54 protein-coding genes and 1 rRNA gene (1 of these 55 cut by a window edge) are annotated in these 55696 nt (G+C 68.6%); 34 read left to right on the forward strand and 21 right to left on the reverse strand.

The genetic code is table 11. From position 1 onward, the window contains the following. Positions 1-123, reverse strand: a 16S ribosomal RNA gene (locus ACM6LU_RS29080); the annotation flags it as partial. A 458-nt stretch (positions 124-581) separates the two neighbouring features. Between ACM6LU_RS29080 and ACM6LU_RS29085 the strand changes: the two genes are divergently transcribed. Together ACM6LU_RS29085 and ACM6LU_RS29090 are read left to right on the forward strand one after the other, a co-directional pair. Continuing rightward, positions 582-1379 (forward strand): alpha/beta fold hydrolase, encoded by a 798-nt coding sequence (locus ACM6LU_RS29085; protein ID WP_414940974.1) that lies wholly within the window; start codon positions 582-584, stop codon positions 1377-1379. A gap of 8 nt (positions 1380-1387) precedes the next feature. Then, positions 1388-2146, forward strand: coding sequence for an SDR family oxidoreductase (locus tag ACM6LU_RS29090; RefSeq protein WP_414940975.1), 759 nt, complete (start codon positions 1388-1390; stop codon positions 2144-2146). Positions 2147-2150: 4 nt separating this feature from the next. Here the strand turns inward: ACM6LU_RS29090 and ACM6LU_RS29095 are convergent, their stop codons facing one another. Then, positions 2151-3743: a transposase gene (locus ACM6LU_RS29095; protein WP_414940976.1), complete on the reverse strand. Its 1593-nt coding sequence runs from the start codon at positions 3741-3743 to the stop codon at positions 2151-2153. Positions 3744-3886: 143 nt separating this feature from the next. On the opposite strand from ACM6LU_RS29095, the gene ACM6LU_RS29100 reads away from it, so the two are divergent. From ACM6LU_RS29100 to ACM6LU_RS29130, 7 genes are all read left to right on the forward strand, one after another. Next, on the forward strand, positions 3887-6484 hold the full coding sequence (locus tag ACM6LU_RS29100) for a bifunctional FO biosynthesis protein CofGH (RefSeq protein ID WP_414940977.1): 2598 nt from the start codon (positions 3887-3889) through the stop codon (positions 6482-6484). Positions 6485-6634: 150 nt separating this feature from the next. Then, on the forward strand, positions 6635-7486 hold the full coding sequence (locus ACM6LU_RS29105) for an arpA protein (RefSeq protein WP_414940978.1): 852 nt from the start codon (positions 6635-6637) through the stop codon (positions 7484-7486). Between the two features lie 16 nt (positions 7487-7502). Then, a complete protein-coding gene (locus ACM6LU_RS29110) occupies positions 7503-8351 on the forward strand; it encodes a class I SAM-dependent methyltransferase (RefSeq protein WP_414940979.1) in 849 nt (282 codons plus the stop codon). Next, on the forward strand, positions 8348-10126 hold the full coding sequence (locus ACM6LU_RS29115) for a choline/carnitine O-acyltransferase (RefSeq protein ID WP_414940980.1): 1779 nt from the start codon (positions 8348-8350) through the stop codon (positions 10124-10126). Before ACM6LU_RS29110 ends, ACM6LU_RS29115 begins: the two co-directional genes overlap by 4 nt. A 127-nt stretch (positions 10127-10253) precedes the next feature. Beyond that, positions 10254-10616 carry a hypothetical protein gene (locus tag ACM6LU_RS29120; protein WP_414940981.1) on the forward strand — a complete coding sequence of 121 codons (363 nt, stop codon included), beginning with the start codon at positions 10254-10256 and terminating at the stop codon, positions 10614-10616. Positions 10617-10638: 22 nt separating this feature from the next. Next, entirely contained in the window at positions 10639-11328 is a 690-nt protein-coding gene (locus tag ACM6LU_RS29125; protein ID WP_414940982.1) for a winged helix-turn-helix domain-containing protein, read from the forward strand. Continuing rightward, positions 11325-12770: an ATP-binding protein gene (locus ACM6LU_RS29130; protein ID WP_414940983.1), complete on the forward strand. Its 1446-nt coding sequence runs from the start codon at positions 11325-11327 to the stop codon at positions 12768-12770. The genes ACM6LU_RS29125 and ACM6LU_RS29130 overlap by 4 nt, the downstream gene beginning before the upstream one ends. On the opposite strand, the gene ACM6LU_RS29135 is transcribed toward ACM6LU_RS29130, so the two are convergent. The 3 genes from ACM6LU_RS29135 to ACM6LU_RS29145 all read right to left on the reverse strand — a co-directional run bounded on the left by ACM6LU_RS29135 (position 12736) and on the right by ACM6LU_RS29145 (position 15321). Beyond that, complete coding sequence (locus tag ACM6LU_RS29135) at positions 12736-13809, reverse strand: hypothetical protein (protein WP_414940984.1); 1074 nt, start codon at positions 13807-13809, stop codon at positions 12736-12738. The two genes, ACM6LU_RS29130 and ACM6LU_RS29135, sit on opposite strands and share 35 nt — an antisense overlap. 66 nt (positions 13810-13875) lie before the next feature. Further along, entirely contained in the window at positions 13876-14322 is a 447-nt protein-coding gene (locus ACM6LU_RS29140; RefSeq protein WP_414940986.1) for a hypothetical protein, read from the reverse strand. Positions 14323-14421: 99 nt separating this feature from the next. Further along, positions 14422-15321: a LysR family transcriptional regulator gene (locus ACM6LU_RS29145; RefSeq protein WP_414940987.1), complete on the reverse strand. Its 900-nt coding sequence runs from the start codon at positions 15319-15321 to the stop codon at positions 14422-14424. A 71-nt stretch (positions 15322-15392) separates the two neighbouring features. On the opposite strand from ACM6LU_RS29145, the gene ACM6LU_RS29150 reads away from it, so the two are divergent. Further along, on the forward strand, positions 15393-16430 hold the full coding sequence (locus ACM6LU_RS29150; RefSeq protein WP_414940988.1) for an SDR family oxidoreductase: 1038 nt from the start codon (positions 15393-15395) through the stop codon (positions 16428-16430). An 87-nt stretch (positions 16431-16517) separates the two neighbouring features. On the opposite strand, the gene ACM6LU_RS29155 is transcribed toward ACM6LU_RS29150, so the two are convergent. Then, the gene (locus ACM6LU_RS29155; protein ID WP_414940989.1) at positions 16518-17258 is read right to left on the reverse strand and encodes an SDR family oxidoreductase; all 741 of its coding nucleotides are present in this window, start codon (positions 17256-17258) and stop codon (positions 16518-16520) included. Positions 17259-17479: 221 nt separating this feature from the next. Here ACM6LU_RS29155 and ACM6LU_RS29160 point away from each other — a divergent pair, with 221 nt between their 5' ends. Together ACM6LU_RS29160 and ACM6LU_RS29165 are read left to right on the forward strand one after the other, a co-directional pair. Next, complete coding sequence (locus tag ACM6LU_RS29160) at positions 17480-17887, forward strand: DUF1508 domain-containing protein (protein ID WP_414940990.1); 408 nt, start codon at positions 17480-17482, stop codon at positions 17885-17887. Positions 17888-18043: 156 nt separating this feature from the next. Next, the gene (locus ACM6LU_RS29165) at positions 18044-19144 is read left to right on the forward strand and encodes a substrate-binding domain-containing protein (RefSeq protein WP_414940991.1); all 1101 of its coding nucleotides are present in this window, start codon (positions 18044-18046) and stop codon (positions 19142-19144) included. A 70-nt stretch (positions 19145-19214) separates the two neighbouring features. Here ACM6LU_RS29165 and ACM6LU_RS29170 read toward each other — a convergent pair whose 3' ends face one another. The 3 genes from ACM6LU_RS29170 to ACM6LU_RS29180 all read right to left on the reverse strand — a co-directional run bounded on the left by ACM6LU_RS29170 (position 19215) and on the right by ACM6LU_RS29180 (position 24612). Next, positions 19215-21110, reverse strand: coding sequence for a S8 family peptidase (locus ACM6LU_RS29170; protein ID WP_414940993.1), 1896 nt, complete (start codon positions 21108-21110; stop codon positions 19215-19217). Between the two features lie 230 nt (positions 21111-21340). After that, positions 21341-22255, reverse strand: coding sequence for a sortase (locus tag ACM6LU_RS29175; protein WP_414940994.1), 915 nt, complete (start codon positions 22253-22255; stop codon positions 21341-21343). Next, complete coding sequence (locus ACM6LU_RS29180) at positions 22252-24612, reverse strand: hypothetical protein (protein ID WP_414940995.1); 2361 nt, start codon at positions 24610-24612, stop codon at positions 22252-22254. Before ACM6LU_RS29180 ends, ACM6LU_RS29175 begins: the two co-directional genes overlap by 4 nt. Positions 24613-24829: 217 nt before the next feature. On the opposite strand from ACM6LU_RS29180, the gene pstC reads away from it, so the two are divergent. The 6 genes from pstC (at position 24830) to ACM6LU_RS29210 (ending at position 31025) form a co-directional block, all read left to right on the forward strand. Then, complete coding sequence (gene pstC / locus ACM6LU_RS29185) at positions 24830-25819, forward strand: phosphate ABC transporter permease subunit PstC (protein WP_414940996.1); 990 nt, start codon at positions 24830-24832, stop codon at positions 25817-25819. Then, entirely contained in the window at positions 25816-26952 is a 1137-nt protein-coding gene (gene pstA, locus ACM6LU_RS29190) for a phosphate ABC transporter permease PstA (protein WP_414940997.1), read from the forward strand. The genes pstC and pstA overlap by 4 nt, the downstream gene beginning before the upstream one ends. Positions 26953-26993: 41 nt before the next feature. Then, entirely contained in the window at positions 26994-27794 is an 801-nt protein-coding gene (locus tag ACM6LU_RS29195) for a phosphate ABC transporter ATP-binding protein (RefSeq protein WP_414941190.1), read from the forward strand. Next, entirely contained in the window at positions 27791-29329 is a 1539-nt protein-coding gene (locus ACM6LU_RS29200) for a substrate-binding domain-containing protein (RefSeq protein ID WP_414940998.1), read from the forward strand. Before ACM6LU_RS29195 ends, ACM6LU_RS29200 begins: the two co-directional genes overlap by 4 nt. Before the next feature lie 176 nt (positions 29330-29505). Next, positions 29506-30273, forward strand: a complete 768-nt coding sequence (locus ACM6LU_RS29205; RefSeq protein ID WP_414941000.1) for an oxidoreductase — start codon at positions 29506-29508, stop codon at positions 30271-30273. An 8-nt stretch (positions 30274-30281) separates the two neighbouring features. After that, positions 30282-31025, forward strand: coding sequence for an SDR family oxidoreductase (locus ACM6LU_RS29210; RefSeq protein WP_414941001.1), 744 nt, complete (start codon positions 30282-30284; stop codon positions 31023-31025). Between the two features lie 4 nt (positions 31026-31029). Here the strand turns inward: ACM6LU_RS29210 and ACM6LU_RS29215 are convergent, their stop codons facing one another. Both ACM6LU_RS29215 and ACM6LU_RS29220 read right to left on the reverse strand, forming a co-directional pair. Then, complete coding sequence (locus ACM6LU_RS29215) at positions 31030-31926, reverse strand: LysR family transcriptional regulator (protein WP_414941002.1); 897 nt, start codon at positions 31924-31926, stop codon at positions 31030-31032. A gap of 82 nt (positions 31927-32008) precedes the next feature. After that, positions 32009-32920: an NADP-dependent oxidoreductase gene (locus ACM6LU_RS29220; protein WP_414941003.1), complete on the reverse strand. Its 912-nt coding sequence runs from the start codon at positions 32918-32920 to the stop codon at positions 32009-32011. A gap of 100 nt (positions 32921-33020) precedes the next feature. Between ACM6LU_RS29220 and ACM6LU_RS29225 the strand changes: the two genes are divergently transcribed. Further along, positions 33021-33482, forward strand: a complete 462-nt coding sequence (locus ACM6LU_RS29225) for a GNAT family N-acetyltransferase (protein ID WP_414941004.1) — start codon at positions 33021-33023, stop codon at positions 33480-33482. Here ACM6LU_RS29225 and ACM6LU_RS29230 read toward each other — a convergent pair. Further along, a complete protein-coding gene (locus ACM6LU_RS29230) occupies positions 33460-34413 on the reverse strand; it encodes a helix-turn-helix transcriptional regulator (protein WP_414941005.1) in 954 nt (317 codons plus the stop codon). The genes ACM6LU_RS29225 and ACM6LU_RS29230 overlap by 23 nt on opposite strands. Before the next feature lie 62 nt (positions 34414-34475). On the opposite strand from ACM6LU_RS29230, the gene ACM6LU_RS29235 reads away from it, so the two are divergent. The 3 genes from ACM6LU_RS29235 to ACM6LU_RS29245 all read left to right on the forward strand — a co-directional run bounded on the left by ACM6LU_RS29235 (position 34476) and on the right by ACM6LU_RS29245 (position 37020). Next, entirely contained in the window at positions 34476-35612 is a 1137-nt protein-coding gene (locus tag ACM6LU_RS29235; protein ID WP_414941007.1) for an epoxide hydrolase family protein, read from the forward strand. Continuing rightward, positions 35612-36697, forward strand: a complete 1086-nt coding sequence (locus tag ACM6LU_RS29240; protein WP_414941008.1) for a winged helix DNA-binding domain-containing protein — start codon at positions 35612-35614, stop codon at positions 36695-36697. The genes ACM6LU_RS29235 and ACM6LU_RS29240 overlap by 1 nt, the downstream gene beginning before the upstream one ends. Before the next feature lie 155 nt (positions 36698-36852). Then, positions 36853-37020 (forward strand): hypothetical protein, encoded by a 168-nt coding sequence (locus ACM6LU_RS29245; RefSeq protein ID WP_414941009.1) that lies wholly within the window; start codon positions 36853-36855, stop codon positions 37018-37020. 18 nt (positions 37021-37038) lie between these two features. Here ACM6LU_RS29245 and ACM6LU_RS29250 read toward each other — a convergent pair whose 3' ends face one another. Then, entirely contained in the window at positions 37039-37809 is a 771-nt protein-coding gene (locus ACM6LU_RS29250; protein ID WP_414941010.1) for an FHA domain-containing protein, read from the reverse strand. A 203-nt stretch (positions 37810-38012) separates the two neighbouring features. Between ACM6LU_RS29250 and ACM6LU_RS29255 the strand changes: the two genes are divergently transcribed. Together ACM6LU_RS29255 and ACM6LU_RS29260 are read left to right on the forward strand one after the other, a co-directional pair. Beyond that, positions 38013-38348 (forward strand): hypothetical protein, encoded by a 336-nt coding sequence (locus ACM6LU_RS29255; protein WP_414941012.1) that lies wholly within the window; start codon positions 38013-38015, stop codon positions 38346-38348. A gap of 28 nt (positions 38349-38376) precedes the next feature. Further along, a complete protein-coding gene (locus ACM6LU_RS29260) occupies positions 38377-38748 on the forward strand; it encodes a PH domain-containing protein (protein ID WP_026467493.1) in 372 nt (123 codons plus the stop codon). Between the two features lie 619 nt (positions 38749-39367). Here ACM6LU_RS29260 and lpdA read toward each other — a convergent pair. The 4 genes from lpdA to pip form a co-directional block, all read right to left on the reverse strand. Further along, positions 39368-40753 (reverse strand): dihydrolipoyl dehydrogenase, encoded by a 1386-nt coding sequence (lpdA, locus tag ACM6LU_RS29265; protein WP_414941013.1) that lies wholly within the window; start codon positions 40751-40753, stop codon positions 39368-39370. Positions 40754-40804: 51 nt separating this feature from the next. Next, on the reverse strand, positions 40805-41578 hold the full coding sequence (locus ACM6LU_RS29270; protein ID WP_414941014.1) for a lysophospholipid acyltransferase family protein: 774 nt from the start codon (positions 41576-41578) through the stop codon (positions 40805-40807). 63 nt (positions 41579-41641) lie between these two features. Further along, positions 41642-42049: a nitroreductase family deazaflavin-dependent oxidoreductase gene (locus tag ACM6LU_RS29275; protein ID WP_414941016.1), complete on the reverse strand. Its 408-nt coding sequence runs from the start codon at positions 42047-42049 to the stop codon at positions 41642-41644. Positions 42050-42088: 39 nt separating this feature from the next. Then, on the reverse strand, positions 42089-43051 hold the full coding sequence (gene pip / locus ACM6LU_RS29280) for a prolyl aminopeptidase (RefSeq protein WP_414941017.1): 963 nt from the start codon (positions 43049-43051) through the stop codon (positions 42089-42091). A gap of 38 nt (positions 43052-43089) precedes the next feature. Here pip and ACM6LU_RS29285 point away from each other — a divergent pair, with 38 nt between their 5' ends. From ACM6LU_RS29285 to ACM6LU_RS29305, 5 genes are all read left to right on the forward strand, one after another. Next, a complete protein-coding gene (locus ACM6LU_RS29285) occupies positions 43090-44130 on the forward strand; it encodes a LacI family DNA-binding transcriptional regulator (RefSeq protein WP_414941018.1) in 1041 nt (346 codons plus the stop codon). A 78-nt stretch (positions 44131-44208) separates the two neighbouring features. Next, on the forward strand, positions 44209-45360 hold the full coding sequence (locus ACM6LU_RS29290; protein WP_414941019.1) for a dihydrodipicolinate synthase family protein: 1152 nt from the start codon (positions 44209-44211) through the stop codon (positions 45358-45360). Continuing rightward, entirely contained in the window at positions 45360-46166 is an 807-nt protein-coding gene (locus tag ACM6LU_RS29295; protein ID WP_414941020.1) for a sugar phosphate isomerase/epimerase family protein, read from the forward strand. Before ACM6LU_RS29290 ends, ACM6LU_RS29295 begins: the two co-directional genes overlap by 1 nt. 68 nt (positions 46167-46234) lie before the next feature. After that, positions 46235-47719 carry a nitrilase-related carbon-nitrogen hydrolase gene (locus tag ACM6LU_RS29300; RefSeq protein ID WP_414941021.1) on the forward strand — a complete coding sequence of 495 codons (1485 nt, stop codon included), beginning with the start codon at positions 46235-46237 and terminating at the stop codon, positions 47717-47719. Between the two features lie 76 nt (positions 47720-47795). Continuing rightward, positions 47796-48497 carry a response regulator transcription factor gene (locus ACM6LU_RS29305; protein WP_414941022.1) on the forward strand — a complete coding sequence of 234 codons (702 nt, stop codon included), beginning with the start codon at positions 47796-47798 and terminating at the stop codon, positions 48495-48497. 88 nt (positions 48498-48585) lie between these two features. Here ACM6LU_RS29305 and ACM6LU_RS29310 read toward each other — a convergent pair whose 3' ends face one another. Genes ACM6LU_RS29310 through ACM6LU_RS29320 form a run of 3 tightly spaced genes read right to left on the reverse strand, consistent with a single transcriptional unit; the run spans position 48586 to position 50869 of the window. Then, entirely contained in the window at positions 48586-49701 is a 1116-nt protein-coding gene (locus tag ACM6LU_RS29310; protein ID WP_414941023.1) for an ABC transporter permease, read from the reverse strand. Then, complete coding sequence (locus ACM6LU_RS29315; RefSeq protein ID WP_414941024.1) at positions 49698-50357, reverse strand: ATP-binding cassette domain-containing protein; 660 nt, start codon at positions 50355-50357, stop codon at positions 49698-49700. The genes ACM6LU_RS29310 and ACM6LU_RS29315 overlap by 4 nt, the downstream gene beginning before the upstream one ends. Next, positions 50354-50869 (reverse strand): lipoprotein ABC transporter ATP-binding protein, encoded by a 516-nt coding sequence (locus ACM6LU_RS29320; RefSeq protein ID WP_414941025.1) that lies wholly within the window; start codon positions 50867-50869, stop codon positions 50354-50356. The genes ACM6LU_RS29315 and ACM6LU_RS29320 overlap by 4 nt, the downstream gene beginning before the upstream one ends. A 77-nt stretch (positions 50870-50946) precedes the next feature. Here ACM6LU_RS29320 and ACM6LU_RS29325 point away from each other — a divergent pair, with 77 nt between their 5' ends. After that, positions 50947-52317, forward strand: a complete 1371-nt coding sequence (locus tag ACM6LU_RS29325) for a sensor histidine kinase (protein WP_414941026.1) — start codon at positions 50947-50949, stop codon at positions 52315-52317. A gap of 220 nt (positions 52318-52537) precedes the next feature. Then, entirely contained in the window at positions 52538-53170 is a 633-nt protein-coding gene (locus ACM6LU_RS29330) for a TetR/AcrR family transcriptional regulator (RefSeq protein WP_414941027.1), read from the forward strand. A 99-nt stretch (positions 53171-53269) separates the two neighbouring features. On the opposite strand, the gene ACM6LU_RS29335 is transcribed toward ACM6LU_RS29330, so the two are convergent. After that, on the reverse strand, positions 53270-54007 hold the full coding sequence (locus ACM6LU_RS29335) for a TetR/AcrR family transcriptional regulator (protein WP_414941028.1): 738 nt from the start codon (positions 54005-54007) through the stop codon (positions 53270-53272). A gap of 63 nt (positions 54008-54070) precedes the next feature. Between ACM6LU_RS29335 and ACM6LU_RS29340 the strand changes: the two genes are divergently transcribed. The 3 genes from ACM6LU_RS29340 to ACM6LU_RS29350 all read left to right on the forward strand — a co-directional run. Next, positions 54071-54940 carry an alpha/beta fold hydrolase gene (locus ACM6LU_RS29340; protein WP_414941029.1) on the forward strand — a complete coding sequence of 290 codons (870 nt, stop codon included), beginning with the start codon at positions 54071-54073 and terminating at the stop codon, positions 54938-54940. Positions 54941-55031: 91 nt separating this feature from the next. After that, on the forward strand, positions 55032-55442 hold the full coding sequence (locus tag ACM6LU_RS29345; RefSeq protein WP_414941030.1) for a hypothetical protein: 411 nt from the start codon (positions 55032-55034) through the stop codon (positions 55440-55442). 158 nt (positions 55443-55600) lie between these two features. Then, positions 55601-55696 carry the 5' portion of a DUF5302 domain-containing protein gene (locus ACM6LU_RS29350; protein ID WP_414941031.1) on the forward strand. It continues 93 nt past the right edge of the window, so only the first 96 of its 189 coding nucleotides appear in the window; the start codon lies at positions 55601-55603; the stop codon falls past the right edge of the window.

Consider the following 55696-nt stretch of genomic DNA (forward strand, 5'->3'; position numbering starts at 1 on the left):
CAGATTGCCCACGTGTTACTCACCCGTTCGCCACTAATCCACCCGAAGGCTTCATCGTTCGACTTGCATGTGTTAAGCACGCCGCCAGCGTTCGTCCTGAGCCAGGATCAAACTCTCCAACAATGTCTTCGAATTCAATCGAGGCAATTTAATGCACTCAAAGAAACCTCAAACGAGGTTCACATACATAAGCTCTACTGGCTTAATTCACTAGCACACTGTTGAGTTCTCAAGCAACACACCCCGAAAAACACCACACCACGCGGCCTCATCCGAAGCAGTCATTCCTAGCAGTTTTGGTGGGACACCCACTCAATCACCTTGAGGTGAGAGCTTGGTTCGTGTCCCGCGGCCACCCGGTTTCCCTGGCGACTTGGAGAACTTTACATGGCCCCCAGGGGCCCGAAACAGGGGGGTACCTTAACGACATTTACGCAGGTCAAAGGCTGAAAACCGGTCACCTCCCGACGATCACCCGGTGATCGCTCCAGGGGCACCCCAGGTGAACGCCAGGAAGAAACATTGCTCCGAGTACATTGCACCGTATTGATCTCCCCGATTGCTCCGATTAGCGTCGAGTCATGAGCACTGCGGAACTCGACGGCATCACCGTCGCCTACGACGACCTCGGCACCGGGTTGCCCGTCGTCCTCGTCCACGGCCACCCCTTCAACCGGTCGATGTGGCGTCCCCAGGCCGAACGCTTCAGCCAGGAGGGCTACCGGGTCATCACTGCGGACCTCCGCGGGTACGGCGAGACCACCGTCGTACCCGGGAAGACGGGCCTCGACGTCTTCGCCGCGGACATCGCCCGCCTCGCCGATCACCTGGGCATCGAGCGGTTCGTGCTCGGCGGCCTCTCCATGGGCGGGCAGATCGTCATGGAGTTCCACCGCACCTATCCCGACCGCGTCGCCGGTCTGCTGCTCGCCGACACCTCTCCCCAGGAGGAGACAGTCGAGGGCAAGCGCGTCCGCAACGCGATGGCGGACCGCGTCCTCGCCGAAGGACTGGACCCGTACGCCGACGAGGTGCTGACGAAGATGGTCTCGCCGGAGAACGTCCGCACCCAGCCCGACGTGGCGGCACACGTCCTGCGGATGATGCGCACGACTCCTAAGGAAGGAGCGGCGGCGGCGCTGCGAGGGCGGGCCGAGCGGCCTGACTACCGGGACAGCCTCAGGCGGGCGAAAGTGCCGAGCCTGGTCGTCGTCGGCACCGAGGACGAGTTCACGCCGGTCTCGGACGCCGAGTTGATGCACGAACTCATTCCCGGCTCCACCCTGGCAGTGATCGAGGGCGCCGCCCACATGCCTAACCTGGAACGCGAGGCCGAGTTCAACGCCGTGTTCGCACGGTTCTTGAAAGAAATTGGGTGATCGTCTCCATGTCCAAGAAGACCGTCTTCGTGACCGGCGCCAGCGCGGGGTTCGGCGTCGAGATCGTCCGCCGGTTCGCCGCGGACGGCGCCAAGGTCGTCGCGGCCGCGCGCAGCAAGGACCGGCTCGACAAGCTGGCCGACGAGCTGGGTGAGAACGTCCTGCCGATCGAGCTGGACGTCCGGGACGCCGACGCGGTGGCCGCTCTCCCCGGAACGCTGCCCGCCGGGTTCGCCGAGGTCGACCTGCTGGTCAACAACGCGGGCCTCGCGAAGGGCCTCGAGCCCGCCCACCGGGCGAAGCTCGACGACTGGGACCAGATGATCGATACGAACATCAAGGGTCTCGCGCACCTCACCCGCGCACTGCTGCCCGGCATGGTCGAGCGCGGCCGCGGGCACGTGATCAACATCGGGTCGATCGCGGGCACCTACCCGTACCCCGGCGGCAACGCCTACGGCGCGACCAAGGCGTTCGTGCACCAGTTCAGCCTGAACCTGCGCGCGGACCTGCACGGGACCGGCGTCCGGGTGACCAACGTCGAACCCGGCATGGTCGGTGGCACGGAGTTCTCCGTCGTCCGTTTCGAGGGCGACCAGGGCAAGGCCGACAACGTCTACAAGGGGACGACGCCGCTGACAGCCGCCGACGTGGCCGAGTCCGTCTTCTGGGCGGCTTCGCAGCCGGAGCACGTGAACATCAACGTCATCGAGTTGATGCCGGTGGTGCAGACCTTCTCCGCGCTGCAGATTCACCGCTCGGAGTAGCCAGTCAGGCAGAGCCTGACCGTTGAGGGTGGTGGGGCGGGGTCTGGGTGAGACCGAAAAGGGTGAAGAGCGCCTGCTGCTCCGGGCTCCGCTCGGTCAGCAGGCGCCGCGTTCGCGGGCGGCCGCCGGTGGAGGGGTAGCGCAACACCGTCTCCCCTATCCCGGCCAGGATGTCCATCAGTTCGCGGACCGACAGGTTCATCCCCGCGCGGTCGGCCTCGCGCCGCATGAGGTGGGTGACCGTCGAGGCCAGCACCGTGACCAGCGTGTGCACGGCGATCCGGTGCGGGCTCCAGTCCCAGCGCGGGGTCGGACCGGCGACGGCGGAGCCGGTCAACCAGCGGAACGTCGAGTCGAGGTGGGTCCGGGCGCGGTAGGCGGTGACGACCTCGCCGACCGGCCAGTCGTGGTCGGTGACCAATACCTGCTTGCCGAAGAACTCGTCGTGGAGCCGCGACACGGCGGCGTCGTCGACCTTCCAGGTCAGCCGGATCTCCCCCGGTCTGGTGCCTGCCATCGAGGGCGAGAGCACCCGTTCGACGCGGCGGCCGCGCGTGATCCGCGCGATTTCGGCGTTCACCTGGCTTCGGTCGCCCCGGTAGGTGCCCGCCGCCAGTGCGGCGTCGAGGCCGGCGAGTTCGCGGGTCGCGGTGCCGAGTTCGTCGCCGAACGCGCGGGCCTGCGCGTTGTGCAGGGTCTCCGAGTGGGTCAGGATCACGCGCCGCCGTACGCCCGCGACCACGGCTCTGGTGTCGAGGGCCGTCAGCCCGGCGAAGCGCTCAGGGTCGACGGGCTTGCGCGCGGACGCCGGTTTCGCCAGCAGGTCCGGATGTTCCGAGAGCGGCAGCGCGCCGACGAAATGCCGTCCGAGGTCCAGTTGCGCGGCCTGACCGGCGGTGAAGACCAGCGTGACGTCGCCCGCCGTGTACCGCTCCCGGAGGTCATCGGCGAGCGCGGCGAACGGCGGCGCCCCTTCCCTCCGGTACGCGTGCGACGCCAGCGGGATCGCGCCGTCCTTGGTCACCACCAGCCCGAGCCCGGCGAGTTCGCAGCGGCAGGGATCGACCGTGGTGAAGGAGGCGAACTGCGGCACGTCGACGGCGAGCGCGGCGTTCCCCGTGCCCAGCCAGGACAGCACCGCGTCGGCGACGGCGGTCTCGATCCGGGTGAGCCGTTCCGGGGTGAGGCGTTGCAGTGCTCGCCAGTGATTCGCCAGGTCGGCCTTCAGGAACTCCCGCGCGATACCGTCCTCCCACCACGAGGCGAGTTCCGTGTCCGGCGCTGTCGCCCGGTGCAGGACAGCGAGCGCGAGATGCGTTCCCAAGGTGGTCGCGGCGCGCTGGGTTCCGACGGCGTCGTCGACCCTGCGAACGAAGTCGAGCCGCTTGAGCGTCGCCCACACAGCCGCGACGTCGCCGAAGGTCCGGTGCCGCGCTTCGCCGGGCGCGGAGACGTCGCCGTCCATCGCGCGCCCGATCTCCTCGGCGGTGCCGAGGTAGCGCTGGGACACCACGCGGGGCTCGCCGTCGACCCGCGCGGAGGTGACGAGGTAGTAGTACGTCCGCCCACCGACCTTCTTGCCGATCACCGAGGCCATACTTTAGGTAATACACCCCGGCCCGCTGATCGGCAACCCAGATCGCGCTCTGACCAGCGAAAACAGTGACGACAGCCGTGTGGGTCACGTGGTGGCGGGATGCGCACTGGCAGCTGGAGCGAGTCCGGCCATAGCGTGCGGGAATGGCATCCGATGCTGACGTGAACACCCCCACCACCACCGCGATGCGCCGGTCGCTCGCCAGGGCGCGCGACGGGAAGACCCTCGACCTCACCGAGGCCTCGATCCTGCTCCAGGCGCGCGGCGACGATCTCAAGACGCTGTCCGAGCACGCCTCCCGCGTCCGTGACGCCGGCCTTGTCGCGGCCGGTCGTCCCGGCGTGGTCACCTACAGCCGTTCGGTGTTCATCCCGCTGACCCGGTTGTGCCGGGACCGGTGCGGTTACTGCACTTTCGCGACCGTCCCTGGTCGCGTCGAGTCACCGTTCCTCTCCCCCGACGAGGTCATCGACATCGCGCGCAAGGGTGCCGCGATGGGCGTCAAGGAAGCGCTGTTCACCCTCGGTGACCGTCCGGAGGACCGCTGGAAGGCGGCGAAGGACTGGCTCGACGCGCACGGCTACGACGACACGTTGTCCTATGTCCGCGCGATGGCGATCCGGGTGCTGGAGGAGACCGGCGTCCTGCCGCACCTCAACCCGGGCGTGCTGACCTGGCAGGACTTCCAGCGGCTCAAGCCGGTGTCGGCGTCGATGGGCATGATGCTGGAGACGACGGCGAAGCGGCTCTACACCGAGAAGGGCGGCCCGCACTACGGCTCGCCCGACAAAGACCCCGACGTCCGCCTGCGCGTTCTCGAAGACGCCGGCCGCAGTTCGGTGCCGTTCACGACGGGCATTTTGATCGGCATCGGTGAGAACTTCGAGGAGCGCGCCGACGCGCTGTTCGCCATCCGCAAGGTCGCGAAGACCTACGGCGGCATCCAGGAAGTCATCGTGCAGAACTTCCGCGCGAAGCCGGACACGAAGATGCGCGCGACCCCGGACGCCGATCTCGAAGAACTCGCCGCGACCATCGCCGTCGCGCGGCTCGTGCTCGGCCCGAAGATGCGCATCCAGGCGCCGCCGAACCTCATCGGCCAGCAGTACGAACTGATGCTGAACGCGGGTATCGACGACTGGGGTGGCGTCTCCCCACTGACCCCCGACCACGTGAACCCCGAGCGCGCGTGGCCGCGGATCGACGAACTCAAACGCCGCACCGAGGCACTCGGGTTCACCGTGCGCGAGCGGCTCCCGATCTACCCGGAGTACGTCAAGACCGGCGAACCGTGGCTGGACCCGCGGATGAACGCGCATCTCGCGCCGCTGACCGAGGCCGAGACCGGGCTCGCGATCGAAGAGGCCATCCCGGTGGGCATCCCGTGGCAGGAGCCGGACGGCGGCTGGCAGGAGGCCGGGCGCACCGATCTGCACGTCGAGGTCGACACCATCGGCCGCACGGAAGACCGGCGCGGCGACTTCGACTCGGTCTACGGCGACTGGGCGGAGATCAAGGGCAACATCAAGACCGCGCCGCAGCGGTTCGACACCGACATCCGGGATGCTTTGCGCAGCGCGGAAAAGAACCCCGCCGGGCTGTCGGACGACGAGGCTTTGGCGCTGCTGCACGCCGACGGGCCGGAGCTGGACGCCTTCACCGAGATCGCCGACGACCTGCGCCGCGAAGTGAACGGTGACGACGTCACCTTCGTCGTCACGCGGAACATCAACTTCACCAACGTCTGCTACACCGGTTGCCGGTTCTGCGCGTTCGCCCAGCGGCGCACCGACGCCGACGCGTACACCCTTTCGCTGGAGCAGGTCGGCGACCGGGTCGACGAGGCGTGGGCCGCCGGCGCGACCGAGATCTGCATGCAGGGCGGCATCCACCCGGATCTGCCGGGCACCGCGTACTTCGATCTCGCGGCCGAGGTGAAACGCCGTCAGCCGGACATCCACCTGCACTCCTACAGCCCGATGGAGGTCGTCAACGGCGCTTCGCGGACGAACCTCTCCATCGAGGACTGGCTCGCGCAGGCGAAGGCGTCCGGTGTCGACTCGCTGCCGGGCACGGCGGCGGAGATCCTCGACGACGACGTCCGCTGGGTGCTGACCAAGGGCAAGCTGCCGACCTCGGAGTGGATCAACGTCGTCACCACCGCGCACAAACTCGGCATCACGACGACGTCGACGATGATGTACGGCCACGTCGACACCCCGGCGCACTGGGTCGGGCACCTGAAGCTGCTGGCGAAACTGCAGCGGGAAGGCCTGGAGCGCAACGGGCGACGCGGGTTCAGCGAGTTCGTGCTGCTGCCGTTCATCCACCAGAGTTCGCCGATCTACCTCGCCGGGCTCGCCAGGGCCGGGACGACGCTGCGCGAGAACCGCGCGGTGCACGCGCTGTCCCGGTTGCTGCTGCACGGGACGATCGACAACATCCAGAGTTCCTGGGTGAAACTCGGCGAAGAGGGCAGCCGCGCGGTGCTGCGAGGCGGGGTCAACGACATCGGCGGGACACTGATGGAGGAGACGATCAGCCGGATGGCGGGTGCGGCCAACGGGTCGTACAAGACGATCAGCGACATGCGCACGATGGTCGAGCCGCTGGGACGTCCGCTGCGGCAGCGGACCACCGAGTACGGCACGCCGACGGCGGAGCGGATCGCCGCGGCCGCCACGTCGGACGGCGTCGCGACCGCGGTCCGGCGGCCGTTGCTGCCGCTTGTCACCACCTGACGAAAAGTCCGTGAAGGCCCCCTTACCCGCGTACAGTTCGGGGCGAGGGGGCCTTCACGTTCCGTGTGTCACCGCTCACAAGGAGCGGGAGCCCCCGGCGTTTTCTGTGCTAAACCCGAGAATCACTTCCGGGCAGCCGAGAGGACGTCGATGACCGCGAGCGCAGTCCGGGTGGCCGACACCGCCCGCTATCCGTTGTCCGAACCGGGAAGCCCCGCCTGGCGCGAAATCGTTTCCCGGACCCGCGCCGAACTGCGGGAAACGGGCTGCAGTGTGCTGGCCGACTTCATCCGCCCGGAGCTGCGTGACGTCCTTCGCCACGAAGGCGGGCAGATCGCACCGGAGGCGTACGCGAGGATCGAACGGGTCAACGCGTACAACACCGCCATCGACACTCCGTTGCCGGAAGGCCATCCCGGCCGCACGATCATGGAACGCGGCAACGCCTTCGTGGCACGCGACCAGATCCCGGCGACCGCGATCATCCAGCAGCTGTATTCGAGCCACGAGTTCCAGCGGTTCGTGGCCGACTGCTTCGAACTCCCCGTCCTCTACGAACTCGCCGATCCGCTGTCCGGTCTTGTCCTCAACGTGATCGAACCGGGCCGCTCCCATCCGTGGCATTTCGACACCAACGAGTTCACCGTCAGCATGCTCACGCAGGAGGCCGCAGACGGCGGAGTCTTCGAATATTGTCCGAACATCCGCTCGGAGAAGGCTGAGAACTTCGACGACGTCCGCGCGGTCCTGGCGGGCGAAGGCGATCACATGATCCGTCGGCTCACTCTGCGTCCCGGTGATCTTCAGCTGTTTCGCGGACGTTTCTCCCTGCACCGCGTGAGTAGTGTTCTAGGAGCAACAGCACGCCATTCCGCGATCTTCGCCTACAGCGAACGTCCTGGGGTCACCGGCAGTCCGGAGCGGACTAGACAGCTGTTCGGCCGGGTCCTGCCCGAACACGTCGCGTCAGCGGCCGTCCGGGGCGATCAGCTGCTCGACTAAGTCAGGAGCCCGGCCCGTGCCTTTGGATTCGACCGGCAAGATCTCCTTCGACCACATCTACACCGAGCCCGATCCGCGTGCCTTCTACGACACCTTGCGCAGGCTTGATTACAACATCCCTCAGCAGGCCAAAGCCTATTTCGCGAAGCTGATCGACGAGTACCGCGCCGAAGCCGACGTCAAAGTGCCGACAGTGCTCGACCTCGGCTGTTCCTACGGCGTCAACGCGGCGTTGTACCGGTGTGACACCTCGATGGAGGGGCTGTACGACCACTACGCGGACGGCGAGTCACTGAGCCGGGACGACCTGATCGCGCACGACCGGCGGATGGTCGAGAGGCTCGCCGTCGGCGACGGAGTCCGCTTCATCGGCCTCGACACCTCGGCGCCCGCGCTGGACTACGCGCTCGCCGCGGGCTTCATCGACGACGCGATCCACGCGGATTTGGAGAGCGAAGACCCGACGGAGGAGCAGCGTGCGCTGCTGGCCGGCGTCGACATCGTCATCTCGACCGGCTGCATCGGCTACGTCACGGAGAAGAGTCTCGTGCGGATCGCGCGGGAGAACCGGCCGTGGATGGCGCATTTCGTCCTCCGGATGTTCTCCTACGAACCGGTCGCCGCGAGCCTCACCGATCTGGAGTACGACACCGCCGGGGTCGACGGCGTCTTCCGGCAGCGAAGGTTCGCTTCGCAAGAGGAACGAACGCAGATCCTGGACAATCTGTCCATCGCGGGTGTCGACCCGCGTGGGCTGGAAGCCGACGGCCGGCTGTACGCGCGGCTGTTCGTCTCCCGGCCGAACGGCGCGGCCGGCGGGCTCGCCTCCGCGCTGAACGCCCTGCCCCTTCGAGATCAAGGATGATCGTGAGCAGTCCGGAACTGTCCACCCGCACGTTCGGCAACGAGGACGTCCTGCCGCGGGTTCCTGTCCCCAGCCTGGAGGACACCTGCCGCCGGTTCCTCGAGTGGTGCTCGCCGCTGCTCACCCCCGGTGAGCTCGCGGAGACCGAAGGCGCCGTCGCCGAGTTCCTCGCGGAAGGAAGCCCGGCGCACGAACTGCAGAGCGCGCTCGAGTCCTACGACAGCCGTGAAGGCGTCCAAAGCTGGCTCGACACCTTCTGGCCGTACCGCTACCTCGGCCGCCGCGACCGGATCGCGCTCAACGCGAACTTCTTCTTCCTGTTCTCCGAGTCCCCGCTGGGGCAACTGGAACGGGCGGCCGAACTGGCCGCGTCGGCGGTGGACTACAAGCTGAAGCTCGACGAGGAACTGGTGCCGCCGATCGTGCTGCGCGGGCAGCCGCAGTCGATGGTGCAGCACAAGTACTTGTTCTCGGCGACGCGGATTCCCGGTGCCGTGCAGGACACCGCGCGCACGCCGTACCGCGAGGAGTGGCCAGGGCCGTCGAGGGCGCGGCACATCGTGGTGTTCCACCGCGACACCCCGTTCCGGATGGACGTCATCGCGCCGGACGGCCGCCCCTATTCCCCCGAACAGCTGGCCGCGGGACTGCAGGCGATCGTGAAGTCCGAGACTTTCGTCGAGGATCCCGAGACCGCCGCCGGGCACTTCACCACCAAAGCAAGGGCGGAATGGGCGGCGACGCGCGAAGCGTTGCTCACCGCCGGGAACGCGGCCGCGCTCGACGACATCGAAACCGCGTTGTTCTGTTTGTGCCTGGAGGACTTCACCCCGGCGGACACGCAGGAGGCATGCGACAAACTACTGCACGGCGACAGCGGCAACCGCTGGTTCGACAAGGCCGTCTCGCTGATCGTGTTCGAGGACGGCACGGCGGGGATCAACGTCGAGCACTGCGAACTGGACGGGACCACGATCCTCGGGTTCACCGACGCGTTGCTGAGCGGGACGCGGCTGGAACGGGCGCCCGCCGACGGCGTCCCGGCGACCGAGGTCATCGAGTTCGTCTTGGGTGACGCGCTTCGCGAGGACGCCCGTGCCGCGGCAGCGGCCTTCGCCGCGTACGCCGATGCGACCGCTACGAAGACGGTGTCCTTCACCGACTTCGGCGCGAAGCGGGCGAAGGAGTTGGGGATGTCCCCCGACGGCTTCGCGCAGATGGCGTATCAGCTCGCGCACAAGCGCGCGAAGGGGATCACCGGCACGACTTACGAGTCGATCGCGACGCGGCAGTTCCAGAACGGGCGCACCGAAGCGATGCGTGTGGTGACGCCCGAGGTGCAGTGGTTCGTCAGGGTGATGGACGACTCGAACGCGGACCGACAGACGCGTCAAGCGGCCTTCCGCGCGGCGGCCGCGAAGCACGTCACGCGGGCGAAGGAATGTCAGGCGGGCGACGCGCCGGAGCAGCACCTATGGGAGCTGCAGCTGATCCAGAAACGGCGCGGCGTCGAGGAACCCCCGGCGCTGTACTCGTCGCCGGGCTGGCTGAAGATGCGCAACGACTACCTGAGCACCAGCTCGGCGCCGTCGGTGAACATCCGGTACTTCGGTTTCGGGTCGACCAGCCCGCAGTGCATCGGCGTCGCGTACGTACTGCTGCCGGATCGGCTGAACGTCTACCTGTGCACGCCGAAGCACGTGGCGCACGAGATGGAGCTGTTCGCGGCGGAACTCGCCACGGCGGTCGCGGAATTGCAGGAGTTGCTCGCCTGATGTCGCCTGCCCAGTCTCCCGCGTGACTCACGTGAGTCCGGCGAACGGGCCGGTCACTGGGCAACTAGTGAGGGGTAAGGGCAAAGGTGGTGTCAGCTGAGAGGGTGTGTGGAAAGAGGGACGTTGAGTGTCCCTCTTTCCACACACCCGCCCCGGATCCGGTGGTCATAAGGCACGCGGTCCGGCATCGGGACCGATCATCGGCACCGCGTCCGCGGGCTGTCTCGACACGGGCGTCACGGTGAAGTCCGGGCCGGTCGAGGCCGCGCTGGGACATCGGGCGATCGTCTTGACACAGACCAACTGCGGCACGGCACCGCAGACGACCGAGCCAGGCGCGAAACTGCTGTCGGTCGTCGCGGCCAAGGGCGACCCGGAACAGCAAATCACGGTCGACACCGATCTGACGTTTGTGACGAGACCGCACGGCTCTGCGACGGTTCCGCACCGGCTGGCGGCGAGCGCGGCGGAGCGCCCTTACGATCGGTGAGCATTTCGATCTTGGGAGACCCATGCCGCGCATCCTGCTCGTCGAAGACGACGAAGCCCTGGCCGAAGCGCTCACGCTGGCGCTGAAAGTACTCGGGCACGACGTCGTCGTCGCCCCGACCGGGGAGCGGGCGCTGGAGGTGCTGTTCACCGACCGGCTCGAACTCGAGTTCGTGCTGCTCGACGTGATGCTGCCCGGGATGGACGGCTTCGAGGTCTGCCGCCGGATCCGCGCGCGCAGCAGGCTGCCGCTGGTACTGCTGACCGCGCGCGGCGATCCGATCGACGTCGTCGCCGGGCTGGAATGCGGCGCCGACGACTACGTGGTCAAACCCGCCGAACCGCGGGTGATCGACGCCCGGCTCAAGGCGATCGGCCGTCGCGCGGTCACCGCTCCCGGCCCGTCGGCGGGGACGCTGCGGATCGGGCGGCTGGAGATCGACGCCGCCGCGATGAGCGTGACCCGCGACAACTTCGAACTGGCGCTTACCGCGACCGAGATCCGCCTGCTCGTCGAGTTCGCGGAGCATCCGAACCAGGTGCTGAGCAGGCAGACGCTGCTGAAACGGGTCTGGGACTACGGCTACGTCGGCGACTCGCGGATCGTCGACGCGGCGGTCGCGCGGTTGCGGGCCAAGGTCGAGGACGATCCGGCGAATCCCGTGGTGCTGAAGACGGTGCGCGGCCTCGGCTACCGCCTGGTGGACCAGTGAGGCGGCCGTCCTTCGGGCTCCGGACGAAAGTGACGGCGGCGGTCGTGCTGGTGACCACGACGGCGACCGCGGTGATGGTCTTCAGCGCGTCGAAACTGCAAGAAGCGGACACCGTCGACAGCTTCGTCTTCAGTGCCAAGATGACGTTCGGGGCGATGTTCGAACAGTCATGGCGCGGGCTCGAAGCGGTGATGGACAACAGACTCACCCTGAACGAGTTCGCCGTGGCGATGTCCGACAGGACGCACGAGTGGGCGCTGTTCACCAAGCGGCCCGATGGCTCGGCGGAGCTGGTGAACTTCGCCTCGACCGACTTCTGGTACCGGCCGCAGCCCGTGCCGGTCCGCGTCGGCGATCGACTGGGGCTCGTGGCGTCGATCGAGGATCGGGTGCTGGTCCGCACCGCGAAGACGATGGATCTGCTGACGGCGACCACCGTCGACCCGGAAACCGGCAGGCGGCTCCTCGTGGTCAGCGGGAACTTCGTCGACTACTGGGTGGTGCAGTTCTTCGACCTCACCCCGCTGGACATCGATCTGGCCGCGCAACGGCGGAAGCTGGTGTACATCGCGCTCGGCGTGACCGCGCTCGGCGTCCTCGCGGCCGTGTTCGCCGCGTGGAACATCCAGCGGCCGGTGCGCCGCGTCACCTCCGCCGCCCGAGACCTTGGCAACGGTGCCTTCGAGGTGCGCGTCCCGGTGAAAGGCCGTGACGAACTCGCCGATCTCGCCGACTCGTTCAACATCATGGCCCAGCGGGTCAGCGAGTCGATCGAGGACCTGCGCGCCAAGGACCGCCAGCAGCAGCGTTTCGTCGCCGACGTCGCCCATGACCTGCGGACCCCGCTCGCCTCGATGGTCGCCACGGTCGACACGCTCGGCAGCGCCACCCCCGTGACCCGGACCCGCGCGACCGAACTGCTCGGCACGCAGACCCGGCGGCTGGCGCGGCTCGTCGAGGATCTGCTGGAGATCTCCCGGTTCGACGCGGGTTCCGCCGATTTCCGGCCCGAACCGGTCGAGTTGCCCGCGCTGGTCGAAGACGCGATCGAGGTCAGCGTGCCGGGGGCGGCCGTCGAGGTCACGAGCACCGGGGACACCACCGTCTTCGCCGACCCGCGCCGCGTCCACACCGTCGTGGGCAACCTGCTGGCCAACGCCGCCCGGCACGGCCGTCCTCCGATCACCGTGTCCATCGACGGTTCTCCGGGCACCGTGACGATCAGGGTCTCCGACTCCGGACCGGGGGTCCCCGAGGACCTGCTCCCGATCTTGTTCGACCGGTTCGTCCGGGGCGATCAAGCCCGTCAGGCGACCGAAGGCAGCGGGCTCGGACTGGCGATCGCCAGGGAGAACGCGCTGATCCACGGTGGGTCCTTGGAAGTCCGCAACGACCGCGGCGCCGTCTTCACCGTAAGCCTTCCACGGGTGTCACCAGCGTGAGCCCGCGTGGCGCGTAACCGTCGAAGTACGGCATCGGGACGTGCGTGAGGATCAGGAAGAGCGCGGTCAGCACGCCCATCTGGGACAGCCGCAGTTCTCGACGACCGAGCCAGAGCCACAGCACGACGACGAAGTTGGTCACCAGCAGGAAGCCCCAGCGGGCGTCGTCCCAGCCGCCGAACGCGAGCAGCGCCGGCGCCGTGATGGCGGCTACGGGCACCGCGGCCGCGAGGGTCGGGCGGTGCAGGAACAGAAAGCCGCCGGCCACCACGATCACGATCGGCACCAGGTACAGCAGCACGTTGGTGATCGAGTACATCCGCCAGCTCTCGGCCTGCGTGCGCCCGAACAGGTCCAGCGCGTCGACGCGGTAGGCGAAGTCCGCTCCTGCCAGCGCCTGCCGAAGCTTCTCGACGGCGCTGGGAGCGGACGGCGGCAGCGCGAGGATCACCGTTCCGAGCACCGCGGGCGGAGTGAGTAGCGCGCAGGCGCGGCGGAACGGGAATCGCCGCAGTAAAACGAAACCGAACACCGGCAGCACGGTCAGCAGCGCGATCTCGTGCACTGTCACCGAAAGCGCCATCAGGACACTCGCGAGCACCGGCCGGTTCCGGCGCAGCGCCCACAAAGCTCCGAACAGCAGCAGATACAGCACCTGGTCGAAATAGCCGATCTCGTGGAACAGGTAGCCGCCCGTCGGCAGCAGGAGCCAGGCGACGATCAGCAATCGACGGCTTTCGGTGCGGCTGCGGAAGAACGCGATCGCCACGGCTGTCAGAAGTCCACCGAGGACGGCGGAACTCGCGACGACGAAGACCAGATAGTCGTGGCCGAACGGGTACAGCAGCGTGCCGACGAGGAAGCGCCGGTGGAAGCCGTCGTACAGCGAGACCGACTGCAGGGTCGCCGCCCAGTTCCCCGGTGACCGGAACCCGGTGTACCCAGCGACGAGGACGGCGACCGCGAACAGGGCCGTGATGCTCCGCCGCGGGGTCTTCTCAGGAGCGGGAGCCGGGGCCCGTTCGAGCAAGGTGGTCATGACGCCAAGCTAGGAACGGGGCGTGCGGCCACCGTGACCGAAGATCAACGGTTCCGCACGACTTCGCTACATCGTCGTGTAAGTCAGGAAGGCCCGCTCGGAACCGGCGGCCACGAACGCGGTCCGTGCCTTGCCGGTCGCGGGAAGCTCGCAGGAGAGCCACGCCACGCCAGTGGGAAGGAGTGCCTCCAGCGACTCCGGTACAGCCGGGGCACCGGCGTGGCATTCCTTGCCGCTCATCACCTTCGACACGGCTTCGAGACGCAGCTGCACCACAGCGGACAATCGGAGATCGGTCGGACCAGGCGCCTCGATACGGCCTTCGGAGACGCCCACCCTCTCCTCGACCCAGGACGCCTCGACGATCTCGCCGACCTCCGGGAACTCCTCGGCGACCGGCGCCGGATCGGTGTGGACGGCGGCTTTTTCTTCCGGTTCTTCCGGCGGTGCCGGGTCACAGGCCGCGGTCAGCACGACCGCGGCCACGACCAGCGTCTTCCCCACAGTGAGCATGGGGACATCTTCGCTCAGACGGTGAGCTTCGGGAGATAGGCATGACCCTGGTGCCGGTAGGGCGCCCACGAGGCGACGAGGTTCGGAGATGTGGACCTGTCAGCGGGTTCCGTGTGCCGGCCCGAGCGTGCACTTCCCGGCGACGACGTCGATGAACGCCGAGGTCAGCGGGTCGGGCGCGCTCCGGCAGTAGGCGGCCAGTGTGCGCCGGATCGCCGGTTCGGGCCGCAGGACGCGACCGTGGAAGCCTGGGGGCAGCACGTTGGCCGGGACCAGCGCCGGACCGAGACCCGCCGCCGCGAGGACCGGGGCCGCCGCGGTCTGTTCGGTCCGGACCGCGGCCCTCGGCTGGAATCCCGCCGCGGCGCAGGCCTGGTCGACGAGGTCGGCCAGGCCGTTGCCCGGCGCGTAGTGCACCCAAGCGCAGTCGGCGAGGGTCGCGAGGTCGACGACGCCGGTGCCGTCGTCCTCACGCGGTCCGTCGATCGGCAGGACGACGACGAACTCCTCGGTGCCGAGTTCGCGTACCGGCCCTACCCAGCCCGACGGGACCGGGCCGACCGCGACATCGGCCTCCCCCGCCGCCATGGCGTCCCGGAGTTCGTCCGCGTGCCGGAACTCCACCAGCCGGACGTCGACGTCCGGCCGCTCCCTGCGCCACACCCGCAACGCCGAGGGCAGGACACCGAGACCGACCGAGTAGACCGTGGCGATCTGCAGTTCCCCGGCTTGCAGCCCGGACGCCTGCCGGGCCGCGCACCGCGCGCGATCGGCGTCGGCGAGGGTGGCGCGGGCGTGCGGCAGCATGGCGCGTCCCATCGGCGTGAGCCGGACACCGCGCGGCAGGCGTTCGAGCAGCGGGCCGCCGACACCCTTCTCCAGCGCCCGCACCTGATGCGACAGCGCGGGCTGCGTCACGTGCAGCAACTCCGCGGCCCGGGTGAAGGAGCCGGTGTCGACGACGGTCACCAGGTACTCGAGCTGCCGCAAGCTGGTCATAAAGAGAGTTTATCGAGGCGGTGATATCTATGCCTTGGACTTATCCTTCTGGCGAGTCCAGGCTCGATGACATGAACGAAGAACGCAAGGTCGCACTGGTCGCCGGAGCCAACGGGGTCATCGGCAAGAACCTGATCGAGCACCTGGAGACCCAGTCCGGCTGGCGGGTCATCGGCCTGTCGCGGCGCGGCGGCCCCGGCCAGATCGCCGTCGACCTGCTCGACGCGGAAGGCACCCTGGCGAAGCTCGGCGACCTGGACGACGTCACGCACGTGTTCTACGCGGCTTATGTCGACAAGCCGACCTGGGCCGAGTTGGTCCCGCCGAACCTGGCGATGCTGACCAATCTCGTCGACGCGATCGAGCGGGCCGCGCCCGGTCTGCGCCACATCAGCCTCATGCAGGGCTACAAGGTCTACGGCGCCCACCTCGGCCCGTTCAAGACCCCGGCGCGCGAATCCGACGCCGGGCACATGCCGCCCGAGTTCAACGTGGACCAACAGCAATTCCTGGAGCGGCGGCAAGACGGGAAGACCTGGACGTGGTCGGCGATCCGGCCGTCGGTGGTCGGCGGTACCGCGCTGGGCAACCCGATGAACCTCGCGCTGGCCATCGCCGTCTACGCGTCGATCTCGAAGGAACTCGGCCTGCCGCTGCGCTTTCCCGGCAAACCCGGCGCGTACGACAGTCTCTTGGAGATGACCGACGCCGGGCTGCTGGCGAAGGCCACGACCTGGGCGGCGACCGGCTCGACGAACGAGGCGTACAACATCGCGAACGGTGATCTGTTCCGGTGGAGCGAACTCTGGCCTCGGATCGCCGCGTACTTCGGCCTGGAGGTCGCGCCGCCGCTGCCGATGTCGCTGGGCGTCGTCATGGCGGACAAGGAAGAACTCTGGACCGCCATCGCCGCGAAGTACGGGCTGGAGGTGCCGTACGGCGCAGTTTCGTCGTCGTGGGGCTTCGCCGACTTCGTGTTCGGCTGGGACTACGACATGTTCGCGGACGGTTCGAAGGCCCGGAGGGCCGGTTTCCACGAATACGCCGAGACGTCGGCGATGTTCTTCCGGCTGTTCGACGAGTTCCGGAAGGCGAAGGTGATCCCGTGATTTCGAGGGCTGAGCTGAAGGGGACTTTCCCCGCATGCGATGCGATGAAAGCGCCCTTCACCGCGTGAGACGAGGGGAAAGTCCCCTTCAGCCCCGCCCGAGGTACGGCATCGTGGTCGCCGTGATGGTCAGGAACTGGACGTTCGCGTCCAGCGGCAGCCCGGCCATGTACAGCACGGCGTCCGCGACGTGCCGGGCGTCGAAGGTCGGCTCGGTTCTGACGCCGCCATCGGCCTGCGGGACGCCGCCGGCCATCCGCAGCGTCATCTCGGTGGCCGCGTTGCCGATGTCGATCTGTCCACAAGCGACATTCCAGGCCCGGCCGTCGAGGGAGATCGACTTCGTCAGCCCGGTGACCGCGTGTTTCGTCGCGGTGTAGGCGATGCTCGCCGGACGCGGGGCGTGCGCGGAGATCGAACCGTTGTTGACGATCCGGCCGCCGCGCGGTTCCTGCGTCTTCATCAGCCGTACGGCCTGCTGCGCGCACAGGAACATTCCGGTCAGGTTGGTGTCGACGACGCGTTTCCAGTCCGCGAAGGACAGTTCGTCGACCGTCCCGCCCACCGACACGCCCGCGTTGTTCACCAGGAGATCCAGCCGTCCCCACTCCGCGCGCACCGCCTCGAACAACGCGGCGACGGAATCGGGATCGGCGACATCGGTGGGCACGGGAAGCGCTCCCGCGTCCCCATCGGCGGTCTCGGCCAGCGCGTCCGCGCGGCGGCCCGCGAGCGCGACCCGGTAGCCCGCGCCGAGTAGCGCGCGGGAGATCTCCCGGCCGAGTCCGGAGCCCGCCCCGGTGACGACCGCGGTCTTGCCGTTGCCCATCGATCCTCCTCGCAGACCGTACCGGACCGATCCGGCTCGGTGCTTGTTTTCCGATTACCCGCGTCCGTTCAGGCTAGCGGGCGCCCGCCGGGATAAAACGTTCACCCGGCGGCCGTCGCGCCTTCATGAAAAACGGTAACCCCTTCACCGCGTCGGGGCGATTTTACAGACGTGCCCAGGGGGAATTCACACCGTTCACATCGTCGCCGGAGCGGTGAACGGTGAGGAAGAATCCACGCTTTCAGCTGGTCCAGACCGGCGAAGAGACCATCCGATGGCGTCTGCTCGGCGGCAACAACGTGTCGTTGGGCTCGGCCCCCGCCGACTATCCGCGGGCCGAGGAATGCCTTGTCGCGATCACCTGGCTCAGCACGCACATAGTCGAGCTGACCAGCGATTTCAGTCATCTCAGCGGAGGTCGCTGGCGCTGGCGCCTGCATACGGACAACCGGATCGTGGCGATCGCCAGCCACGCGTACGGGCGACGTATCGAGGCGCAGCGCGGGCTCGACCGTTTCCGGTCCGCCACCGCCGAGGCGGCGATCGGTGAAGGGATCGAGACCATAGCCGATTGGCGCCGGAAATACCGCCGCAATTCCGCCGGAAATTCACCGAATCGTTTTCCGTGACGGCCCATCACGGAAAGTGCGTTCCCTGGAGATTAACCACCAAGACGTCGGGCGGGAACGCGAAGCACCGTCGCAGGACAGTGTTACGGAGCGAGGATTGCGGCAAGTCACGGAATCCCGTGACGACTTGGGGACTAGAGAAAGAGTGCAAACAAGATGCGTGCTCGTACCACTCGGTTTCTCGGCGCCACCGCGATCGCCGCGTGTGCCTGCCTCACCCTGACCGGCACCGCCTCGGCGGTCGCCCCGGCCAACGGCCTCGAAGAGGTCATCGCCGCGGCAGGCTCGGACACCACCACCGACATCACCGGCGCGATCCTCGCCGACGCCAACACCGCGGCGTCCAAGGCGGCCTGGAACACCGACCCCGACAACTACGTCAACGTGCCGCCGCTGCTTTCCGGCACCCAGACGTTCACCGTTCCGGCCGACCCGTTCGCCGACCAGGTCGTCTACAGCACGAGCAACCCGGCCCCGAACGGTTCCTCGCAGGGCAAGGCCGCGCTGAAGGCCTCGGCCGAGGCGCTCAACGGCAAGATCGACATCGCGCGGTCGTCCTCGGCGCGTAGCTCGTCCGACCCGTCGACCTTCGAGTTCTACGCGTTCGCCACCGACGGTGTCACCTGGGCCTCCTCGGCCACCGGTTCGGGTGCGGGCCTGTCATTGACGCTGGCGCAGCTGCGCGGCATCTACAGCGGTTCCATCACCAACTGGAACCAGGTCGGTGGCGCCAATGCCGCCATCGTCGTCTACCTCCCGCAGACCGGTTCCGGCACGCTGAGCTTCTTCACCGGCACCGTCCTCGGCTTCGACCCGACCACCAAGCCGGTCACCATCAAGCGTTTCCAGGAGCACGACGGCAACTCCATCGCCGCCGCCGACCGCTCCCGGGCGATCGCGCCGTTCTCCATCGCGCAGTGGATCGCGCAGGGCAACGCGGTGACCCCGGACAAGCGTGCGGGCTTCACCGTCAACCCGCTGACCGGCGCCGGTTTCAACGGCTCCCCGGTCGCCGGTTCCGCCGGCAACTACACCCCGGCGTTCACCACGGCGTTCCTGGGCTCGCGCAGCGTTTTCAACGTGGTCGACAGCCGCACCCCGAGCTACGACCAGGCCAAGCGCGCCGTCGGTTTCGACAACGGCGACTCGGCCTCGACCGCCAGCCGCCTGTGCGGTGGCGCGTACGCCGCCAAGATCAAGCAGTACGGCTTCCTGACCGTCTCGGGCCCGAACGGCCTGTCCTGCGTCAAGTCCTGACTGTGCTGAAATGACAACGAGAACGGCCCGGCGTGCTCTCACACACCGGGCCGTTCTTCTCGCTGTCGTGCTAATTCTTCGGGGCGACGCCCAGCGCGTCGAGCGCCGGACCGGTCATGATCACGCCGGCACCGGTCACCGGGTCGAAGCCCGGGGCACCGAGGTCGATCGCGGACGACGTCAGCGCCGTCCGGATCTGCGCCGGGGTGGCGGTCGGCTTGCCCTGCAGCAGCAGCGCCGCGATGGCCGCGGCACCCGGCGCGGCGGCGGAGGTCCCGAAGAACGGCTGGAAGCCGCTCACCGAGGTCGCCACCCCGTCGGCCGCGGTGATGTCCGGCTTGTTCCGCGTCGCACCACCGGTCGAGGACACGTTGCCGGGGGTGATCACCGAACCGTCCGGGTGGTAGAACTGGTGGCGCAGACCGTCCGAAGTGAACCGCTCCCCTTTGCTGGCGCCGGTGAACAGGCCGGGGAACGGGCCGGTCGGGTTCGCCGGGTCACCGGTCTCGAGCGCGCGGCCGAAGGCACCGGCGGCCGGGGCAGCCGCGACACTGAAGGCGTTGACCGCGGCCGAGTGACCGGAAGTGACGCCGTTCGTGCTGAAGGCTTTCAGCGAACCCGAGGCGACGAAGCGGCCACGGATCACGTTGAGCGCGATGAACCGGTCGGCGCCGCTGTACTTGACCACGGCGACCTTGAAGCCCGAGCCGGTGGCCGGGACCTGGGCGATCTCGTACGGGTTCTGCGTGCCGTTCTGCGAGCCCTCGCTGGAGGCGACGACCGAACCGGACGAGTTCAGGACGAACAGGTCGTAGTCGCTGGTGGCCTTGCCCCACGGGTCGGACCAGAACAGGGTGACGTAACGGCCGAGCGAGCCGGGCGAAAGCGCGTTGTAGAGCTGGGTCGTGCCGCTCGGGTCGAAGTCGTGCGGCGTACCGGTGATCCCGGAGATTTTGGTGCTGGAGCCGCGGAAGTCGCCTTCGTAGTAGCCGCTGGTGCCGTCGGTGAGGTTGCCCGAGTTCCCCGCTGAGGAGAAGTAGAGCGCGCCCGCGGCGGTCACGTCGTTGACGGCCTTCGCGACCGGGCCGTCCTGGAACGGCGACTCGTCGAAGTAGGAGACGTCGTCGACGATGATCGTGCATTTGCCGGTGGTGCGCAGCGCGCGGATGTTGTCGGCGAAGCTCTGCTCGCTGGTGAACGCGGTCGCGAAACCGAGCGCGGCGCCGGGCGCCATGTCGTGGATGATCTCCAGCATCGCGGTGCCCTCGTCTCCGCTGCCCGCCTGGCCGGGGAGGACGTCGACGGCCGGGAGCTCACCGGCGGTCTGGGACGCCTGGAGCGACTTGATGCCGTCCGAGAGCACGCAGACCTTCTGGCCCGCGCCGGTCACGCCGTACTTGGTGCGGGCGGTGTCGGAGCCGTGTGCCTTGTCGCCCTCGGCGACCTGCGGCGCGGCGGCCGCGTTGGCGGCGGGGGCCTGACGGCGGTCCTGCGGCGCGGACTCGTTCCAGGTCATCGCCTGGGAAGCGGCCTTGACCTCGGCGACGTCGCCGCGGCCGGCGATCGTGTCGACGGCGTTCAGCGGGAGGTCGGCCCGGACAGCGCCGGCGGGCGAGGCGTAGCGCACGGTGCCGCCGGCCGCCTTGACAGCGTTCACGAGCGACTGGCCGGTGCCCTTGATGTCCACCGCGACGGTGCCGGCGTTGCTCACGCCCAGCCCGGTCCGGTACTCGGGAAGTTTGCCGGCCAGGCCCTTGTCCGCGCGAAGGCGCTTTTCGATGACGAGCTGGCTCGACTGCTTCCGCTCAGCCGGGGTGAGGCTCCGCTTGATGCTCTGCAGTGCGGTGATCCCGGCCTGGGTGCGGGCCTCCTCCGACGGCTGGGCACCGGAAACCGCGGTCGACAGCAGCAACGCACCGACCGCGACCGGAACCGAGCATGTGACCACTCGGCTGAATCTGCTCATCGAACTCTCCCTGTGTTCAGCAATCCAGTCGCGCTCCGGCTCAAAGCACGCTGATGGCGTGACACTCCGTCAGAAGAATTCCTCCGGTTCCCCGAATGAGTTACCCCTGACCGGGTGTAATGGGGAGAATCTAAAGAGCTGTCAGTGAGGAGTCCACCGACCAAAGTCGGGAACGGGTGAAGATCCACATCCTGGGAACGAGTCCGGCCCGAAAAGACCGAAATCCCGGATCAAGCCCAGGCCGGAAACAGTCGCCAAAGCGCCAAGGCCGCGAGCGCGCCCAGCGTGAGCAGGACTGGTCCGGTGATGACATAGGTCGAAACCGGACGCCAACGGCGATAAAGGAAAGTCGCCCCGGCCGCCGCCGCCACGAATCCGCCGAAGGCCAGCACCAGCCCGGCCCACGCGTCGCCGTCACCGGTCCGGCCGTCCCGCGCGTCCGCCCTGCCGTTCTGCGGGGTCGGCTTGAACGGCCTCCCCTCCAGGACGGCGGTCACCACGGTCGCCTCTTCCGAGGCCAGTGGCCACCACGACGCCGACGTCACCAGCGTCAGCCGGTCGTTTTCGGTCTTGCCGTAGTCGGCCCCCTCGTCGAGGGGTCGAGTGGCCGTGTCCGTCACCAGGTAGACGGACTTGCCCTGCGTCGTCGCGACGACGATCTCGTCACCCTTCTCCAGGGTGTCGAGCGAACCGAACGGGCCGCCGAAACCGGCGTTGCGACCGGCGATCACGGCGTTGCCCGGCTGCCCCAGCCCGGCCGTCCCCGGCACGTGGCCGGGACCGGAAGCGGTCTCGCCGCTCGACGCGCCCTCGATGACGACCTGCTGCACCTTCAGGACAGGAATCTCCATGACCGCGACCGGCTTGCCGAACTCGACCGGTTTGGCGGGCGGGGCGGCACCGAACAGGCTCTGGCTGGCGCCCAGCGCCACATCCATCTCGCCGCGGATCCCGGTCAGCGCCTTCCGCTGGTCACTCGACTGCAGCATCGGGCCGAGCGCGTAGACGACCAAGGCCAGTGCCACCAGGGTGGTGACCAGCCAGGCGAAGACGACCGCGCCGATCCAGCCGGGACCGAACCGCAGGAAGTGCTCCTCCTCGACGTCTTCCGGCGCCGTCTGCCGGTCTTTTACGGAAGTGCTCACGCGACGCCGCCGGACCGCTTGCCCCGCAAGAGGCCGAACAGCATGGCGAACGCGGCGCCGATCTCGGCCAGCGCCCTGGTCAGCCACGTCGGCACCGGTCGCCCGGCCGCGAGGTACGCCGTCGCGGACGGGAGCGTCGCCAGGATCACCAAGGCCACCAAGGGAATGAGGGCACCCAGCGCCCCAGCCCCCGCGAACTTCGGGATGTCGATGGAGTCGGCGAGATTCTTCGCCGCGGCGACGCTTTCCGGAGTCGGCGCGGCGGCGGGAACGGGTCCGGTGGCGGCCGCGGCCGGCGTCTCGGCGGTCGAACCGGGACCACCGGAGGGATTGTTCGGCAAGAAGTTGACAGCCGGCGTCGCGCCGGTGGCTCCCGGCTGTGGCGGGTTCTTCGCCTCTTCCTTCTCCTGGCAGGCCTTTTCGGCCGTACCGGTGCCGATCTTGGCGACGCGCGCGGCGGCGGTGGCGGCCAGACCCGGGCTCAACCGGGCCAGACCGGGAGGAAGAAGCGCCTGCCCGTAACCGGCCGCGAGGTTGACGAACGACTTCAACTGGTCCTGCTTCTCCGTCATCGGCTTGCAGGTCGCGTCGATCAGCGGATTGACCGGGGCGGCCAAATATTCGACGAAGGTGAGCGGGTACGCGCCGTCCTTGGTCACGGTGCCGACCTCGGCCGTTCCGTCGGGGCCGATCTTCATCGTGTCGGCCGCCAGCTGAAGGCTCTGCTCGGTCGGCGCGACGAAGTTCCCCTTGCCGTCAGGGAGCGCCACCGGTGTCCAGCGGTTGACGGTCGCCGTGGCGAGATCGGTGATCACCCAGTTCACACAGCCGCCGTCGCAATCGCTTCCCCGCCCGGCGACGGCGTTGTCCACGGTCTTGCGCACCGACAGTTGACCCGTCTTCGCATCGACGTTGTGCACCTGCGACTTGCCGGGATCGAGCGCGCTCAGATCGGCGATCACACCGGGGGACTTCCCGTCCAGGTCACCGAAGTAGTCCGAGCCCAGCACCGGGAAGACCCAGGCCTCCGGCGCGGTCCCGGCGAGGACCTTGCTCAGGGCGAACGGGATCGTCCCCGGTCCCGACTCCCCGGTCACCCCGAAGAAGTCGGCGCTTCCGTTGTAACCGGACCGGCGGTTCGCCGCGACCACCCCGGCGGGCTGGCCATCCTTGATGGCCGAAAGCCCGGCATTGCGGTCGACCAGCGGGGCACCGTTCTTGAAGATGCCGCCCCGACCGGCGGCGTCGGGGTTCTGGCCGCCCTTGGTGAACATGTTCGCCAGTTCGTCGTTGGTGAACGACGTCGTGCTGGTGAGCTTCGAACCGAGAGGGTTTCCGTCGTCATCGACATCGGTCGGAGACCAGCCGACCGCGGCGATCACCGCCGCGTTGACCCCGACCGGGACGTACTCCCTCGACCGGACGGTCTGGGCGGCCAGCGCGTTCCCGCTTCCGGTGATCATGAGATCGGAAGCACCCTTGTCGAACGCGGTCAGCCCGGTGTCTTCGGTCTCACTCACGATGTTGGCGGGCTGGTCGGCCTGGGTGGGAGCGCACAACGCCTGGTTCCAGGCGACCGCGGCCCGCCCGAGCCGCTCCGGCATGCTGGCGTTGAGCGTATGCCTGCCGATCCCCTTGCAGCCCTTGACTCCGATACCCGGCAGGTACGGGGTGAACTTGATCGAGTCGTCGACCCAGGTCACCGGCTTGCCCGTGGCGTCCTGCGCGGTGATCTGGATCGTGACGCTGCAGGGATTGTTCTCGTCACAGGTGAAGGAGAACTGCCTCCTGGTCTTCGCGCCGGTCGCCGGATCGACGACCGCGGGGTTGTCCGCCCACGGGACCTTGGGGAACCTGTCCCCGGGATTCACCGCTTTTTCGTAGGTGGTGTAGAGCGGATCCCAGGACACGGGATGCGGTCGCAAGGTACCGCGCGGGATCGTGGTGTCGAAAACGATGTCGCCGGTCGTGCTGCTCCGCACCCTTTCCATCGACTGCATACCCGCGTTCTTGCCGGCGAATTCGTCACCGAATTCGTCTTGGCAATAAGCCTGCACCCTGGTGAGAAGTGTGCTGTCTTTCGGCCACGGCGGCACGAAGGCCCTTTTCACCAGGTTGTCCGGCACATCCTTCGGGCAGATGACGAGTTTCGCCCTCGCTCCCTTGGGCAAACCGGAAAGGGTGATCCGCACCGGGTCGCCGTTCTGGACAGCCGAGAGATCGGCGGGTTCGGTTTTGAGTCGGTACGGCGGGTCGGCGGGCGCCTGTGCCTGCGCGGCGGGAACCGACACACCCGCGACCGCCAGTATCCCGCAGATCAGCACGATACCGACGCGTCTTGCGCGGACCAGGAACACGGACGACTCCCCAAGTTTCACGAGACCCAAAGTCCCCGAGCCACCCGTCGGGGGTCAACCGGCTCGGACCGTCCGCCGCACTGATTCACAAACGCCCCGTCGGGCGTTCTCCGCGTGGACACCTTTCCCGGACGCGGGCACCACATACTGGCCGCATCGAGGGGCGACGTGGTGTGCCCTGAACTCCTTTACCTGCCAACACGAAGGAAGGCCGCTCGTGACCATCGCGCCACCCCGGCCCGATCCGTCCCCACCGGGAGCACCGGTGCGGCGCGTGCTCACCGAAGTCCTCTCACGGGCGGACCGTGTGTTCCGCCGGGTAACCACCGGCGCCGGGCTGACCATGCTGGCGATTCTCGTGGTCATCGGCTTCTTCCTCGTCTACCGGTCCGGGTCCGCCTTCGACACCAGTGGTTTCGGGTTCTTCACCACGATCCGGTTCGACCCGGCCTCGGGCGTCCTCGGCGTGCTCGGCGTGCTCTACGGGACCATCGTGGTCGCACTGATCGCGGTCCTGATCGCGGTACCGCTGAGCATCCTGGCCGCGCTGTTCATCACCGAGTACTCCAGTGGGAGGATCCGCGGGTTCCTGACCGGACTGGTCGACCTGCTCGCCGCGATCCCGAGTCTGCTGTACGGCCTGTGGGGCTTCGCCTTCCTCGGACCGCAGATCGTGCCGATCTCGCTGTGGCTCACCGAAAACCTCGGCTGGTTCCCGCTGTTCTCGGCCAAGGAGAACGCGCTTTACATCCAGTCGATGTTCATCGCGGGCCTGGTGGTCTCGCTGATGGTGCTCCCGATCACGACGTCGGTGATCCGGGAGGTGTTCGCGCAGACGCCACCCGGTGAGAAGGAGGCGGCGCTCGCACTGGGAAGTACACGCTGGGGAATGGTCAAAACGGTGATGTTGCCCTTCGGCCGGGGTGGCATCATCGGTGGTTCGATGCTCGGACTCGGTCGCGCGCTCGGCGAAACGATCGCCGTTTCCCTGCTGCTGCCGCAGGTTCCGGAAATCACGAAGCACGTCCTGCAATTCGGCGGCGCGACGATCTCCGGGTTCATCGCCAACAACTCCGGTGCGTCCGGGCTCGCGCTGTCCGGCCTGATGGCCGCGGGCCTGGTGCTGTTCGTCTTCACCCTGGCGACGAACTTCACCGCGTCGGTGATCATCTCCAGGAGCCGCTCGGGCGCGGGGGTGGACGCATGAGGGCGACAGTGACTCCCCCGGTCACCCCGGCGCCGCGCAAGCTCGTCAGACGCCGTCCGTCGGAAACCACCAGGCAGGACCGTCTCGCCGCGCTCGGCTGCGCCGTGTCGGCCACGCTGCTCACCTGGTTCGTCATGCACCTGCTGCTGGATTCCCCCGGCTGGCTGGCCGACCTGATCGTCGCGTACCTGCTCTACCTGGCGATGCTCTATCTGGTGACCCGCGACCGGCTGGACAGGCTCGCCGCGTCGGACCGGCTCGTGTCCACCGTCGTCGTCACCGGCGCGCTCGTCCTGCTCGCCCCGCTGCTGTCGCTGCTGATCTACATCGTCGTCGAAGGCGCGCCCTACCTGCGCTGGAGTTTCTTCACCCACGACATGTCCACGGTCGCGCCGACCGATCCGGTGACCGACACCGGCGGCCTGCACGCGATCGTGGGAACCCTGCAGCAGACCGCGCTGACGCTGGTCCTCGTCGTCCCGCTGGGCGTGCTCACCGCCGTCTTCCTGAACGAAACCCGATCCAGGTTCCGCCGTCCGGTCCGGATCATGGTCGACGCGATGAGCGGGCTGCCATCCATTGTGGCCGGTCTGTTCGTCTACGCGGCCCTCATCATCCCCGGCATCCAGGCCGGCGTGGGTCTGTTCAGCTACAACGGCTTGATGGCCACGCTGGCCTTGACGATGGTGATGCTGCCGACCGTGACCCGCACGGTGGACGTGGTGCTCCGCCTCGTCCCGGACGGCCTGCGCGAGGCTTCCTTGGCGCTCGGCGCGAGCCGGGCGCGCACGGTCTGGTCCGTGGTACTGCCTACCGCGCGGACCGGGGTGACGACCGCCGTGATCCTCGGGATCGCCCGGGTGGCAGGCGAGACCGCGCCGCTGCTGTTCACCTCGTTCGGCACGCTCGGGATGAACGCCAACCCGTTCTCCGATCCGCAGGAGAGCATCCCGCTGTTCATCTACCGGTTCATCAAGCAACCGCTGGAGAACGTCCAGCAGCGCGGTTACGTCGGCGCGCTCGTGCTGATCCTGCTCATCTTCGGCCTGTTCGCGATCGCCAGGGTGGTGGGCCGCGACCGGTCGATGCGCAAGGCGAAAAGAATTACCGTCAAGACACAGGAGAACCGGTGACCGACACTGAAGTGTCCTACGTGGACAGTCCGGCGCGCCCGCTGGTCGAGCTGACCGGCGGGCCGCCGCCCGGCGCGGCGGAACTCGAGTCGCGTGAAATCGGCGCCTGGTTCGGTGACCGCCTGGTCCTCGAAGGGGTGTCGCTGCGGATGCCCGCCCGGGAGGTGACCGCGCTGATCGGTCCGTCCGGCTGCGGCAAGTCGACCTTCCTGCGCATCCTCAACCGCATGCACGAACTCGTGCCGTCGGCGTCGCTGACCGGTGAGGTCCTGTTGGACGGCAAGGACATCTACGCCGACGGAACGCGCCCGCAGCAGGTCCGGCTGCGGATCGGCATGGTGTTCCAGAAGCCGAACCCGTTCCCGGCGATGTCCATTCGCGACAACGTGCTGGCCGGGCTGAAACTCGCCGGCGTCAAATGCGGGGACAAGGACGCGCTGGTCGAGCAGAGCCTCGAACGGGCCGGGTTGTGGCGCGAGGTTCGTGACCGGCTGAGTTCGCCCGGCGGCGCGCTGTCCGGCGGTCAGCAGCAGCGGCTCTGCATCGCGCGATCGCTGGCCGTGCAGCCGAACGTGCTGCTGATGGACGAGCCGTGCTCCGCGCTCGACCCGACGTCGACCCGGCGGATCGAGCAGACCATCGCCGAGATCGGGCATGAGGTGACGGTCGTGATCGTCACGCACAACATGCAGCAGGCCCAACGGGTTTCGGACCACTGCGCGTTCTTCCTCGCGGCCGAGAACGAACCCGGCCGGGTGATCGAGCACGGCCCGACGGACACCATCTTCAACGCGCCGTCGGACGAACGCACCCACGACTACGTGAACGGGCGATTCGGATGATCCGCAGGCTGGCCGCGCTGGGCGGGGTCACGGTGTTGCTGTCGCTGGTGATCACTCCCGGCGCCGCGGCGCTCACCAGGATCACCGGCTCCGGGTCCAGCTACGTCGGTCCGGCGATGAACGACTGGCAGAACGGTGCGACGTCGCGCGGTATCCCGGTCAACTACTCGGCCAACAACTCACCCGCCGGGGTCAACCAGTTCGGCGACCGGACAGTCGACTTCGCCGGAACCGAGGCCGAGGTCTCCTCGCTCATCGCGGCGGGCGGTGGCGGGTTGTCCGCGCAAACCCGCGGCTACCAGTACGTACCAGATGTCGCCGGTGCGATCGCCCTGATGTACAACGTCAACGATCTCGGCGGCAAGCGCGTCGACTACCTGCACCTCAGCCGGGAGGTGATCGGCCGGATCTTCAGCCGGGACGTCACCCGCTGGAGCGACCCGGCCATCACCGCGACCAACGGCGGGAAGGCCTTGCCGGATCAGCCCATCACCCTGGTCGGCCGGACCGGCCAATCGGGAACGACGGCGTTGTTCTACGACTTCATCGCCCACGCCGCCCCCGACGCCTACCAGCGATTCGTTTCCCGCAACGTCGGCAACGGCATGGGCAACCTGCCCGACGGCGTGCGCCCCATCCAGCTTCCCGGGCAAGGACCGGACGCCGAGTGGTACCGGCTGCTCGCGGACTCGGACCAGATCGCCAAGGCGATCGACCAAGCGACCATCCCGTTCTCGATCGCCTACGACGAATTCGCCTACGCGCAGCTGTACAAGGTGCCGACGGCGTGGGTGCAGAACGGGGCCGGCCAGTACACGCAACCCTATGCGGAGAACATCGCGGCCGCACTGAAGCACGCGGAACTCCGCCAGGACCTGAGCCAGAAACTGGACAAGGTCTACTCGAACACCGATCCGAAGTCGTACCCCATCTCGGCGTACTCGTACGTGATGATGCCGTGCACCAGCGGCCGTGACACCTGCCGCGGCGGCTACGGCGACCAGGGCAAGACCGACACGATCACCGCGTTCCTCGAACACGTCGCCTGCGACGGCCAGGTCAACATGGCCCGGATCGGCTATTCGCCGCTGCCGCCGAACCTGTCGCAGGAGATCATGAACGCCAACGCGCGGCTCACCGGGCGACCGGCGAAACAGCTGAACCCGGGCAACTGCGGGAACCCGACCTTCCACGGCAGCCTCGGTGACGGCGCCGCCAGCCCGCCCGACCCGCTGGTGGCCGCCGGGATCATCAACCCGGACGGCAAACCCAAGACGGGCCCTGGCGCGGCCGCGGGTCCGTCGGCAGCCCCGAGCGCGGGCCCGGCCAGCGGCGACAAGACCGCGACGACGGCGGCCGGTCCGGACGAGGAGTCCGCGGGCGGCGGTTCGAAGAACTGGAGAGAGGCCTCTCCGGCGGCTTACGACGACGGCGGTTTCGGCGGTTTCGGGGGCTGGGCGGCGCTGGTCCTGTTGGTGGCGATCGTGGCGCCTTTGGTGGTGCGCGGGGTGATCCGGAAGGCGCGCGGATCGTAAGTGGTAAAGACGGTTAGCCTCGCGACTGCCCAGTGGAGCCGTGAGTCCCGCCACAACCGCCGCCATAGGAATCCCCTATGGGGGCCACTGACATTTCGTCTTTGCCTTTCGTTCTTCCCCGGACATACGCTTTTTCCATCGAGCGGACAATTCTTGGGATCGAAAGGAACACTGGTATGACCACGCCCGAAAACGGAACACGGGAACTCGCCGGAAAGCGGGCCCTGGTCACGGGTGGCTCCCGCGGGATCGGGGCGGCCATCGTGCGCCAGCTCCTCGACGCGGGCGCCGAGGTGCTCACGTCCGCCAGGTCGGCGACGGACACGGTGCCGGAGGGGGCTTCCTTCGTGGCGGCCGACGTACGGACGAAGGCCGGAGCGGAGGCGCTCGCCGAGGCCGCCCGGGAGGTGCTCGGCGGGGTGGACGTCCTGGTCCACAACGCGGGCGGGGCACGACCGCACCAGGGCAGCTCGGCCATCCCCGACGAGGAGTGGCAGGACGCGCTGGATCTGAACTATCTGGCGTCGGTGCGGTTGGACTCCTTGCTGGTGCCGGGAATGCGGGACCGGCGTTCGGGGGCGATCGTGCACGTCTCCTCGGCCGCGGTCCTCACCCCGGTCGGGCCGTTCCTGCACTACACCGCGGCGAAGGCGGCACTGGAGAACTACAGCCGGGGACTGGCGCTGGAGCTGGCTCCGTTCGGGATCCGGGTCAACACCGTGTCCCCCGGCCGGACGGCCACTCCCGGTGGCGAAGCGACGCGGGAGCAGTGGGCGGGCATGGGCGGGACGCCGGACCAGAGCGACATCCCCGCCGTGCCCTTGGGGCGCGACGGCCTGCCCGGCGACATCGCCGACACGGTGTCGTTCCTCGTGTCCGAGCGGGCGAGCTGGCTGACCGCGAGCACGATCATCGTCGACGGTGGCGAATTCCCCCGGGGCTGAGGCGAATCATGAACGAATACAGCGGAAAGAACGCGGTGATCACCGGCGGCGGCAGCGGAATGGGTTTCGCCGTGGCGAAACTGCTGATCGACCGCGGCGCTCGGGTGGTGATCACCGGTCGTTCCCAGACAACGCTCGACCAAGCTCGCGAAAGGCTCGGCGAGAACGCGGTAGCGGTCCGAGGCGATGTGGCGTCACTCTTCGACCTGGACGCGCTGGCCGACCGCGTGAAGGGCGAACTCGGCACGGTCGAGGCCTTGTTCGTCAACGCGGGGATCGCCCGCGCGATGCCCTTCGAGTCGATGACCGAGGAGGTGTACGACGAGCTGTTCGCGGTCAACGTCAAGGGTGCCTACTTCACCGTGCAGAAGCTCGCCCCGCTGCTGAGCACGGGCGCCGGTGTCGTCCTCACGACGTCGGTCGCGAACGCCATCGGCATGCCGGAGACCAGTGCTTACGCGGCGGGTAAGGCGGCGATGCGGTCGATGGCGCGCACCCTCGGCACCGAACTGCTGCCGCGCGGGATCCGGGTCAACGCGGTCAGTCCCGGCCCCATCGACACGGGAATCGTGCTGGAGGGGATGCCCGAGGAGGAGTTCGAGCGGTTCAAGGCGGGCCTGGTCGCGGACAACCCCATGCGGCGTTTCGGCACCCCCGGCGAGATCGCCAGGGCGGCCGCGTTCCTCGCCTTCGACGCCACCTACAGCACCGGCGTCGAGCTCGTCGTGGACGGCGGCGCCACGCAGCTCTGAGCGATCAGGAAACCCTTGAGAGGGAACCGGATTCGTGCCAGATCTCCTGACAAAGGAGTTCGAGCAGGGCGGTCTCCGCCGGGCCCGCGCCGGGCCGGAGCACGGCGATCACGGGCTGGGACACGGCCGGGAACACCGGGCGCACGAGGTGTTCCTGGTCGTGAGGCACGGCGGAGGCCGGGACCAGGGTCACCCCAAGCCCGTGGGCGGCCCAGCGCGCGGCCGTCGCCGTCTGGGACACGCGGGCGGCCGTGGTCAGGGCGGGCCCGCCGTCCGGCAGGACGGACAGCAGCACGTTGTCGAGCGCGCTGTCGCGGTCGAACCGCACCCACGGCTCGCCCGCCAGCTCGCGCAGCTCGACCCGGTCCGCGGTGAGCAGCCGGTGCCCGGCGCCCAGCACCACGACGAACTCTTCGTGGCCGAGGTGGTGGGCGTCTTCGGGGCTCTGCTCGCACGCCGCCATCAGGGCGAGGTCCAGGACGCCCTTGCGCGACAGCCGCTCCATTTCGGCGGCGCTCGGCTCCTCGAAGAGGGTGACCTCCAGCCTCGGGAAGCGGCGGCGCAGCGCACTCAGCGCACCCGGCAGCTGCCGGGTGCCGAAGCCCATCTGCACCGTGACCACCAGCTCGCCCACCAGGTCTTCGGCACCGGCCCGCGCGGTCGCCCGCGCCCGCCGCGACGCCCTCACCGCGACCTCGGCCTCACGCAGGAACGCGCGGCCGACCACGGTGGGCACCAGTCCGGTCGGGGTGCGGGCGAACAGTTTCACGCCGAGTTCCCGTTCCAGGCCGCGGATCTGCTGGGACACCGACGGCTGGGCGACGTGCAGCCGCTCGGCGGCCGCCGTCACCGAACCCTCTTCGGCGACGGCCAGGGCGTACTCGTACTGGCGAAGACTCATCGGGTTCCCTCCCTGCCATCGTTGTCATCGTAGACAAAAGGCGCGGCGGCTTCCTCCCGCGCCGCCGCGCCCTGCCTCACCCCTACGGGAACGTCAGCACGATCTTCCCCCGGCCGTGCCCCGTCTCGATCTCCCGATGCGCCGCGGCGGCCTCGCCGAACGGATACGTCCGCCGCACCAAGAACCGCAGCTCCCCCTTGGCGTACAACGACGCCAGCATCCCCAGCCGTTCGGCCGACCGCGTCCCCGTGACCACTCGCGCCCCGGCCTCGGGCGCACGGGCGTGATCGACCAGGGTGAGCACGCGGTCCGGGTTCCCGACCAGCTCCAGCGAGAGGTCGAACGCGACCCCGCCCGCCCCGTCCAGCGCCGCGTCGACACCGGACGGCGCGAGAGCACGCACCCGCTCGGCGAGGCCATCGCCGTAGACCAGCGGTTCGGCGCCGAGCGAACGGACGTAGTCCTGGTTCGCCTCACTCGCCGTCCCGATCACCCGCGCACCGCGCAGCACGGCGAGCTGGACGGCGGCCGTGCCCACCGCGCCGGCCGCACCGTGGATCAGCAGTGTCTCGCCGTGGGCGATCCGCAGGGCGTCCAACGCCAGGTACGCCGTCTGCGTCCCCGCGGTGAAGCCGCCCGCGACCTCCCACGGCATCTCCGGCGGCTTCGGCGTGACGTTCTCCGCGGGCACCACGACGTACTCGGCGTAAGCCCGCACAGCGGTGAAACCGAGCACCTCGGTCCCCGCGACGAGGCCGGTAACCCCGGAACCGGCCTCGTCGACGACCCCGGCGAATTCGTTCCCCGGGACACGCGGCCAACGCAGCTCGAGCCCGGCGGGTTCCCAGCCCGCCCGCACGGCCGCGTCGTACGGCTGCACTCCCGCCGCCTTCACCCGCACCCGGACCTCCCCCGCCCCGGCGTGCGGCTCCTCCAGCTCCAGTACCCGAAGTACCTCCGGGCCACCGGCTTCCGTGAACGCGGCCGCTTTCATCTTGTCCCTCCACTTCGTTCCCCAGCTGTCGGGACCCAGCCTGATACCTCTGGCTAACTGGAGGTCAAGAGTTGTCGGTGTGACGTTCTAAGCTGCCGACGTGACGAGCTACCGCATCTCCAGGGCAAACGCTTCCGACGCAGGCCGGTTGACCACGCTGATGCACGAATCCGATGCCTACCAAGGGGAGTACGCGCGAATTCTCGAGGGGTACCGGATCACCGAGGACTACCTCGCCACCCACCCCGCGTTCGTCGCCCACGCGCAGCGCGAGGTGGTCGGCTTCTACAGCCTCATCGAGTATCCGGCCGAGCTGGACCTGCTGTTCGTCGCCGATTCCGCCCAGGGCACCGGCATCGGCGCCTGGCTGGTCGAGCATATGCTCGGGCAGGCCGCGGACCTCGGCATGTCCGAGATCCGGGTCGTTTCCCACCCGCCGTCCACCGGTTTCTACGAGCGGATGGGCGCGCGCCGCGTCGGTATCGTCTCGCCCCAGCCGCCGAAGATCACTTGGGAGCGACCGGAACTGGTCTTCGACGTCAAGCGTCCACCGCGCGACTGAACCGGCCGATCAGTTTGCGCAGGTGCCCGGCGAATTCCGGAGAGTCGACCAGCTCGAAGTCGGCGTCGAGCAAGCCCAGATAGAGCGCCAGGTACTCCAGCGTGTCCGCACCCGCCTTGAGCAGGCAGGTCTCGTCGTCGACGGCTTCGACCACGACGGCGGGCGGCACCTTGGCGGCGGCTTCGGCGGCCGGGACGTGCAGCCGGATCGTCGCGTGGTGCCGCCACAGCGCCGCGCCCACACCACGCTGAAGGTAAGCGACTACACCGCCTTCGGGTGGTTCACGCTGCTCGAAGCGTCGCCCGTTGGGAGTACGTGGCCGCATCCGGTCCGCGCGGAAGGTGCGCCAGTCCTGCTTGTCCGCGTCCCAGCCGACGAGGTACCACCGGCGGCTCAGGTGCACGACGCGATGCGGTTCGACCTGCCTCCGCGTCTCGGATCCGTTGTGGCCCAGGTAATCGAACCGCAGGGTCTCGCGGTCACGGCAGGCGTCGGCGATGACCGTGAGCACCTCGGAATCGACCGTGGGGCCGCCGCCCTGCACCGCGAGCGTCGCGGAATTCAGTGCCTCGACGCGGCGCCGCAGCCGCGAAGGCAGCACTTGCTCCAGTTTCGCCAGGGCGCGCACTGATGTCTCCTCGATCCCCGCGATGGTCCCGCCCGCGGCCGTACGCAGGCCCATCGCCACCGCGACGGCCTCCTCGTCGTCGAGCAGCAACGGCGGCATCGCCGCGCCCGCGCCCAGGCTGTAGCCACCGGAAACGCCGGGCGTGGCGTCGACCGGGTAGCCCAGGCCGCGCAGCCGCTCGACGTCGTTCCGGATGGTCCTGGTCGTGACGCCGAGCCGGTCCGCCAGTTCCGGTCCCGTCCAGTTCCGTCTCGCCTGCAACAAGGACAGGAGCCGCAGGAGCCTCGCCGAAGTTTCCGCCATGAGTTCACCTTGTCCGCCATTGCGGAACGAACCTTTCCGCGATGGGTTCTAGCTTAACTCTCATGACCGAGATCAAGCCCTTCCGCATCGCGATCGACCAGGCCGATCTGGACGACCTCAAGGACCGCCTGAGCCGCACCCGCTGGCCGCACGAGGTCACCGGCGACTGGAGCCGTGGCGCCCCGGTCGCCTACCTCAGGGGGCTGGCCGAGTACTGGGCCGACGGCTTCGACTGGCGTGCCCAAGAGGCGGAGTTGAACGAGTTCCCGCAGTTCACCACCGAGATCGACGGCCAGACCGTCCACTTCCTGCACGTCCGCTCGACCGCCCCGGACGCGCTGCCGGTGCTCCTCACGCACGGCTGGCCGAGTTCGCCGTTCGAATTCCGGAACGTCATCGACGAGCTGAGCACCGAGTTCCACCTGGTCATCCCGTCGCTGCCCGGCTACGGCTTCTCGACGCCGGTGCGGGGACCCGGCTGGGGCAACCTGTTCCGCGTCGCCCAGGCGTGGACCACGCTGATGGATCGCCTCGGTTACGAACGCTTCGGCGTCCACGGCACCGATGCCGGCGCCGGGGTCGCGGGCATCCTGTCGATGATCGCCCCGCATCGGGTGACCGGCGTGCACCTCACCGGCACCAGCGCCGGCATGCCGTTCGGCGAGGGCGTCGACCTGGACGGCCTCGCGGAGAAGGACCGCGAACGCGGCGAGCGCTTCAACAAGTTCCAAACCAACGGCCTCGGGTACCTGCACCTCCAGGCGACGCGACCGCAGACGCTGGCCTATTCGCTGAACGACTCCCCCACCGGCCAGCTCGCGTGGATCGTGGAGAAGTTCGCCGAGTGGACCGATCCGGCCAAGGAACTGCCGGACGACGCCGTCGATCGCGACCACCTGCTGGCCTTGGTCAGCCTGTTCTGGTTCACCGGCGCGGGCGCCTCCTCCGCGCACGCCACGTACGAGGGCATGGAGGTCTATCGGCAGCTGTCCCAAGGTGGCTGGGACGACGGCGGCGAGGCGCCAACCGGACCGCCACGCGGCATCGCCGTCTTCGCCGCGGACACCACGATCCGGAGCCTCCAGGACGGTCCGCTGGATCACTGGTCCGAGTACGACACCGGTGGCCATTTCCCGGCGATGGAGGTCCCCGAGCTGCTCACCGAAGACCTCCGCACCTTCTTTCGCGGGCACCGCTGATGGCGACGGAGACGCTGAGCCCGCGTGCGCTCAACCGCGCGACCCTGGCCCGGCAGCTCCTGCTGGAGCGCTCCGACCTGCCCGCCGTCGCCGCGATCGAGCACCTGGCCGGCCTCCAGGCGCAGGCGCCCGACTCGTCCTATGTGGGACTGTGGTCGCGGCTGCGGGACTTCCGGGTGGACGACCTGGCGAAGCCGCTGGTCGCCCGCGAGGTCGTCCGGTCGACGTTGATGCGGGGAACCGTGCACCTGGTGACGGCCGAAGACGGCCTCGCACTGTGGCCCACCATCAAACCGGTGGTCGAGCGCGGTTTCCTCGGCCACTACTCGCGGGAGGTCGCCGGGCTCGACCTGGCCGCGATCGCCGAAGCGGGGCGGCGGCTACTGGCCGAGCGGCCCCACACCCGCCCCGAGATCCGGACGGCCCTGGCGGACCGGTGGCCCGACGCCGATCCCGCCGTCCTCGCCTACGCGGTCAACAGCCTCCTTCCGCTGGCGCACGTGACACCGCGTGGCCTGTGGGGACAGCGCGGCCCGGTCGCGTTCTCCCTGCTCGAAGACTGGATCGGCGAGCCGATCACGGACGGCGTCTCCCTCGACGACCTGGTGCTGCGCTACCTCACGGCGTTCGGCCCGGCGACCGTCCGGGACGCGCGGATCTGGTCGGGGCTGACCAAACTCAAGGAGGTCTTCGAACGGCTCCGGCCGCGGCTGCGCACTTTCACCGACGCCGAGGGGAAGGAACTGTTCGACGTCCCGGACGCTCCACGACCCGATCCGGAGACCCCCGCTCCACCCCGGTTCCTGCCCGAGTACGACAACGTCCTGCTTTCCCACGCCGATCGCGCGCGGGTGATCCCCGACGGCCGCCGCGTGCCGTTGCCACCGGGTAACGGTGGCCGCCGGGGCACCCTGCTCGTCGATGGCGATTTCCTGGCCGTTTGGGCGATCAAAGAGGCGACTCTGACGATCGAATCGCGGAAACCGTTGCGAGATCAGGATTTGATCGCCGAGGAAGGCACACACCTACTGGAATTCGTGGTGCCGGGCGAGAGCCATGACGTACGTTTCGGCATCGACGGGTAACGGTCCGGCCTTTTGCCGTAACGAGTGGTGGCGTTCGGGCGAAGCATTGCCTCAAGAGCCTGAAGGGAGCGGGCCATGGGCAAGAACTACGGATTCATGACGGTGCTGGCGGGGCTGAGCGCGCTCGCGGTCATCGCGGTGGCGGCGGTCATGCGGTGATCGGCACGGTGGTGGGCGCGTTCTTCGGTGTCAACGCGGCATCGGCGGGACGCGTGAAAGCCGAGGAAAGCCGGGACCAGGCGACGGCCGCACTGGTGAAGGTCGCCGGCGAAGCGGACAGGGGCAGCGACGTCGCGAAGGCGGCGATGGAAGGCGTCAATTGACCATCCTCAGTGGACTGATCAGCCCAGCGCGTCGAGCAGGACGAGGTCCGGCGGGACGAGGGTGGTGGAGAGCACCAGTTCGCGCAACAGGTTGTCGTTCAACGCGTTGCCCACCGGTTCGCCGACTTCCTCGCGCCGGAGGCCGTAAACACCTCCGGCGGACAACCGCGCCCGGACGTCGATGACGATGTGCTCGACGCGGCGGCTGGTCCACGTCTCGTCGGGGCGGAGTTCACCGAGCACCACGGCCGTCTGCCGGCGGGACAGTGGCTGCGGGTTGAGGTCGTGCAACAGGTAGCGCTGGCCAAAGACGACCAGGACCAGGCGTTCGTCCGCGCTGAGGCGCCAGCGGCGGGGCGGCACGGTGACGTCACCGTGCCGGGTGGCGGGCTGCCCGCCGTCAGGACCGGCGACGTACAACTCGAGCAGATGTTCACGGCGGCCCGAGCCGCGGACGAACAGCGGTGTGTAACCGTCGGAGAGAGGAATCGGCTCCTCGCCCTGGGACAGCCACCGGGAGTTCGGCAGGCGGATGGGCAGCTGGCCGGTGTTGCTGACCCACCAATGCCCGCCGGTGAAATTCAGCAGCCCGTGCCTGCGGCTGACCTGCAGGTCGTTCTCCCCCACACAGACGTCGACCTGCGGCCGGTTGCGCCCGAACGAGATCTCGCCGCCCTCGCCGGGATCGACGGAGACGCCGCCCGCGAGCGTGAGGGCGAACACCGCGCCAGGAGCCGACCGGGGCACGCCGAGCGCCAGGCTTTCGTGTGCCGTGGTGAGCCGCTTCATCGTGCCTCCTCCTGTCCCCGGCAGTATGCGAGCCGCCGCCGGGGAGGGGTCCCGGTGGCGTCGCTTAGGTTCAGCCTATGTCTACTCTGCGTGTGGCCGGCTTCCTGCTCGTGTCCGCCGCGGCCCTGGCCGGCTGCGGATCCGAGCCTCCGGCCGCTTCGCCGCCTGCGTCTTCGCCCACTCCTGTGTCTGCACCTTCGCCTGTGCCGTCTTCGATCGCTCCGCCGTCGTCGTCGGGCATCGCCCGGCCGGACGGCCCGCTGGTCGCCGCCGACGGCACCGACCTCAAGGCATGCCGGGACGGCGACTGCGAGGTCATCCTGAAGCCGAAGGACAAAATCGCCTTCGAAGCCCGGCTGCGTGTCACCCACATCGCGGTCGATTCCGTGTCGGCCGACGGTGTCACCCTCTCGGCCGCCCTCCCCAGCGGTACGCGATCATCCTTCAGCGGCAGCGCCGGAGCGACGAACGGAATCGCCTACACGGTGAACGCGGTCAAGGACGGCAAGGCGGTCGTGAAGTTCACGCCCAAGGCCTGATCCGTCGGAATTCCGTACTGTGGGAAGCATGATTGACTTCTCCAAGGACACCGTCTTCAAGCTCACGCCGTGCAAACCGAAGGACATCGCGCCGACGGTGCAGCCGATCATCATCCCCGGGGAAGAGATCATCTCGTCGTTCAAGGCGGTGCGCGACTTCGTGGTGTTCACGAACAAGCGGCTGATCGCGGTGAACGTCCAGGGCATGACGGGCAAGAAGAAGGACTTCACTTCGCTGCCCTACAACCGGATCCAGGCGTTCTCGATCGAAACCGCGGGCACCTTCGACCTGGACGCCGAGCTGGACCTTTGGTTCAGCGGGCTGGGAAACGTACGACTGGAGTTCCGGGGCTCGGACATCCGGGCGATCGGCCAACTGATCGCCACCCACACCCTTTAGCTCCCCCGCAAGTAGTCGACTACTTGCTTGGTCGGCAAGAGGGAGGGCGTTGGGTCCGGCGGGTCGCGAGTTGGCATGCGTGTCGCGTGCGGACGGACCTGACACTGGCATTGCCTACCTGCCCGAGAGCTGACGATGTAGGAATTGGGACGTCCAGTGTCCCAATTCCTACATCGTCGCGAGGCTACTCCGGTCCGGACCTTGGTCAACGGAAGATCGGGGACACTCAACGTCCCGATCCTCCGCTGATCAACCCCGACACGGCTGAGCGGGGAAGATTCAGGACGTCGAACCTGGATCCACCGTCGGATGTTGTTGGTTTGTCGTGTCGTGGGCGCGCAGATGCCCTCTGGCTTGGGATGATTGTTCTTGCGAAGGAAAATGATCCACTGAGCGAGAGGGCATCTGCTGGATGCGATTGTCTCATAGTGCCGGCGCGGTGTCGGTGAGGTTCGATGAAGAGAATCTCGTGTCATGCGCGGGGATCGTGCCGGTGATGCGGCTGGCCGAAAGCGTCGGTCTGGGTGAGCTGATCGAGGAGCGGGTCGATCTGGGTTGAACGTCCTGAATCTTCCCCGCTCGCCCATGCCGCAACCGCCCTTACCGCTCACGAGGGGCACTACATGTTGATCATGTGTCCCGCCAGCCCGTGCACAGCTTCCTTCACCGCTTCCCCCAAAGTCGGGTGAGCGTGCACGTTCCGCGAAATCTCGTGCACCGTAAGGTCCCACTGCTGCGCCAAAGTCAGTTCCGGCAGCAGTTCGGTCACCTCAGGACCGATCAGGTGCGCGCCCAGCAACTCGCCGTGCGTAGCGTCGCTGAGGATCTTCACGAAACCGACGGCCTCGCCGAGTCCGTGCGCTTTTCCGTTGGCGGAGAAGGGGAACTTCGCCACCTGGACGTCGAAGCCCTTTTCGCGGGCCTGTTCCTCGGTCCAGCCGAAGCTGGCGATCTGCGGCTGGCAGTAGGTCGCGCGCGGGATCATCACGAAGTCGAGTTCCATGGTCTCGGCGCCCGCGATGGTCTCGGCGGCGACGACACCCATGGACTCCGACGCGTGCGCGAGCATCAGTTTCGCGGTGACGTCGCCGATCGCGAAGAGGTGCGGGACGTTGGTGCGGCCGCGCGAGTCGATGGCGATGGCGCCGCGCTCGGTCAGTTCCACGCCGGTCTTGTCCAGACCGTATCCTTCGATCCTCGGCTGGAAACCGATGGCCTGCAACACCTTGTCCGCTTCCAGGACGCGTTGCTCGCCGTTCTTCGACACGGTGACCAGGACCTGCTCGCCGGTGTCGTCGATCGTTTCGACCTTGGTGGAGGTCAGCACCTCGATGCCGAGCTTCCGGTAGCGGCGCGCGAGTTCGGCGGAGACCTCGGCGTCTTCGAGCGGGACGATACGGTCGAGGTATTCGACGATGGTCACCTTCACGCCGTAGTTGTGCAGCACGTAGGCGAATTCGACGCCGATCGCGCCCGCGCCGGCGATGACGATGCTTTCCGGCAGCTCGTTTTCCATGATCTGCTGTTCGTAGGTGACCACGCGGTCGCTGCGCGTGGTGCCCGGCAGCAGGCGCGCGCTGGCACCGGTGGCGATCACGCAATTGTCGAAGGTGATCCGCTCGCCGTTGACCTCGATGGTGTTGGCGTCGAGGAACGTGCCGTGCCCGTCGTACTCGGTGATCTTGTTCTTCTTCATCAGGAAGTGCACGCCCTTGACGCGACCGTCCGCGACCTTGCGGCTGCGGTCGAAGGCGGCCTGGTAGTCGAAGGTGACCTGACCCTCGACCTGGATCCCGAAGGTTTTCGCCTCTTTGGTCACGATGTGCGCGAGTTCGGCGTTACGCAGCAGTGCCTTCGAGGGGATACAGCCGACGTTCAGGCAGACCCCGCCCCAGTATTTCTCCTCCACGACCGCCGCGCTCAGCCCCAGTTGCGATGCCCGGATCGCCGCCACGTACCCGCCGACACCGGCCCCCAGGACAACGACGTCATAGTGTGCACTCATACCTCGAAACCTACTCTTCACCGGGACGGTCCGAAGGGTGAGACTGCCTACTCAAGCGGGCGGCCGCGAGCCCCGGATCTCGACCAGCAGGTCGGTCACCGCAGCCATGATCCGCTCGGTCACCTCCTCAAGCACCTCACGCGACGGCGAAGGCGTCACGAGGTCCGAAAGGTCGACCGGAGGACCCGCGACCAGGTTCACCGTCTTGCGGGGGAATCCTCGTGGCAGCACGGCGTCGGACGGCAGCAGATGGTGCGTGCCCCAGTTCGCCAGCGGGACCACCGGGGCACCGGTCTCCAGCGCGATCCGCGCGATCCCGGTCTTGCCGCGCATGGGCCACCCGTCCGGGTGATCCGTGAAGGTCGCCTCCGGGAAGATGACGACGCATTCGCCCTCACGCACGGCACTGACGGCGTCGCGGTACGCGCCCGACGCCGTGGGCGCCCCGCGGTGGACCGGGATGTGCTTGCCCGAACGCATCACCGAGCCGACGACCGGCGCGCCCCACAGGCTCGCCTTGGCCAGGTAGCGCGGCACACGGCCGTGCGCGAGGCAGTACGCCGTCACCGTCGTCGGATCGGCGAACGAGAGGTGGTTCGACGCCACCAGGAAGCCACCCGTGGCGGGCAGGTGCTCGCCGCCGCGTACCCGGAACCGGGTGAACAGCACCAGGAACGGCCACACGAGGTTGATCGCGAGGCTGAACCAGAACCCCCGGCCGGCGCGGGCGAAGCGCCGGCCGAAGGCGATCATCCGGCGAAACGTGAGCAAGTCACCCGAAACGGGGGTGAGCGCGGTCCAGCGTTCACGGGGTCTCAGCACCATGGACGTAATTCGTAGCCGAACCCGCTCCTCTTCGGCTGAAACCACGCGTGAACGCGGCGCGGATCACACGCGTTCGAGGACCACCACGGGGATCTCACGGTCGGTCTTCTTCGCGTACTCGTTGTAGTCCGGCCAGACGGCGGCCAGCTTCTCCCACAGCTTCGCGCGCTCCTCACCTTCGATGGTGCGGGCCCGCGCGGTGAACTTGTCGGCCTTGACCTGGGCCTTGACCTCGGGGTTCGCCTGCAGGTTCTTGTACCAGCCCGGGTCCTCCGGCGCACCGCCCTTCGACGCCACGATGACCGGGTTGTTCTCGTCGTCGAACTGGTAGATCAGCGCGAACTTGCGGTCCTCGCCGGTCTTGCGGCCCTTGGTGGTGAGGATGAGACAGGGGGCGCCCTTCTCCCAGTCGTGGCCCACCTCGCCATCGGTCTCTTCGTAGCGACGGACGTGCTCGTCACCGAAAAGCATGTCTGCGTTCCTCTCCTCGTCCTGGGTGTACCGGCGCACTCAGTTTGACGCGAACCGGTCGGTCGTGCTGATCAACTCGTGCAGGGTGCCGGGTTCGTCGAACGCGTGACCCGAGTCGCCGACCATCACCAGTTCCGCGCCGGGCAGTACCTGGCTGAGCTCCCAGGCGGTGATGGCCGGGGTGACCACGTCGTAGCGTCCCTGGACCAGAACGCTGGGAATGCCCCGGAGCTTCCCGGCCTCGCGGAGCAGCTGATCCTCGGCCAGCCAGCCGCCGTGCCGGAAGTAGTGGTTCTCGATCCTCGCGATCGCGAGGGCGAACGAAGGATCGCTGAACGCGTCGATCACTTCCTCCTGCGGGCGCAGTTTGACCGTTTCGCCCTCCCAGCGGCTCCACGCGATCGCGGCGGGCTCGTGCACCGCCGGGTCCGGATGGTGCAGCAGTTCGTGATACACCTCGATCAAGTTCTCCTGGCGGCGCGGAAACGGCACCGGGGCCAGGAAACGCGCCCACGCCTCGGGGAAGAGGAACGCCGCTCCCCCGCCGAAGAGCCATTGCAGTTCCTTCACCCGCAACGTGGCCACACCGCGGAGGACGAGTTCGGTGACCCGCCCGGGATGCGTTTCCGCGTAGGTCAGCCCGAGCACACTCCCCCACGAACCGCCGAAGACCATCCAGTGTTCGATATCGAGATGCTCGCGCAACCGTTCGATGTCGGCGACGAGGTGCCAGGTCGTGTTGACCGAGAGATCCGCGTCCGGAGTGGCGCAGTTCGGCGTGCTGCGCCCGCAGCCGCGCTGATCGAAAAGAACTATCCGATACCGCTCGGGATCGAACAGTCTGCGATGTCTCGCGTTCGCCCCGCTTCCGGGGCCACCGTGGAGGAAGATCACGGGTTTGCCCGCGGGGTCGCCGCATTCCTCCCAATAGATCTCATTGCCGTCACCGACAGGCAACATCCCTTGGACGTAAGGTTCGATTTCCGGGTAAAGGCCGAGCATATCCGCCACTATGCCCCAAACGTCAGCTTGGAGGATCGATGAAGGCCCGCCCCCACGTGACGCTGGAAGATGTGGCGCGTACCGCGGACGTGTCGCTCGCGACCGCGTCCCGCGTCCTCAACGGCACCGCCACCGTCCGGGGGGATCTCCGCGAACGGGTGATCGCCGCGGCGGCCGACCTCTCCTACACCCCCAACGCGCACGCTCAGGCGCTGGCCGGTGGCTCACAGCCGACCGTCGGGGTGATCTGCCACGACGTCGGCGACCCGTACTTCGCCGCCATCGCGGGCGGCATCATGCGCGTCGCGAGTGAGAACGACCTCCTGGTGATGCTGGCGAGTACGTTCCGCGACCCGGCCAAGGAGGTCGCCTACGTCTCCACGCTGCGCGCCCAGCGCGCGTCGGCGATCCTGTTGATCGGCTCCGCCTTCGAGGACAAGACGTGGGAGAAGGCGATGGCCGCCGAACTCGAGCCGTACCGGCGCGGCGGCGGCCACGTCGCCGCGGTCAGCAGGCACCGGGGGCTCAAAGTGGACACCGTGCAACCCGACAACCGGGGCGGCGGCGCCGAACTGGCGAAGGCACTGCTGGACCTGGGACACCGGCGGTTCGCCGTACTCACCGGGCCGAGGAGCCTGACCACGGTCGTCGACAGGCTCGACGGTTTCGCGGCGGAACTGCGGGAGCACGGCGTCGAACTCCACGAGGACGATGTCGCCGAGGCGGCGTTCACCCGCGACGGGGGCTACGAGGCGATGGAGAAGGTCCTCGCCCGGCCGCGGAAGCAGTGGCCGACGTGTGTGTTCGCGGTGACCGACGTGATGGCGATCGGCGCGATGGCGGCACTGCGCGACGCCGGGGTCTCCGTGCCCGGTGAAATGTCGATCGCCGGTTTCGACGACATCCCGGTAGTGCGCGATCTCACGCCGTCGCTGAGCACGGTCGCGCTGCCGCTGGAAAAGCTGGGTGAACGGGCCATGGACCTGGCACTCAAGGCCTCCCCCGGCACGCGGCCTCGAGTCGTGCGGATGTCCGGCGAGGTCGTCCTGCGCCTCAGCACCGCCGCTCGCCCTCGCTGAAACCCTTGTGTGCGGCCCATGAGGTGACTTACCGTGGCACGAGAAAGCGCTTTCTCAACCCCGCGCCACGGAGACCCGATGACCTTGATCGCCCTGCCCACCGCCGACGGCGGACTGGTGGAGTGGACGCCGCGAGGGGCGGAAACGCCCGCGAAACCGGCATCACCTCCGACCTCCCGGATCGCCTACGCGGCCGCACACGTGGTGGCCGACCCGCTCGCCGCCGCCGATCCCGAAGAAGGCGCGGTCCTGGACTGGGACACGACACTCGCCTTCCGCGAGCACCTGTGGTCCTGCGGTCTCGGCGTGGCCGAGGCGATGGACACCGCGCAACGCGGGATGGGCTTGGACTGGGGCAGGATCCAGGACCTCATCCGGCGCACCGGCGCGCTCGCCGACGGGCGGCCGTGGGTCGCCGGGGTCGGCACCGACCAGCTCCCCGGCGGCGACGCCACCGCGGCGTCCATTGTGGACGCCTGGCGTGAGCAGCTGGACCTGGTCGGCGAGGCCGGGGCGATCCCGGTCGTGATGGCCAGCCGGGCACTGGCCGCTTCGGCGTCCGGCCCCGAGGATTACCACGCCGCGTACGGGAAACTGCTCTCCGGCGCGGACCGTCCGGTCCTGCTGCATTGGCTGGGCGAGCAGTTCGACCCGGCACTCGCGGGCTACTGGGGCCACGGCGACGTCCGTGAGGCCGCCAAGGAACTGGGCAGGCTCTGCACCGACCACGCCGGCGCGATCGCGGGCGTCAAGGTTTCGGTGCTCGACGCGTCGATCGAGACCGAGTTCCGCCGCGCGCTGCCCGAAGGCGTCGTGTGCTATACCGGCGACGACTTCAACTACCCGGAACTGATCGCCGGGGACGAGCAGGGCCACAGTGAAGCACTTCTGGGTATCTTCGACGCCGTCGCCCAGGTCGCCGGCGCCGCGCTCGCGCGGCTCGACGAAGACGACACGGCCGGATTCCACGACCTGCTGGACCCGACGGTGGCGCTCAGCCGGGCGATCTTCCGCGCCCCCACGAGGAACTACAAGACCGGCGTCGTCTTCCTCGCCTATCTCAACGGGCACCAGGATCACTTCCGGATGGTCGCGGGCCGCGAGTCGGCCCGGTCCATCACGCATCTGGCCGAACTGCTGCGCCTGGCGGACACCGCCGGGGCGCTCACCGACCCGGATCTCGCCGTCGCGCGGATGCGGCCGCTGCTGGCCGCGGCGGGGGTGGCCTGATGGACCGCTTGAGCCTCAACCAGATCACTACCAAGGCGTGGTCGCTGCCGGAAGCCGTCGCGGGCTGCGCCAAGGCGGGCGTCCGCTGGATCGGCCTGTGGCGGGACAAGGTCGCCGAGACCGGCGTCGAGGAGACGGCCCGGCTGCTCAAGGAGTACGACGTCGGCGTGTCGTCGTTGTGCCGCGGCGGTTTCTTCACCGGGATCACCCCGGAAGGGTCCCCTGTGGATGGTGTCGCGCAGACCCGCGAGGCGATCGACGAAGCGGCCGCGCTGGGCGCGGACGTTCTCGTACTCGTCGTCGGCGGGGTGAACGGTGACCTCGCGACGTCGAGGCAGCGCGTCGCCGACGCGGTCGGCGAGTTGGCGCCCTACGCCGGTGAGCGCGGGGTCCGTCTTGGCCTGGAACCCCTGCATCCCATGCAGTGCGCCGAACGTTCGGTTCTGTCCACTGTGGATCAGGCGCTGGCGATCGCGCTGGAGCATCCGGCCGACCAGGTCGGCGTGATCGTCGACGAGTTCCACGTGTGGTGGGACCCGCGGATCGAGGAGTCGATCGCCGCGGCGACCGGGCGGATCGCCGGATTCCACGTCTGCGACCAGAAGGTGCCCCTGACCGACACCCTGCTCGGCCGCGCGCTGCCCGGTGACGGCCCGATCGACCACCGGCGGCTGAAGACGTGTGTCGAGGCCGCCGGGTACACCGGGCCGATCGAGGTCGAGGTGTTCGACGCCGATCTCTGGCGGCGTCCCGGCGGCGAGGTCCTCGCGGAGACCGTCAGGGCGTATCGCGACCACGTTTCCTGACGAAAGTAAGGGTCACCGCTGCCCAAGGTGGGCTGCCGGGGCAGCCGCGATTTCCTACCGTTCGCGGTATGAATCAACGGCTGCTCTGGTGGCTGGGCACAGCGCTGCTCCTGCTCGCCGTCCACACCGACTGGAACGTTCCCTTCGCCGCGTGGGTATTCCCGGTCTTCCTGCTCCGCTACGCGCGGCGGGCGCCCATCCGGCGCGCGGCCCTGATGGTCGGGCTCTCCCTGCTGATCGGGCAACTTTTCTGGCTCGGTGTCACCGGGCTGATCTTCGTGCTGCCGGCGCTGCTCGCCTTCACCCTGCTGGTCCTGCTGCAGACGACCGCGTTCGTGGCCGACCGCCTGCTCGCCGAACGCGCCGGACCGCTGAGGACCCTGGTGTTCCCGGCGACACTGGTGGCAGGCGAGTACCTCTTCACCCTCATCACCGGATTCGGGGACTTCGGTGCGCTCGGCAGCACCCAGTCCGGGAATCTGCCGCTGCTCCAGGCCGCGTCGGTGACTGGCGTGTACGGCCTCACCTTCGTCCTCGCGTGGTTCGCCTCGGTGGTGAACACCGGTTGGGCGGAAGGGTGGCCGCGGGTCAGGCGCACGGTCCTCGTCCACGTTTGCCTGCTGGGCCTGGTGTTCGCCGCCGGTGGCGCGCGCTTGCTGTTCGACGCGCCCACGACACAGACGGTGCGGATCGCGGGGATCAGTCCATCATCCGACGCGGACCGGGCAAGTTCCGACGCACTGGAGCGGATCGGCGTGAAGTATTGGCGTGCCGAAGAAGTCAACGCGGCCGACCCGGTCGCGGTCGGTGCCGCCTTCGCGCCGATCACCGATGATCTCGTGACCAGGACACGACAGCTGGCGTCGGCGGGGGCGAAGATCGTGGTCTGGCCGGAAACCCATGCCAGAGTGCTGGAGCGAGACCAGGCCGCGTTGCTGGAGCGGGTCGGCACCGAGGCGAAGCAGGCGGGTATCCACGTAGAACTCGCCTACGCGCTCTACACCGCGCAGGCTCCCCACATCCGGAATGTGGCCGTGCTCGTCGGGCCGGCCGGCGAGGTGTCGTGGACCTACGACAAGGCACATCCGACGCCGATGGAACCGATGACTCCCGGCCCCGGCGTCGTGCCCACCGCGGATTCGCCGTACGGGCGGCTCGCGACGGTCATCTGCTACGACGCGGATTACCCCGGCCTGATGCGACAGGCCGCGGACAAGGGGACCGCGCTGATGCTCGTCCCCGCCAACGATTGGCCGGGATTCGGCTCACTGCACGCGGAAAAGGCGGTGTTCCGCGCGGTGGAAAACGGTTACTCGATCTTCCGGCACTCCACGCACGGAAATTCCACAGCCGTGGACGGTCAGGGCCGGGTACTCGGGAACGCCGACCACGCCCGGACCGATCAGCAGACGCTCCTCGCGGATCTGCCGGTACAGCCGCGAACACAGACCGTGTACGGCTCGATCGGCGACGTGTTCGCCTGGCTGTGCCTCGCCCTCGCCGCCCTCTGTCCTTTATGGACGTACAGCCGGAAGCGCACAGGCAACCGTTAGCGCCCTGTTACAGAAAGGGTGGCGTTCGTAACGTCTTGGCCGAAAAGAACAGCGTTCAACGGTTAAGCTCCCCCGCATGCCGAAACTGCTGGTGGTGGAAGACGACGACGCGATCGGCGGCGTCCTCGAATCGACCCTCCGCCTGCACGGTTACGAGGTCTCCTGGAAACGCGACGGCCGCACCGCGCTCACGGCGGCAGCGGACGGCGACATCGATTTCGTCCTGCTCGACCTCGGTCTGCCGGATCTGGACGGGGTCGAGGTCTGCCGTCGGCTGCGCGCGGAACTCCCCGGCGCCGTTCTGGTCATCCTGACCGCCAGGCAGGAGGAAATGGACGTCGTCGTGGGCCTGGAGGCCGGGGCCGACGACTACCTCACCAAACCCATCCGCCTCGGCGAACTGCTCGCGAGAGTGCGGGCGCACCTGCGGCGCGGGACGGCCCCGCCGGAAAGCAGGCCCGCGATCGCCATCGGGAGTCTGCGGGTGGACACCGCCGGACGCCGGGTCAGTGTCGGCGGACGGGAGATCTCGTTGCGGGCCAAGGAGTTCGACCTGCTCGCGCGGCTCGCCGAGCAGCCGGGTGTCGCGGTCAGCCGGGACACCCTGATGTCGGAGGTGTGGGACGCGCACTGGTACGGCTCCACCAAGACCCTGGACGTCCACATCGCCGCGCTGCGGCGGAAACTGACCGAATCGGCGCCCACGCCCGAGCAGGCGCCGCGGATTTCGACGCTGCGCGGCCACGGCTACCGCCTCGAACAACCCTTCGAGACGTGATCGGACGGGCATCACCCGTGACTGGATGGACATCACGGGTGATGCCCGCTCAATCACGTGTGATGCCCGTCCAGTCACGAGACATACCTCAGTAGTCGCGGAGGTCGGAGACCTCGTCGCGGGCGGCGAGTTGCGCGATCCACGCCGACGCCACCACGCACGACACGATCACCACCGCCCCCAGCATCCCGAAGTACCCGTGGGGAAAGGATTCCCATTCCGCCGGCGTGAAGAGGACGAACAGCACGCCCAGCAGGTGTCCGGCGATCAGGCCACCGCCGCCGACGATCAGCGCGTCGCCCGCGATGAACGTCGCCACCTGGCGGCGTTTCCCGCCGAGGGTGCTGACGATCAGCAGGTCACGGCGGCGTTCGTTGAGCGCCAGCCCGAACGACGGCCCGGCCGCGGCCGCGGCGAGCACGAGTGACGCCACCTTGTCCACCGTGGCCGCCGTGCAGCCGTCCCTGGTGAGCGCGGACGCGATCGCGAAGGCCACCGCCAGCGCGACCAGTGACACCGACCGCGCCAGCAGCGCACTCCGCCACGAAATGGACAGCGCGAGGACACCCGCGAGCCCGGAGACCAACGGCCTGAGCACCCCGCCGATCGCCCGCTTTCCCTTACGCAGTCCCAGCTCCACCAGCCGCCACAACAGCATCGTGCCGCCGGCCCAGCCGAGCAGCGGCCAGAGAAAGGCGAGCGCGAGCAGGATGAAGTCGAGACCGTAGGGCGACCACCACGGCGGCCCGTCGTCGGCGGGGACGAAATACCACTCGCGCAGCACCGGCGGCAGCACGGCGAGGGCCGCGACGAGCGGCCCGGCCAGCAGCAAGAGAACGATTTCCCAGGTGAGCGATACGCCGGTTCCGGTCAGGAAGCCACCCGCCAGCGACAGCACGACCCCGGCCACGCCACCGGTCAGCCCGGAGACCGCGGCTTCGGCGGAGGCCAGTCCGAGTACCTGTCCACCGGTCGCGCCGCGGGCGCGAAGCAGGTCCTGGTCCGCCCGCAACGAACGCTCCGAAGGGGCGGCCAGCAGCACCACGAGCACTGTCGCGGGTACCCACGGCGGGGCCGGATGCCCGGCCCAGCCGTGCACCGCGAGCAGCGTGATCACGATCGCGACCCCGGCCGCGGGCACGCCGAGCCTGGCGGGGCGCACTCGCGCGATCCCGCCGACCCACAACGCCATCGCCGCGATCACAGGTCCCGCACCAGCTTCCCGTCGACCATCGCCCAGCTCTCGCCGAACAGCCCTGCCGGTGCCTGCTCGGCCGTGGCCACCAGCAGCCCGGCGGCCAGCCGGTCCGCCGCCTGCACGAGCCTGCCCAGCAGCCGTTCCCCGGACCGCCGGTCCAGCCAGCCCGCCGGGTCGTCGGCGAGGATCAGTTTCGGCTCGGGCGCGAGCGCCCTGGCCAGGATGGCCAGCCGGATCTGCTCACCGGTCAGGTCACGAGGCGCCTTCTTGGCGAAACCGGCGAGACCCACCAGTTCCAGCGCGCCGTCGACGGCGTCGCGGACCGCGGTGCCGGTCCGGCCCGCGAGGACCAGCGGCAGTGCGACGTTGAGCCGGACGTCGAGATCGCGCAGCAGCCCGCCGTCCTGCAGCATCAGCCCGATCAGGTCGGGGCCCGGCGGCGACGGTCCGAACGCGGGCCAGTCGATGGTGCCCGCCGTCGGCTTCTTCATCCCGGCGAGCAGATGCAGCAACGTGGTCTTCCCGGCTCCGGCCCTGCCGGTCACCACCGCGCGGGTCCGCGCGCCGATGGCGCAGCTGACGCCGTGCACGGCCACCACCGCGGTCAGTCCGGTGCCGTAGGTGTGCGCCAGTTCGTCGGTGCGGACCAGCGGTGCCGTCACGCCACTCTCACGATCCGGTGCGCGGCCGCCGCGATGTCGGGATCACGGGTCGCCACGACGACGGCCGTCCCCCGGCGCGCGACGGCGCACAACAGGTCCATGAGTTCGAGGGCGGCGAGCCCGTCGAGTTCGCCCGCCGGTTCGTCGGCGAAGACGACCTCGGGCGCACCGGCCAGTGCGACGGCGACCCCGGCCCGCGCGCCCTCCAGTGCGGACAACGTATCCGGATAGGCGTCGCCGCGTGCGGCCAGCCCGGCCAGTTCAAGCAGGTCAGCGGCGTTTTCGGGGGCGCGGCGGGTGGAGAGCCGTCCCGCCAGCAGGACATTCTGCGCCACGGTGAGATGACCGAAGAGGTTCCCGCGCCTGAGCAGCACGCCGACGCCGGCGGCGACCACCGGGGCGTCGCCACTTCCGGCGGGCAGCACGGCCACACACTCGCCCGGGACGGCGTACCGGACGAGGGGGACGGATCCGGGCCCCGGGCCTGCCAGGACGGCGGCACGTCGGCGCATGGCCCCAAGGTAGAGCGAACGGGGTCAACATCGCCTTGATCTCAGGTCAACGGACGGCAAAATATCGCGTCGGGTGGGTGATCCTCGCCCTTGTCGGCCACACTCTGTCCGTGCGCCGCCGGATCGTCACCCTCACCGTGCTGGCCGCGGTGCTGGCGATCACCCTCTTCGGAGTGCCGCTGGCCGTCGCGGTCGCGAGGTTCCACGAGAGCATGTCCACGTACGACCTCGAACGCGCCGCCGACACCGTCGCCCTCGCCGTGACCGGTGAACTCGCCAACGGACGGGTCCCGGAGCTCAGGCCCGTCGTGCCCGGCGAGGGCGAAGACCGGATCCACGGCATCAAGGTCGCGGTCTACACCCCGACCGGCAGGCTCATGACCGGCGACGGGCCGGCCACCGCCGACGCGTTCGTGCTCGAAGCGCGCCGGACCGACATGGCGACCGGGCTACTCGGTGACGAAGTGGTCCTCGCCATCCCGGTACTCAGCGGACCGTCGCTGGTCGGGGTGATCCGCGCCGCCCATCCCCGGTCCGAACTGGACGCCAGGATCCGGCTGACCTGGCTGAAGATGGCCGGGCTCGCCGCCATCGCGATCGGGGCGAGCTGGCTGATCGGGCGCCGGATCGCCACCCGGCTGGCGCGGCCGCTGGAGGATCTGGCCGTCTCCGCCGAACGTCTCGGCGAGGGTGACTTCACCGTGCGCGCTCGCCGCACCGGGGTCCGCGAGATCGATCAGGTCGCCGAAGCGCTCGACGTCACCTCCGCCCGGATCGGCGAGACGCTGGAACGGGAGCGCACTTTCTCCTCCGATGCCTCTCACCAGCTGCGGACGCCGTTGACCGGGCTGCGCCTGCAACTGGAGGCGGCACTCGAGAGCCCCGATCGCGACCCCTACGCGACGATCCGCGACGGAATCGCTTCGGCCGACCGGCTGGAACGCACCATCGACGACCTGCTGGCGCTGGCCAAACAGACCAGGGCCCCGCGCGCCCTGCTGGACCTGGGCAAACTTTTCGAGGAGGTCCGCCAGACCTGGCACGGCCTGCTCGCCGGACGCGGCCGGGCGCTGCGGATCAGCGGACGCGAGGCCCTGCCGGCGCGGGCGGCGGACGCGGCCGTGCGGCAGGTTCTCGCCGTACTCCTGGACAACGCGGCGACGCACGGACGCGGCACGGTCACCGTCCTCGCTCGCGACGCCGGGGACGCGCTGGCCATCGACGTGAGCGACGAGGGCGCCATCCCGGACGGGCACGATCCGTTCGTGACCGGGGACGAGTCCGAGGAGCGGGCGGGCCACGGGATCGGGCTGCGGCTGGCGCGGAGCCTGTCCGAGGCGGAAGGCGGACGTCTGCGGCTGACCAGCCCGTCGCCGACGACGTTCACACTGCTCCTGCCCGCCGAGCGTCCCTCACCCTGCGAAGAAGGCCCGGGCCTGGCGAGCTAGGGGGGGTTACTCGCCAGGCCGGGCCGGTAGGAGGCAAACGCGCCCCGACAGCGCGCACGGCATGCCACCTGAAAGAAGACGGTAAAGACCAGCGGGCCAACGGACGGTACACGCCGGATTAACTGACACTTTGCTTTTGAATGTCACAGCGCTTTCAGATGACGAAAGGACTTCCGTGACCGTCCAGCCGGACTGAATCGATCGTGGGAAGATTGGGCGTATGACCACCGAGCCGGCGCCGAGATGGCGGAGACTGGAACCGGACGAGCGTAAGGAACAGATCTTCGCCTGCGCGGCCCGCCTTTTCGGGGCCCGTCCGTACTCGGAAGTGTCCACATCGGACATCGCGGCGGAGGCCGGGGTGGCCAGGGGTCTGATCAACCATTACTTCGGCACCAAGCGCGAACTCTACCTGGAGATCATCCGGCGGGCGCTGACCGTGCCGCGGCTCGCGGTCGAGATCCTGCCGGAGGGCCCGCTCGATCTGCGCGCCGACGTCGCCATCGACTGGTTCCTGGACATGGTCACCAGCCAGGAAAAGATGTGGCTGGCCGCGATCGCGCCCGAGGGCATCGGCAGGGACCTCGAAGTCGAACGGATCCTCGAGGAGGCCGATCGCGAATCGGCGGACCGGGTGCTCGAAGCGGTCGGTCTCTCCCGCGAAAGCGAGCACGGGCAGGAGCTCAACGCGCTGGTCCGCGCGTTCGGCGGAATGGTCAAGGCGGCGGGCCGCGAATGGCTGGTGCGCGGTTCGCTCAATCGCGAGCAGGTGCACACGCTGCTCAGCAAGTCGCTGGTCACGCTGGTCGGTGAGGTCTTCCCCGAGATCCAGCGGGCGGCACCGCGAAGCTGACGGGGAGAAGCCCCCGGCACCTCGAGGGGGAGGTGGGTGCCAGGGGCTTCATGACCGGTGACGAGCACCGGTATTCCTCCACACTACGCCGATTCACTGTCACGGCTCTGTCAAACTTTCGAGAGCCCCCAGCTGGGCGAGCCGGTGCTCCAGCCCGTCAAGGCAACACTCGACCGCGTAGGCGTAGAGACGTTCGTAGTAGCCGGCCGCGAGATCGGGATCGGCGATCAGCGCAGCGATCGACTCCCCCAGCGCCGCCATCCCCGGCAGGTCCTCGCGGGTGCGAAACGCCGCATACCCCTCGGACCGGTCGAGCTGCAGCGCCATCGCGCTCTCGCGGTCGTCCTCCATCGCGACGAACTGGCAGGCGGTGGCGAGCAGCAAGTTGTAGGCGAACGGCGACTCGGCACCGAAGCCTGCCGCGAGCAGGCGGCCGATACCGGTGTTCATGGTCGGCACGGCCGCGGCGACCGACGGCCCGAACAGGGCCAGCCGCCGCGCCGAACCGGGATAGCGGCGCAGCACGGTCCGCACGGTGGGCAGGAACTCGTCGAACCAGGCCCGCCACGGCAGGGTCTCGTCGGGCAGGGTCAATTCGCCGACCACCCGGTCCAGCACCGCGACGACGACGGTGTCCCGGTCGCCCACGTGGTGGTAGACCACCGCGGGATAGGCGTCGACAGCGGCCGCGAGCTGCCGCAGCGTCCAGTTCTCCAAGCCGGATTCGGCCGAAAGCTCCAGCGCGGCGTCGACGATCCGCTCCTTGGTGACCGCCTGCCGTCCGGAAGCCGCGCGCGACCGTGGCCGGGAACCCGCGTCTTCGGAGAAAGTCGGCATGCGGGCTACCGTATCCGCATTCGGCCGGTGGCACGGCGGGGGACATCCGGGGAGGATCAGCGCATGCCCCGCGCGCGTGTGAACGGCCTCGAACTCGAATACGACACCTTCGGCTCCCCCTCGAACCCGCCACTCGTCCTGGTGATGGGGCTCGGCGCCCAGCTGGTCACGTGGGAGGTCGGCTTCTGCGAACTGCTCGCCGAGGGCGGGTTCCACGTCGTCCGGTTCGACAACCGCGACATCGGCCTGTCGTCCTATCTGGACGACCTTCCCGCGCCGGACCTGGCCGCCCTCGCGGCCGGTGACCTGGACACGGCGCCGTACCTGCTGTCCGATCTCGCGTCCGACGTCACCGGCCTGTTCGACGCGCTCGGCTTCGAGCGCGCGCACGTCGTCGGCGCGTCCATGGGCGGGATGATCGTGCAGCAGCTCGCGATCGATTCACCGGAGCGGCTGCTCAGCCTGACGTCGATCATGTCGACCACCGGGGACCCCTCGGTCGGGCATCCGGAGCCGTCGGCCCTCGCCGGGCTGACGCGCCCGCCCGCCGCCACCCGCGAGCAGGCGATCGAAGACGGCGTCGCGTGGTTCAAGCTCGTGGGCTCGCCCGGTCACCCTTCGGACGACGAGTTCCTGCGGATGAAGGCTGCCCGTAACCACGACCGCGCGAACCACCCGGCGGGTGGGCTGCGGCAAGCGGCCGCCGTCGTCGCTTCGGGCGACCGCACGACGAAACTACGCGAGGTCCACGTCCCGACGCTCGTCATCCACGGCGAGCGCGACCCGCTGATCAACGTCAGCGGCGGGAAGGCGACCGCGGAGGCGATCCCGGACGCCGAACTGCTGCTGTTCCCCGGCATGGGACACGAACTGCCACGGCAGCTGTGGTCCGCGATCGCAGACGCGATCATCGAGCACGCGCGCAAGGTCTGACGCGACAAAATTTCGTCAAGAACTTCGGCGTCCGCGTAGGGAACCCGTTCACGCGCACGACACGGCCGGTGACGCGGAGTTGACTGAACGGATGAGGAATCCCGAGTGCTTCGGTTTCCCGTTCGGTTGTGTCTCCGTCGTCGCCGCGGCGTCGGTGGCCGGTCTGCTCGGTTCGGCCCGACATCCTGGCCTTTCCCTGGCGGCCTTGGGGTTCGTCGTGCTCGTGGCCGGCGTGGTGACCACCGCGGCCGCCGCGGGCGGGACGGCGGTGATCGCCTGGAGTGTCCATTCGGGATTCACCGCCGGGACGCTGGGCGCGCTCGAATTCTCCGCCGAGACAGGTCTCGCCGCTGTCGTTTTCGCGGGCGCGACGGTGACCGGCGCACTCGCCGGAGCGGCACAACGCGGCCGCTGGCTTCAGCGCGCGACGACCATCGCGACGACGGTCGTGAAGGATCCGCCAACGTTCAAGGTCAGCGCCTTCCGCACGCCTTCGACCTGAAGGGGGCCCGGCGGTTCCCGCCACCTGACGCGCGTCGTGCACCATCCGCACGGCCCCGTCCAGCTGCCCGCGCCGACCAGGTGACGTAAATCGACTCGCCAACCGGGTTGGTTCCTGACAGGCTGGGATCGTCACATGTCGTCACCTCGGAGGTAGCAATGACTGAACCGGCACCATCCCCAGCGGATGGCGAAGAGGACGACAACAAGCGCAAGTTCCGTGAGGCGCTGGAGCGCAAGCAGGCGCAGGCCCGC

It is taken from the genome of Amycolatopsis sp. cmx-11-51, assembly GCF_047608665.1.
In the GTDB taxonomy this organism is placed as follows: domain Bacteria; phylum Actinomycetota; class Actinomycetes; order Mycobacteriales; family Pseudonocardiaceae; genus Amycolatopsis.

Excerpts from the sequence above, each read along its gene's own strand:
- ACM6LU_RS29100 (WP_414940977.1), top strand. The coding sequence starts at position 3,887 with ATGGCATCCGATGCTGACGTGAACACCCCCACCACCACCGCGATGCGC.
- ACM6LU_RS29305 (WP_414941022.1), top strand. The coding sequence starts at position 47,796 with ATGCCGAAACTGCTGGTGGTGGAAGACGACGACGCGATCGGCGGCGTC.
- ACM6LU_RS29345 (WP_414941030.1), top strand. The coding sequence starts at position 55,032 with ATGAGGAATCCCGAGTGCTTCGGTTTCCCGTTCGGTTGTGTCTCCGTC.
- ACM6LU_RS29215 (WP_414941002.1), bottom strand. The coding sequence starts at position 31,926 with ATGAGTCTTCGCCAGTACGAGTACGCCCTGGCCGTCGCCGAAGAGGGT.
- ACM6LU_RS29200 (WP_414940998.1), top strand. The coding sequence starts at position 27,791 with ATGATCCGCAGGCTGGCCGCGCTGGGCGGGGTCACGGTGTTGCTGTCG.
- ACM6LU_RS29220 (WP_414941003.1), bottom strand. The coding sequence starts at position 32,920 with ATGAAAGCGGCCGCGTTCACGGAAGCCGGTGGCCCGGAGGTACTTCGG.
- ACM6LU_RS29295 (WP_414941020.1), top strand. The coding sequence starts at position 45,360 with ATGGACCGCTTGAGCCTCAACCAGATCACTACCAAGGCGTGGTCGCTG.
- lpdA (WP_414941013.1), bottom strand. The coding sequence starts at position 40,753 with ATGAGTGCACACTATGACGTCGTTGTCCTGGGGGCCGGTGTCGGCGGG.
- ACM6LU_RS29270 (WP_414941014.1), bottom strand. The coding sequence starts at position 41,578 with ATGGTGCTGAGACCCCGTGAACGCTGGACCGCGCTCACCCCCGTTTCG.
- ACM6LU_RS29165 (WP_414940991.1), top strand. The coding sequence starts at position 18,044 with ATGCGTGCTCGTACCACTCGGTTTCTCGGCGCCACCGCGATCGCCGCG.
- ACM6LU_RS29205 (WP_414941000.1), top strand. The coding sequence starts at position 29,506 with ATGACCACGCCCGAAAACGGAACACGGGAACTCGCCGGAAAGCGGGCC.
- ACM6LU_RS29085 (WP_414940974.1), top strand. The coding sequence starts at position 582 with ATGAGCACTGCGGAACTCGACGGCATCACCGTCGCCTACGACGACCTC.
- ACM6LU_RS29300 (WP_414941021.1), top strand. The coding sequence starts at position 46,235 with ATGAATCAACGGCTGCTCTGGTGGCTGGGCACAGCGCTGCTCCTGCTC.
- ACM6LU_RS29095 (WP_414940976.1), bottom strand. The coding sequence starts at position 3,743 with ATGGCCTCGGTGATCGGCAAGAAGGTCGGTGGGCGGACGTACTACTAC.
- ACM6LU_RS29105 (WP_414940978.1), top strand. The coding sequence starts at position 6,635 with ATGACCGCGAGCGCAGTCCGGGTGGCCGACACCGCCCGCTATCCGTTG.
- ACM6LU_RS29330 (WP_414941027.1), top strand. The coding sequence starts at position 52,538 with ATGACCACCGAGCCGGCGCCGAGATGGCGGAGACTGGAACCGGACGAG.
- ACM6LU_RS29335 (WP_414941028.1), bottom strand. The coding sequence starts at position 54,007 with ATGCCGACTTTCTCCGAAGACGCGGGTTCCCGGCCACGGTCGCGCGCG.
- ACM6LU_RS29320 (WP_414941025.1), bottom strand. The coding sequence starts at position 50,869 with ATGCGCCGACGTGCCGCCGTCCTGGCAGGCCCGGGGCCCGGATCCGTC.
- ACM6LU_RS29135 (WP_414940984.1), bottom strand. The coding sequence starts at position 13,809 with ATGACCACCTTGCTCGAACGGGCCCCGGCTCCCGCTCCTGAGAAGACC.
- ACM6LU_RS29285 (WP_414941018.1), top strand. The coding sequence starts at position 43,090 with ATGAAGGCCCGCCCCCACGTGACGCTGGAAGATGTGGCGCGTACCGCG.
- ACM6LU_RS29235 (WP_414941007.1), top strand. The coding sequence starts at position 34,476 with ATGACCGAGATCAAGCCCTTCCGCATCGCGATCGACCAGGCCGATCTG.
- ACM6LU_RS29230 (WP_414941005.1), bottom strand. The coding sequence starts at position 34,413 with ATGGCGGAAACTTCGGCGAGGCTCCTGCGGCTCCTGTCCTTGTTGCAG.
- ACM6LU_RS29210 (WP_414941001.1), top strand. The coding sequence starts at position 30,282 with ATGAACGAATACAGCGGAAAGAACGCGGTGATCACCGGCGGCGGCAGC.
- ACM6LU_RS29170 (WP_414940993.1), bottom strand. The coding sequence starts at position 21,110 with ATGAGCAGATTCAGCCGAGTGGTCACATGCTCGGTTCCGGTCGCGGTC.
- ACM6LU_RS29145 (WP_414940987.1), bottom strand. The coding sequence starts at position 15,321 with ATGACCAGCTTGCGGCAGCTCGAGTACCTGGTGACCGTCGTCGACACC.
- ACM6LU_RS29290 (WP_414941019.1), top strand. The coding sequence starts at position 44,209 with ATGACCTTGATCGCCCTGCCCACCGCCGACGGCGGACTGGTGGAGTGG.
- ACM6LU_RS29240 (WP_414941008.1), top strand. The coding sequence starts at position 35,612 with ATGGCGACGGAGACGCTGAGCCCGCGTGCGCTCAACCGCGCGACCCTG.
- ACM6LU_RS29250 (WP_414941010.1), bottom strand. The coding sequence starts at position 37,809 with ATGAAGCGGCTCACCACGGCACACGAAAGCCTGGCGCTCGGCGTGCCC.
- ACM6LU_RS29340 (WP_414941029.1), top strand. The coding sequence starts at position 54,071 with ATGCCCCGCGCGCGTGTGAACGGCCTCGAACTCGAATACGACACCTTC.
- ACM6LU_RS29125 (WP_414940982.1), top strand. The coding sequence starts at position 10,639 with ATGCCGCGCATCCTGCTCGTCGAAGACGACGAAGCCCTGGCCGAAGCG.
- pip (WP_414941017.1), bottom strand. The coding sequence starts at position 43,051 with ATGCTCGGCCTTTACCCGGAAATCGAACCTTACGTCCAAGGGATGTTG.
- ACM6LU_RS29115 (WP_414940980.1), top strand. The coding sequence starts at position 8,348 with ATGATCGTGAGCAGTCCGGAACTGTCCACCCGCACGTTCGGCAACGAG.
- ACM6LU_RS29260 (WP_026467493.1), top strand. The coding sequence starts at position 38,377 with ATGATTGACTTCTCCAAGGACACCGTCTTCAAGCTCACGCCGTGCAAA.
- ACM6LU_RS29090 (WP_414940975.1), top strand. The coding sequence starts at position 1,388 with ATGTCCAAGAAGACCGTCTTCGTGACCGGCGCCAGCGCGGGGTTCGGC.
- ACM6LU_RS29150 (WP_414940988.1), top strand. The coding sequence starts at position 15,393 with ATGAACGAAGAACGCAAGGTCGCACTGGTCGCCGGAGCCAACGGGGTC.
- ACM6LU_RS29155 (WP_414940989.1), bottom strand. The coding sequence starts at position 17,258 with ATGGGCAACGGCAAGACCGCGGTCGTCACCGGGGCGGGCTCCGGACTC.
- pstA (WP_414940997.1), top strand. The coding sequence starts at position 25,816 with ATGAGGGCGACAGTGACTCCCCCGGTCACCCCGGCGCCGCGCAAGCTC.
- ACM6LU_RS29140 (WP_414940986.1), bottom strand. The coding sequence starts at position 14,322 with ATGCTCACTGTGGGGAAGACGCTGGTCGTGGCCGCGGTCGTGCTGACC.
- ACM6LU_RS29275 (WP_414941016.1), bottom strand. The coding sequence starts at position 42,049 with ATGCTTTTCGGTGACGAGCACGTCCGTCGCTACGAAGAGACCGATGGC.